Below are 56,720 nucleotides of genomic sequence, written 5' to 3' on the forward strand. Positions count from 1 at the left end.
TCGCCCTGCTCGGCGTCATCTGGTACGGGTACGGGAATCATGCGGAGCTCGTGCCCGTACTCTGCCTCGCCCCGGCGCCGATCATCATCGCGGCGATCATCCGGGCACAGATGACCGGCAGCTCCATCGCCGTCTTCGTCATCGTGATCATGGCCGGCCACCTGAGCATCGGTGGCCACGGCCCCTTCATGGCCGCCACGCCGCAACAGACGACGCTCGCCCTGCAGCTCTGGACCCTGACCGCGGCCCTGTCCGCACTGACACTCGGCGTGGTCGTCGAGCAGCGCTTCGCCAGCCGTCGCGCCCTCAGCCATGCCCATGGCGAGCTACGCGAGATGACCGGCCGGCTCATCGCCACCCAGGAACAGGAACGCGCGCGCCTCGCGCGCGACCTCCACGACGACATCAACCAGCGCCTGGCCGCGGCATCGATTGGCCTCAGCTCGCTCCGCCGACGTGTTGCACCGGCGATACAGGCCGAGGTTAACCACATCCAGCACCAGGTGATCGCCTTGTCCGAGGATGTACGCCAGCTCTCACACGAGCTTCACCCCAGCTGCCTGCACCATGCGGGCTTGCGCGATTCGCTCGAGGCGCTATGCCATACCTCGCGCCGCCCGCGGGCGCCACATGTGGTCTTCATCGCGGACCGTGCCATCGATGTGCTCTCGGCGGATATCGCGTTGTGTTTCTACCGGGTCACCCAGGAAGCATTGACGAACGCGTTGCGTCACGCCGATGCAAGCCAGGTCACCATCAAGGCATCCGTGACCAGCGGACTTGCTTCGCTGTGGATTTTCGACGACGGTAAAGGCATCGATCCCGAGGTCTTGCCATCGACGGGGCCGGGCATCGGCCTGATCAGCATGAACGAACGAGCGAAGTTGCTGGGGGGCAGCTTCGAGTTGCGTACTGCACCGGGGAAGGGAGTGGATCTATGTCTGCGCATTCCGTTGGAAACGAGTTGAGCTGCGAGGCGTTGCCACGCATCGTCTTTGCCGATGACCACCGCATGGTCGCCGAAGGGATCGAGCGCCTGCTCGACGACGACTTCGAGCTGGTCGCGCTGGCCCAGGATGGTCGCAGCCTGCTCGACGTCATCGAGCGCGAGACCCCGGACCTGATCCTCTCCGACATCAACATGCCCGGTGGCAATGGCCTCGAAGTGCTCAAGACCCTGCGTGCCCGCGGGGACAGCACGCCCTTCGTCTTCCTTACCATGCATGCCGAGCCCGCCCTGGCCGCCTCGGCCATGCGGTCGGGCGCCAACGGTTACGTCCTGAAGGTGTCCGCCGGCGACGAACTGCTCAGCGCCCTGCGCCAGGTGCTTGCCGGCGGCACGTATGTCACCCCTTCGCTAGGTGCGCGCTACCTGCGCGGTCGCATGGCCGATCTGCACGAACTCACGCCGAAACAGCGCGAAGTGCTGCGCCTGGTCGGCTCCGGCCTGCGCTCCAAACAGATCGCCGCGCAGCTGGGACTTTCGGTGCGCACGGTCGAAGCCCACAAGTACACCATCATGCAGATCCTGGACGTACACAGCACACTCGAGCTGGTGCGCCGATCGGAGGACCTCGGCCTGCTGTTCTGACCGGGGAAACACGGAAGTAGATATACGCAGCAGTAGTCGCGTGCCTTTACGCTGGTCCGCACCCGCTGCCAGGTGGAGAGTGACTCTCATGGACGAATTACGCTACACACGTTTCAGGGCCAGCGTTGTTCTCGCGGACGATCATCCGCAGACCGCACTGGAAATCGAGCGTCTTCTGCGCGAAGACTTCGAAGTGATCGGCGTGGTCGGCAACGGTGCCGCACTGGTCTCGCTGGTCGAGATTCTCCGGCCCGATGCTGTCGTGACCGACATCGCCATGCCGGGCATGGATGGGCTGGAGGCCGCGCGTCGCATCGCCATCAACCGACCCGGCCTGCCCGTGATTTTTGTCAGCTGCCACGACGATGCCGGTGTCGCGCGACGAGCGCTTTCTGTCGGCAGCGCGTTCGTGGTGAAGGCGTCGGCGGGCGAGGACCTGCTCGATGCCGTGCACGCGGCGCTGCGCGGCGATGCCTACGTCTCGTGCTCGGTCCGCGCCGGCTACCCCGACACTCCGTAGTTCTACTTGGGGCAAGACCGTAGTTCCTCGGTCGCAACGCACCCGTCGACGCGCGAGCATGGAAGCCGACATCCTTTTCCCGTTCGCCATGCCCGGCGGAACACGGAACATGGCCACCACCACCCCCGGTGGTCTGCCGTCGGAGTGGCGAACGGGTTCTCTATCGAGGCAACCTCCAGGGAGTGATCATGGCCCTCGCCGATCCTGCGCGCCAATTCGCCACCACGCCGGAGAGCGAGGGCATGGTCCGGCTGGAAGGCGGCCTGTTTCGCATGGGATCGGAACGGTTCTATCCCGAAGAACAACCCGTGCACCGCGTGCGCGTGGATCCCTTCCTGGTCGATCGCACCCCGGTGACGAACGCGCAGTTCGCTCGTTTCGTCGAGGCCACTGGTTACGTGACGTTCGCCGAGATCCCGCCTCGTGCCGAGGACTATCCCGGCGCCCTCGCCGACATGCTGTATCCGGGCTCGCTGGTCTTCGTCCAGCCGGCTGGCCCGGTTCCGATGCAGCTCGATCACTGGTGGCGGTTCGTGCTCGGCGCCGACTGGCGCCACCCGACCGGCCCCGACAGCGATCTCGACGGCCTGGACGGACACCCCGTCGTGCACGTCACCGCCAGCGATGCCGAGGCGTATGCGACCTGGGCAGGCAAGCGACTGCCGACCGAAGCCGAGTGGGAGTTTGCCGCACGCGGGGGCCTCGATCATGCGGAGTACGCCTGGGGCGACTTCCGCGAGCCCGCAGGCCACTTCATGGCCAACTACTGGCAAGGACGTTTTCCCTACGAGAACACCGCCGAGGACGGCTTCGAGCGGACCTCGCCGGTCGGCTCGTTTCCCGCGAACGGGTACGGCCTGGTCGACATGATCGGCAACACGTGGGAATGGACGACCGACTGGTACCGCGCAACCCACGCGGCCGAAGTACAGAAAGCCTGCTGCGTACCGGCCAACCCCCGCGGTGGAAGCCGGGAGCACAGTCACGATCCCCGCAGCGCGGGGCCGGCCATCCCGCGACGCGTGCTCAAGGGTGGTTCGCACCTGTGTGCGCTGAACTACTGCCAGCGCTATCGGCCGGCGGCGCGCTATCCCCATCCCATCGATACATCCACCAGCCACATCGGTTTTCGCTGTGTCGCCGATGTCGCCCCGGAGGCTTCAGCGTGAATGCTGCGCCCTTGCTCAGTCTTGCTCAGGTGTTCACCCTGCTCTTCGTCGTCATGGGGCCGCCGCTGAAGACACCGCTGGTCTACTACGCGCGCATGCAATCCTTCGATGCCGCGACGCGCCGGAGCCTGGCCTTCAAGACGGCCATCCTCGCCACGGCGGCGGCCCTGATCGGTGGCTTTCTCGGCCTTTCGCTGCAGCACAGCTGGCAGATATCCGTACCCGCGATGCTTCTCGCCGGCGGCCTGATCTTCCTTCTCGTCTCGCTACGCACCGTGCTGGAGCAATACACGCCCAGCGCCGTCCCGCATCCGGTCCCCGAGGGCACCTCACCGGCACGCCCGCCTGCGCCCAGTGCCTTCGAACTCGCCGTGCCGATGATCGTGACGCCGTATGGCCTTGCCGGCCTGATCATCCTGCTCGCTTCCAGCCACAGCACGGAACGCACGCTGGGCGTGGTCGGCATGCTGGTCCTGGTGATGATCCTGCACCTGCTGGCGATGCTGTTTTCCGGGCCGATCGTACGGAGCATCGGGCCGCTGCCCTTCAAGCTGTTCGGTACGGTGATCGGCTCGCTCACCGTGGGTCTGTCGGTGCAGATGATGATCCTCGGTTACCAGATGCTGGCGGCACCTTCGATCGTCAGTGGCCCGATATCGTCACCGTGATCTTGCGTTGGTGTGCTTCGTGGCGATGCTCATAGAGGAACACGCCCTGCCACGTACCCAGCAAGGGTCGGCCGCTGTGCACGGGGACCGACAGGGAGACCCCGGTAAGCACGGCACGCACGTGCGCCGGCATGTCGTCCGGGCCTTCGTCCTGATGGCGAAAGAGAGGATCGCCATCGGGCACCAGGCGCGCGAAGAACCGTTCGAGGTCGGCGACGACCGTCGGATCGGCATTTTCACCGATGAGCAGCGACGCGCTGGTGTGCTGGACGAACACGTGCGCGATGCCCGTCGTGACGCCACTGGCCGCCACCGCATCGGCGAGGCGATCGGTGATCTCGACAAGCGACCGCCCGCGCGTGTGCACGGTGAAAGTAGTCTGCGCGATGTGCTGTACGGGCTGGGCGCGGCTCATCGCGGACTCCGGATCAGGGATAAAGCAGGCGGCTCGTCCAGCTTGTACCGTGTTCGGCGTGCACGATACGTTCGTGCAGGCGGAACTCGGCGCCGTACCAGAACTCGACGCGATCCGGCTTGAGGATATAGCCACCCCAGTGCGGGGGACGCGGCACGTCACGACCCTCGAACTCCTTCTCGAAATGCGCCACGCGGTCTTCGAAGGTCTGCCTGTCCGGCAGTTCCTGGCTCTGTTTCGACGCCCATGCGCCGATCTGGCTACCGCGCTGGCGACGAACAAAATACGCGTCCGACTCGGCCGCGCTGGCCTTGCTCACACGCCCTTCGAAGCGCACCTGGATGCCGTCGCGGATCTGCTTCCAGTGGAAGCACACGGCGACCTGGTCGTGCGCGGCCATCTCGCCGGCTTTCGCGCTTTCGTAGTTGGTGAAGAAACCCAGGCCGTTTTCATCGATGTGCTTGAGCAGCACGATGCGTGAATGCACCCGGCCGTTGCCGTCCACGGTGGCGAGGTTCATGGCGGTCGGTTCGCGATCGCCACTGGCCTTCGCTTCGTCGAGCAGGCCGCGGAATGTGTCGAGGATCTCGGGAGTCAGCATGGGTAGGCTATGCTTGCCGGTATGGAATCAGACGATGCTATCACGCTCGCCGAGCAGGTCCTGGGGCGTTTCGCCGCGGCGATCGGGCATGCCTCGACACCGTTCATCCTGGGCGTTTCCGGCTTGCAGGGCAGCGGCAAGAGTACGCTGGCCGCGGCACTGATCGAGACCGCCAGGGAACGAGGCTGGTCCGCTGTCGCCCTGTCACTGGACGATGTGTACCTGACCCGCGCCGAGCGTGACACGCTGGCCCGCGACGTCCACCCGCTGCTGCGCACACGCGGCGTTCCCGGAACGCACGATTTGGCCTTGCTCGCTTCCACCCTGGACGCGCTCGACAAGGCGGCGCCTGAGCGGCCCGTGTCCATCCCACGCTTCGACAAGGGTCAGGACGACCGCTACCCAGCGGCGCTCTGGCCCGAAGTCCCGCAACCGCCGATGCTGGTGATCCTCGAAGGCTGGTGCCTGGGCCTCGAACCGCAGTCGGACGCTGACGTGATCGAGCCGATCAACGCGCTGGAGCGCGAGGACGATCCCGAAGGTGTCTGGCGCCAATGGGTCAATACGAAGCTGGCCGATTACCTTTCCGTCTGGCGCCGTCTCGATGCGCTCGCACTGCTCCAGGCACCCTCATGGGAGGTTGTCTCCCGCTGGCGAGACGAAGCCGAGTGGCCGCTTCGCGCCCGGGGCGAACCCCGCGCGATGGATGAAGATGAGATGGCGCGTTTTCTTCAGCATTACGAGCGCCTCAGCCGGCATGCGCTGGCGACCCTGGCGACGAAGGCCGACCTCGTCCTGACGCTCGACCCGAATCGAGACGTCGCGCCGTTGTAGGAGCCGATTCCTGTGGGAGCCGATTCCTGTGGGAGCCGATTCATCGGCGATGCTCTTCCTCCAGCGGAACCTGAGGCTAGCAACCCAGGAGGAGCGCTGCATAGCCCATGCGCGCATCGGGCCAGCGACACTGGAATCCCGTCGCGCGCAGGTGCGCATTCGACATGCGCTTGTTGCCGATACCTTGGGCTGGCGGACCGTCGGGCGGGGGCGTGGCACCGAGCAGTCCAGCAAGGTAATCGTAGAGTTCGTCGACGGGTAACGGCGTATCGTCGACGCCGACATAGAGCGACTCAAGCACATCCAGCGAAAGCAGGTGCGCGATCGCCGCGGCCGCATCGTCGACATGAATGCGATTGGCGAAAACGCGGCGGCCGCGCGGCACGGAGACCTTGCCCTCGCGCAGCCGGTCCAGCAGCTGCGTTCGGCCAGGCCCGTAAAGTCCCGCTAGACGCAGCGACATACCACCGATGTCACGCGACGCCAGCCACTGCTCCGCCTCGACCAGCATGCGCCCGTTGAATCCCGGCGGATCCGTCGGCGTCGTTTCGTCGACCCACTCGCCGGCATGCTCGCCATAGACGGCTGTCGAGGAAACGAACACCGTGCGACCCGGTGGCGCCGGAAGTGCCTCGATGAGATGACGCAGTCCGTCGACGAAAATGGCACGGTAGGCCGCTTCGTCACGAGCATCCGGCGTGGGCGCGAAAACCACCGCATCGACCTTCGGCAGGCCGCGCAAAGTGTCGGGACGGGTCAGGTCGCCGCGCAGCCAGCGTATCGCCGGGTCCGGCGCGACCTCACTGCGACGCAGGGCGAATACCTGTTTGCCCTGCGCTACGAGACGTCGGGCCGCACGGATGCCGACATCGCCGGCGCCGGCGATCAGCACGGTCTCGTTCTTCTGCGGATGGCTTATTGCTAGCATGGGTGCGATGAATCCTTCGCCCAACCTGTTCCTGGTCGGCCCCACGGGAGCCGGCAAGACCACAATCGGACAGCGCCTCGCGGCGCACTATGGCCTGCCGTTCGTCGACCTCGATGTGGAGATCGAGGCACGCTGCGGCATGACGATCGCCGCGATCTTCGAAAGCGAAGGCGAGGCGGGTTTCCGGGCGCGCGAAAGCGCGCACCTGGATGAGTTTAGTCTGCGCAAGGGCATCGTGCTCGCCACCGGGGCGGGCGCCGTCGTCGCGCCGGACAACCGCGAGATCCTCATGGGCCGTGGCACCGTCCTCATGCTCGGGGTCGACGTGGATGAACAGCTCGACCGGCTCCAGCACGACCGCGTGCGCCCGATGATCGCCGGCGACGACCGGCGGGGCCGGCTGGAGCACCTCGCCCACGACCGCAATCATCTTTACGAGGAAATCGCCGACCTTATTTTTCGTGGCCGACACGAAGCGGTCGACGATGCCGCACCCCGGGCGATTGCCCTCATCGACCGCCACTGGAAACGTCACTGATGGAAACCGTCCACGTCGCACTTGCCGGCCGCGATTACAGCGTCTGGATCGGCCCCGGCCTGATTGCCGACAGCGCGCGCTGGCGTGCAAGGATTCGCGGCAGGCACGCGCTGGTCGTCAGCAATACCACGGTCGCGCCGCTCTATCTTTCCGCCCTGGCGAAAGGGCTCGACGGCCTGACCTGGTCGTCCTATCTCATCGACGATGGCGAAACCCACAAGACCTTCGCCAACGTCGGGCGTGTCCTCGAAGCCCTCGGGGAACTCGGCGCCACGCGCGATGCCTGCGTGATCGCCCTCGGTGGCGGTGTGGTCGGCGACCTGGCCGGCTTCGCCGCCGCGTGCTGGATGCGTGGGATCGACTTCATCCAGGTGCCGACCACCCTGCTGGCGATGGTCGACTCGTCCGTCGGCGGCAAGACCGGCGTGAACCTGCCCGCCGGGAAGAATCTCGCCGGGGCCTTCCACCAGCCCCGCGCCGTCGTCGCGGATGTGGACGTCCTCGCCACCTTGCCCCAACGCGAATATCGCGCCGGCCTGGCGGAAATCGTCAAGGGCGCCGCCATTGGCGATCCCGCCTTCTTCGTCTGGCTGGAATCCCATGCCGACGACCTGGCGAAGCGGGATGCCGCCATCCTGATCGAGGCGATTGCACGTAAATGCCGCTACAAGGCAGGGGTGGTCGCGCGCGACGAAACCGAACAGGGCGAGCGCGCCTTGCTCAACCTCGGCCACACCTTCGGTCATGCGCTGGAGACGGCAGGCAACTATAGCGAGATCCTGCATGGCGAAGGTGTCGCCATCGGCATGGTCCTGGCGGCGCGCCTGTCGGAGAAGCTCGGCATGGCTGCCGCTGACGATACGCAACGCCTCACCCGGCTGCTCGAACGTCTCGGCCTGCCGACCACGCCCTCGCGCGAACATGCCGCCAGCCGCCTGCTCGACCTCATGCGCCTGGACAAGAAGAACACGGCGGGCACGCTGCGCCTGATCCTCTGGCGCGGTATCGGGCAGGCGGAAATCGTCTCCGGCGTTCGCGATGCGGACGTGCTGGCCGTGCTCGAATGACGCACACCGTGCGTACCCCGGGGCGACCACCTACAATGATCGGCCCTGCGCCAGCCCGGATCGTTTGATGCGGATCTACATGCAAACCATGCCCGAAGCGGTGACGGAAGCGCCCCGTTTCGTCCAAATCACGCTGGAGCAGGATCTCCTCGGTGGCTGGACCCTGTACCGCGAAAGCGGCGTGCAGGGCGGCAAGACAACGCTCAAGCGTGAGGTCTACCTCGAACGCGACGCCGCGCAGGCTGCTTTCGAGAAAGCGCGCGACGCGCAGATCAAAAAAGGATTCAAAGTGATGTTCAGCCAGGGTCAGGAGTCGGCGCATGGCCGCTGACGTCCTCCGCAACGACCGTTTTCTCCGCGCACTGCGCCGCGAGCCGACCGACACCACGCCGATCTGGGTGATGCGTCAGGCGGGCCGCTACCTGCCGGAATACCGCGCCACGCGCGGCCGTGCCGGCAGCTTCATGGGGCTGGCAACGACCCCCGAGTTCGCCTGTGAAGTGACCTTGCAGCCGCTGGCCCGGTTCGACCTGGACGCGGCCATCCTGTTTTCGGACATCCTGACGATTCCGGACGCGATGGGCCTCGGCCTGTCGTTCGCGCAGGGCGAAGGCCCGCGCTTCGAACGCCCGCTGCGCGATGCCGCGTCGATCGAAAAACTCGTCGTGCCCGACATGGATGGCGAACTGCGCTACGTAATGGACGCCGTCCGCCTGATCCGCAAGGAACTCGACGGCCGCGTCCCGCTGATCGGCTTCTCCGGCAGCCCGTGGACGCTGGCCTGCTACATGGTCGAAGGCGAAGGCTCGCGCGATTTCGCGCGGGTCAAGGCGCTGGCCTGGAACGAACCGACGCTCGCTCACCACCTGCTCGACACCGTGGCGCGTTCGGTCGCCGCCTACCTGATCGCCCAGGCACACGCTGGCGCGCAGGCGCTGATGATCTTCGACACATGGGGCGGCCTGCTCGGCCCGGCGCCCTTCAAGGCCTTCTCGCTGCGCTACATGGCGCAGGTGGTCGACGCGCTGAAGGCCGACCCGGTCAGCCGCGAGCTGCCGGTCATCCTTTTTTCCAAGGGCGCCAGCGGCCAGCTCGAAGCACTCGCGGACACCGGATGCACCGGCCTGGGCGTGGACTGGACCATCGACATCGGCGAAGCCCGCCGTCGCGTCGGCGACCGCGTGGCCCTGCAAGGCAACCTCGATCCCGCCGTGCTACGCGCCTCGCCCGAGATCGTGGCGCGCGAAGCCCGCGCGGTCCTGGACGCCTTCGGCAACCATCCGGGTCACGTGTTCAACCTCGGCCACGGCATCACCCCGGAGGTCGACCCGGACAACGTGAAGGTGCTGGTCGATACCGTGCACGAGCACGGTAGGGCCATCCGGGCGGGCTAAGGCCCGAACCCTTCCGGCACCGGGCCGCGCTGCCGCGCGGATCGCCGATAAATCGGCTCCTACCAAGCAGGGCATGCCTGCTCTGGTAGGAGCCGATTTATCGGCGAACCCAGCCCAAGGCAGATGCCCCACTAGAGCCAGACCCTTAGAACCGGTTCGGCCCCGCAATATGGCACTTCCCCACCTCAGCCCGAGCCGCTATGGCCTGGCCCTGGTCATTGGCCTGCATGCGCATCTCGTAAATCGTCTGCCAGTTGCGCGCGCAAAGGCTGCCCGACTTCGGGCCCATCTCGAAAGACTGCTTGGCCAGCTGCTCGGCCAGCGGGARGTTCTGCATGCGAACCGCCACTTCGGCGCGGTCCTGGATCAGCTCCGGCGCCTGCGGCGCCAGCTTCAGGGCCTGCACGAGCTTGGCGTCCGCCTCCGGATAGCGACCGGCCTGTTCATCCGCCTGGGCGGACTTTTCCAGACCCTGCACGCCGGGATCGCGCAACGGGGYGACTTCGATCGCCGATTTCTCGCGTTCACCCGCGGCGCGGATCTGGGCGACGATGTCATAGGCGGGCTTGCTGGGACGGGTAGCCTGCGGCGGGGCGGGCTGGCTGCACGCGGCGACGAGCGTGACGGCGGCAATGGCACAAAAGCGAAGGCGATGCATGGGTCAATCCGTAGGATTACTGGGAACGGGCGGCGCCGGCTGGGCGTCACCGCCGCCGAACATACCCTTGAATTGCTGCCAGAAACAGCCCTCCTCGGCATCAGGCACGTAACCGGACACGAAGGGGAACTGCCGAGCGCCCTGGCACGACGGGTCCGTACGCTTGCCGGTCTGCGGGTTCACCCAGGCCATTTCGAGGCCGTCGCCCGGCGCCGCGGACAGTGGTCGCGTGGGCAGCTTGCGGAACAGCTCCTGCCACACCCGCATGCTGCCGGTGGCGCCGTAGAGTCCGGTGGGCTTGTTGTCGTCGCGCCCCATCCAGACCACGGCGAGGTGTTCACCGGTGAACCCGGCGAACCAGCTATCACGCTGGCTGTCGCTGGTGCCCGTCTTGCCAGCGGCATGGAGCGAGCCCAGGGACGAATTACCGATGGCCGCCGCGGTGCCACTGTTGACCACCTGTTGCATGGCCCAGGTGGTCAGGCGCGTGGCGGTCTGGTACTCGCCCTCCCCGCCCTYCACCTCGTAGCGCTTGATCGCCTGGCCCTTGTTGTCCATCACGCCACTCACCGCGATCAGCGGCAGCGCATGGCCGTCGGCAGCGATGTACTCGTAAAGCTGGGCCACCTGGAACGGCGACAGGTCGATCGCACCGAGCAGGAGCGACGGGCTGGGATTGACGTCCTGCAGGCCGAAGGACTCGAGGAACGCCTTGATCCGCGGGACGCCGACCTGGATGCCCAGATGCACGGTGGCCAGGTTCCACGAATGCACCAGCGCGTCGAGCATCGGCACCTGGCCGTGGATCTCGCGGTCGTCGTTCTGCGGCGTCCACGGCTTGCCGTCGGGCTGGGTCATGTTGATCGGCGTGTCATCGACGATCGTGGCCAGCGACCACTTCGACGGCTGCGACCACGCGACCAGATACACCAACGGCTTGACCAGGGAACCGATCGACCGGCGGGCATCCAGCGCGCGGTTGAAGCCCTGGTCACCCGGGTCGCGCGAGCCGACCACGGCGAGCACGCTGCCGGTGGCGACATCGGTGACGACGGCGGCCGCCTGCGCAGCGGCGCCGCGCTTGCCCAGGGACTTGGCCGTGGTCAGGATGGCCTGCTCGGTGTAGAGCTGGGCGGCCGGATCGAGCGTGGTGAAGATGCTCAGGCTGCCATCACGCAGCGCGGCCTCGTCGAAGTCGGCGGTGATCTGCGAGCGAACCAGCTGCATGAAGGCGGGAAACCGGTTGTGCGGAAGCTGTGCGTTGTCCGCGATGCCGAGCGGCGTGGCTTGCGCGGCCTTCGTCTGCGCATCGTCGAGCAGACCGGTGTCGTGGAACTGCTGCAGTACGAGGTTACGCCGTGACAGGGCGCGGTCCGGGTAACGCCGCGGATCGTAGTAGCTCGGTCCCTTCACCAGCCCGACCAGCAGGGCGATTTCCTGCGGCTTCAGGTCTTCCAGGCGACGACCGAAGAAGAACTCGCCGCCGGCGGCAAAACCATGCACGGCCTGGCTGCCCTGCTGGCCGAGGAACACCTCGTTGACGTAAGCCTCGAGGATGCGGCCCTTCGAGTAATGCGCTTCCATCAACACCGACAGGATCGCCTCGTTCACCTTGCGCATCATGTTCTGGCTGCGGTCGAGGAACAGGTTACGCACCAGCTGCTGGGTGAGCGTCGAGCCGCCCTGCACGGCATGGCCGGCGCGGAGGTTCGCCAGCGAAGCGCGCGCAATTGCGGAGAAGTCGATGCCGATGTGATGATTGAAATCGCGATCCTCGACGGCCTGCAATCCCTGCACCAGCAGCGGCGGCACGTTTTCGAGGCGGACGATACGGCGCTCTTCCTGTTGCGCGCCGTAAAGCGTCGCGATGCGAGCGGGATCCAGGTGAATGGCCTTGATCGGCTTGTCGTTCGCGTCGTCGACGATCGAGCCGACCTGGCCGTTGCTCAGGCTGACACGAAGGCGATGCGGCAGCTCGCCGCCATCCGGGCCCGAATAGCCGCGCGACGCGATGAGGAAGCGCGAACCGTTCTTCGCATAGCTGCCCTGCACCTTGCCGCCGCCTTCGGTGGTGTAACCGGCGAAGGTGAGCTCAAGCTCCAGCGTGGCTGGCGTCATGGCCCGGCCCGGTTCAAGCGGGAGGGGGCGCGCGTAGACGCGCGTCGGCACCGCGAATACCAGATCGTTGAAGCGATCCTGCAGGCGAGCGTTGAGGATCAGCGTGTAGGGCAAGAGGAAGCCGAACACGAGGCCCATCACCAGCCAGAAGGGAATGCGCAGCCAGGGCCAACTGGCACGCAGGATGGAACCAAGACGATTCAGGAAAGCCAACGCGGGGAAGTCCTGCGGAGAGAGACGAAGTCGGATGATAGGGGCACTGCCCCGGCGCCCATCTGAACGAATGCTGGCAAAGCGGTGACCCGCGGCGTCAGGAGTTCGCCTGCCAGGTCTCGGGCCGCGGTGCAAAGGCACGGGGATGGATGTCCAGAACCGCTTCCAGGACGCGATTGTCGGCGATCAGGTCGCTATCGAGTCGATGGAGGGGGCCGCGAAGGGCTGGCGAAACGGCGGAAGCCACGTTCAGGATAAACCGGGGAATCGGCAACGGAAGGGTCACCGAGCCGGCGGAACGGCGCGTCCGGCGGAACATTTCGGCGGCGCTGAGGCGTTCGCCACCCCCGATCGAGAACGTCTGGTTGCGACCTGCCGGCCGTGTCAGGGCCGCGACGATGGCCGCGGCGATGTCGTCGGCGTGAACCGGCTGACGCTGCCCTCGGCCCGCCGGCAGCGGGAAGACGTGGCGGCGCCGGGCGTTCTGGACCACCGGCGTAAGGCTCTTGTCCAGGCCAGCCCCATAGACGAGTGTCGGCCGGAATAGGGTCCACGGCATGCCGCGCGACGCGCAGGTGGTGCTGAGCTCGGTCTCGGCGTCGCGCAGGATGCGTGACAGCTCACGCTCGGCGGGGTCCGTCGAGTCGCGCTTGGTTTCCGCGCTCATCGATGACGTCGCCACGATGTGAGGTGTGCCCGGCACGCGCGTGAGCGACAGCCATTGCGACAGCCCGTTCAGCGGGCCGAGGCAGACGATTGCCTTCAGCGGCGGCAGCGAGGGCATGCCACCCGGGAGCTGGCCGACGATCCAGTCGGGATGATTGTCGCGAGGCTGCCGGCTCAGGGCGAGCACGTCCTCGCCGGCGGCGGCCAGGCGAGGCAGGAGAAAATGACCGATCTGGCTGGTGGCGCCGATGACGAGGATCTGCATGCGTTCGCTCATCGTCCTGTCGCGATGCGCTCGTAGGCGCCCTGCAGGCGCGGATCGTCCGGCGTGTAATGGCGTGCCCGGTCCAGGGCCTGAAACGCCCCCTGACGATCGCCTTGCGAGGAGCGCTGCAAGGCACTGTCGATCCACGCGCTGCCCAGGCGGTGGCGCATCTCACCCTGCGACGCGTCGCCCGGTGCGAGGTCGGAAAGTGTGGCGTAAAGGTCCTCGGCGCGCTTGACGTTGCCATTGGCGACGGCCTGTTGCATCAGCTTTTCGACCTGACCGGGTAAGCCCTGCAAGCCGGCACGGGCGGCCGGGTCATTGCCATCGATCGCGAGCGCGTTGCGATACAAATCGTAGGCGCTGTCCCCGGGCGGGTCCATGATGTCACCGCGCGTCGCGGCGGCCTGGGCCCGACCGACCAGTGCGGTGACCTTGGCCTTCTGTTCCGGGCTGACGGCGAGCGATGCCTCCGCCGTGTCGCCGTCGCGTAGCGTCGCCACCGCATCGGACGATGTGCCGTGCCTGGCGCTCTTCGCGTCCCCACCACCGATACGCGCACGCGCGGCAGCAAGCTCGGCGGATTTCGGCGCCAGTTTCGCGGCCTGGTCGAGCAGGCGCGATGCCTGGGCGTCGTCTTCGCTGTCGAGTGCGGCGTTGGCCTGCACGATGAGCGCCTGGGCAACCTGTCCAAGGCCCGCCTTGGCGTCCGCGTTATCGGGGTCGGCGGCCAGCACGGCCCGGAAGCGGGCGAGCGCATTGTCGTCGCCGTCACCGGTGAACCGGCCGGCGCGCATGGCGTCGTTGCCCTGCTGAACGAGGGCAGTGACGGCCTGGTCGTCCTGCTTCCGGTTTTCCGCCAGCGAGGCGCGCAGCGACGGCAGGTCGCCGTAACCCGGCACGAGGATGGCGATGCGATCGACCAGGGCGTTTGCCTTGGCCCTGTCGTTGTCGGCAATGGCCTGGCGTGCCTGGGCGGCCAGCGCGTCGCCGACCTTGTCCAGGCCACGAGCGGCCACGGTGTTCGACTTGTCCGCATCGAGCACGCGACGATAAAGGGCACCGGCACCATCGTCGCCATCGAGCTTGCCGGCGACGAACGCCGCCTGCGCCTGGTCGATGAGGGACGCCGTATGCCCTTGCGGATTGCGTGCCTGCGAGAGGCGCGCGCTCAGTTGTTCGACATCGTTGCCGCCACCGAGCAACTCCCTGGCTACGCCGAGCGCGGCATCCGCCTCGTCGAGCCGGCCGGCGTTGAGCGCCTGGTCGGCGCGGGCGATCTCGGCCTGCCCGACGCGACGCAGACCATCGCGGGCCTGGTCGCTGTCCGGTTGCTGGTCGCGCGCTTTTTCGAACAGCTCACGGGCACTATCGCCCTGCGCGCCGTCGAGCTTGCCGGCGTCCAGCGCCTGCTTGGCCTGGGTGAGTACGTCATTGAGTTCGGTGCTGGGCACGAGGTTGCGCAGGCGGTCCTGTTGCAGCCACAGGCCGGTGACGGCGCCGATCAGAACCAGTACCAGCACGGGAATGAGCCAGCCCCGCTTGCGCGCACGGCGCGGAGGGGGCGTCGGCCCACCCGTCCGGCGACGCGGCTCGTCGACGACGAAGTGAGGCAACCCGTCGTCGACCGGCGGCACCGGCTTGTCCAGGTCGTCGAGCCGACCCAGGGTAGGTTCGGTTCGTCCGCGTGGTTCGTGGTCGTTCGAGTCTCGGCGTCCGCTCATCGGTCAGGCATCTTCCCTAGGAGCGCAGCAGCTTAACATCGGGGTGTGAACGGCCGTTCAAAGCTCGACGCGGATACGGCTGGCCGCGCGCTTGGCCTTGTCGAGGGCTTCCTCCACCGTCGCGCCTCGGGCCAGGGTCACGGCCATCCGGCGGCGACCCCGCACTTCCGGCTTTCCGAAGATGCGCAACATCGTGCCCGTCTCGGCCAGGGCCTCGGCGACGCCGTGATACATCGGCGCCGCGCCTTCGCCTTCGACAAGTACGGCACAGGAGGCCGCCGGCGCGAACGCGTGGATGTCGGGCACGGGCAGGCCAAGGATGGCCCGCGCGTGCAGGGCGAATTCGGAAAGGTCCTGCGAGATCAGGGTGACCAGACCGGTGTCGTGCGGGCGCGGACTGACTTCGGAGAAGATGACGTCGTCGCCACGCACGAAGAATTCGACGCCGAACACGCCCCAGCCTCCCAGGGCGGCCGTGATCGCGTCGGCCTGGCGCTCGGCGGAAGCGCGGGCTGCATCGCTCATCGGCTGCGGCTGCCACGATTCGCGATAGTCGCCTTCTTCCTGGCGATGACCGATGGGCGCGCAGAACGACACGCCATCGCGATGGCGTACGGTGAGCAGGGTGATCTCGTAGTCGAAATCGATAAAGCCTTCGACAATGACGCGACCGCGACCGGCGCGGCCGCCGGACTGCGCGTATTCCCACGCCGCGTCCGCCTCGCCCGGCTCGCGCACGACGCTCTGCCCCTTGCCCGACGAGCTCATCACCGGTTTGACGACGCACGGCGTACCGAGCTCGGCGATGGCGGCCAGAAACGCCTCGTGCGTGTCGCAGAACCGGTACGGCGAGGTCGGCAGGCCGAGGGCTTCCGCGGCGAGGCGGCGGATACCCTCGCGATCCATGGTCAGCCACGCGGCCCTGGCGGTGGGGATGACCTTGAGGCCTTCCTTCTCCATCTCGATGAGGGTCTGCGTGTGGATCGCTTCGATCTCCGGAACGACCAGGTGCGGCTGCTCTTCTTCAATCAGCTTGCGCAGGGCGGCGCCGTCGAGCATGTCGATCACGTGGCTGCGGTGGGCCACCTGCATGGCCGGCGCATTCGGGTAGCGATCCACCGCGATCACCTCGACGGCGAAGCGCTGCAGCTCGATGGCGACCTCTTTACCGAGCTCGCCGGACCCCAGCAGAAGCACCTTCAGAGCGTTAGGGGAATGCGGGGTGCCGAAGCTGGTCATGGGGCGGGTCCGGAGGGAATGCGAAGCCCCTATTCTACCGGGCCGGGACACGACCAATGGGGTACTTGACTCCAGCCACGAAAGTGCTGTTATGAGGCTGTCCCCAACAATCCGGAAGTACGCTCATGAGACGTCGTCTTGCCGCCGTCGCCGTACTGCTGTGTCTGACCGCCACCTCGGCCCTGGCGGATCAGCGCTGGATGACCGTTCTCCTCGACGGTCGCAAGGTGGGCAACCTGCAGATCGACCGCGACCAGGCGGGCGACAAGGTGACCACCACCCAGGTCCTCAACTTCCGCCTCACCCGTGTGCACACACCGATCCTGCTCCAGACCCGCATCCAGACCGTGGAGTCCGCGCTGGGTGCCCCGCTGGCTTTCTACGCCACGACCAACATGTCGTCGCAGCAGAACCTGGTGCAGGGCGAGGTCCGCGATGACGGGGCTTTCCAGGTGGCCAATACGGTGGGCGGCCAGTCGAAGGTCAACCTGCTGATCTGGCCTACCGGTGCGTCGCTGGCCGAAGGACAACGCCTGTCCATGGTCGCTCATGGGTTCCGCCAGGGCACGACGTACCAGATCCGCAACTTCGACGCCGTCAAGCAACAGGTCGCCACGGTCGATGTCCTCGTCATCGGTGATGAGGTAATCGAGATGCCCGATGGCAACCGCGAAACCCTGCATCATCTGCGCCAGTCGCTGGTAGGCTTCACGGGCGATCGCAGCGTCGATATCTGGGTCGACAACCAGGGTTACATCCGCCGCGGCATCTCGCCGATGCTCGGCTTTCGCCTGGAAATGGCGGCATGCAACGAGGCCTGCGCCAAGGCACCCGACCAGGACGTCGACCTGCTCCGTGCGGCCATGATCCAATCACCACGCCCGATGGTCATGGGGCTGCGTGCTGCGCCTGTGCGCTACACCATCACGGTGCGCGGCAACTTCCCGCAACCCTTCGTCGAAACCGATGAGCAACATGTCACCGCGATCGGCGATGGCGTCTACATGATCGACGTCGGCTTCGGCCACATGACGAGCGATGAGGCGGCACCCTCTCCCGAAGACATCGCATCCAATGCCTGGGTGCAATCGGATTCGCCGCAGATCCGTGCGTTCGCGAAACAGATCATCGGCGACGCCACCAGCGATCTCCAGCGCATGCGTCGACTTCGCTCCTACATCTCGGACTACATCTCGCGGAAAGGACTCGATGTCGGCTACGCATCGGCCCTGGAAACCATGGAAAGCCGGAACGGCGACTGCACCGAGCACGCCGTCCTGCTGACAGCCCTGGCGCGGGCGGTCGGTATCCCGGCGCGGGTGGTCACCGGCATCGTCTATGTCGAGCGCATGGGTGGCGCATCGCGCGTCTTCATTCCCCACGCCTGGACGCAGGCCTTCATCAACGGACGCTGGATCAGCTTCGACTCGGCGCAACGACGATTCGACTCGACCCACATCGCGCTCGGCGTCGGCAATGGTGACCCCTGGCGCTTCTTTGCCGCGATGAGCACGCTGGGTCACATCACCATCAATCGCGCGATCGCCGCGTCGAACCTGATGGACATGCCCATCCCGTCCGGGATGACCGCCAGCCCCGGAGGCAAAGGGTCCAACTGACCGCGCGGGAGCCGCTAATGACCGTGTGGGAGCCGCTTCAGCGGCGATGCGCCGGCTCCTCTGTGGGAGCCGATTCATCGGCGATCCTACAGAGCGGGCGCCGCCCGCAACGACAACCCCGCCGCGATCCACCCACCGATAAACGCCACCCCACCCACCGGCGTTACAAGCCCCACCAGCCGCGGCGCCCCCACGGCCAACGCATAGAGGCTGCCCGAAAACAGCACGATGCCCAGGGCGAACAGGACGATCGCCACCGACCGCGCCCGGCCGACGGGCAGTCCGATTACCGCAGCGAACAGGGCCAGTGCATGCCAGAAGTGGTATTCGACGCCTGTGTGCCAGATGCCCAGGCCGTGGTCGTCCACCACGCCACGCAGCGCGTGCGCACCAAACGCACCGAGCACGACCGCGGAGGCGCCGGCAATGCCGACGAGAAGGGCTTGGGCACCGCTGACATGTTGTCGCATCCGGATCGTTCCAGGTGAAAGAGGTGCCTGTCGGCCGGCACGGGTGGCGTATCCTTTGCGGGATATGTCGCGGAGTGTCGCATGAAGCCCTCGTTCTCCCGCCGGGTCCTGTGGGCCTTGCTGATCCTTAGCGCTCTCGTCGGCGTGAGCGCTTGCCAACGCCAGCCACAACCCGAGTGGCGGCTGACCGATGTGTCCGGCCACCTGCCCGACCTCGACTTCCGGCTGACCGACGACAACGGCAAGGCCGTGACCGGCGCCGACTTCAAGGGCAAGGTCACCCTCATGTACTTCGGCTACACGCATTGCCCGGATGTCTGCCCGCTGACACTGACTCAGTTGCATGTGGTCCTGGATCGTCTTGGCCCGCCGGCCGACAACGTCCGCATCCTGTTCGTCAGCGTCGATCCCAAGCGCGACACGCCGGAGATCATGCACGCCTACGTCAACGCCTTCGACAAKCGTGCCGTCGGCCTGGTCGGTTCGGACGCCGACGTCGAAGCGCTGGCCAAGCGCTACCGCTCCGCCTTCACCCGCGAACCGGATCGTGGCAATGGCGCCTACGACGTGAGCCACAGCTCGGCCATCTATTTCTTCGACGCCGAGGGCAAGGCCCGCCTGCTGGCCACGCCTTCCGCATCGCAGGACGACATGGTGCACGACCTGCACCTCCTCACTTCACTGGGAGCCCACCCGTGACTTTCCGATCACTCGCCATTGCCCTGTTGCTCGTTGCCGGCGCGGTACAAGCCGCGGACGCACCTTTGGTCAAGACCAGCGATGGCTGGCTACGTGTCCTGCCGGGAAGTTTGCCCGCGGGCGGCTACGTGAGCTTCGAGAACCTGTCCGATCGCGCCGTGTCGATCGTCGGTGCGTCGTCGCCGGACTATGCCGAGGCCATGATCCACCGCAGCAGCACCGACGGCGGCATGGGACGCATGGAAATGGTCGACAGCGTCGCGCTGCCGCCGAAGGGCAAGCTGGCCTTCTCGCCGGGCGGCTACCACGTGATGCTGATGGACGCGAAACATCCGGTGAAGCCGGGCGACAAGATCGTCGTGACGTTCAAGCTGTCCGACGGGCAGAATCTTCCCGTCACTTTGCTGGCCAGGCCAGCGAATGCGACCGGCGCGACCGACTGAGTCCACCCGGCCGTTTCTTGTAGGAGCCGATTCATCGGCGATGGGTGCTCGCGATAACCTGGCCCGCTGCCGCGGGATCGCCGATAAATCGGCTCCTACCTGCTAGCGGGCTGCAGCTACCTGGTAATGAATTCGCTCGGCGCGTCGTGCGCGCCGAGATCCTCGCGATACAGCTCGTTGACCTCGGCCGAGTCCGGGCCGTCGTGCAGCCACACGTCGAGCCGGTCGATTGCCGCTGCCTCGCCGTAGACGACCACCTCGACGCTGCCATCCGGCAGGTTACGGGCGTGGCCGGTGAGCTTGAGTGCCGTGGCCTGCTCTCGCGCCGAAGCACGAAAGAACACACCCTGCACCTTTCCCCTGACGACGAAACGAGCGGCTTTCATTTTATTTCCCCTTGCTGATGGCCTCACCGAGGCTCTGCTCGGTCACGGGGCCGACGAAGCGCTTGGCCACCGTGCCGTCCGGTGCGATCAGGTACGTCGTCGGCAGGCCCTTCGGCGCCTCGAACGCTTTCGGCGGGTCCATGACGTCGACCTGGGCAATCGGGTACGCGACGGGGTGCTTGGCAAGGAAGGCACGGATGTCTTTCGCATCGGTATCTTCGAAAGCGAGGCCGATCGCCGTGACGTTCTTGTGGTTCGTCACGAAGGCCGAGATGTCCGGCATTTCCTTGATGCAGGGCACGCACCAGGTGGCCCAGTAGTTGACCACCACCCACTTGCCATGCTGCGCGGCGAGGTCGAACGGCTTGCCGTCCAGCGTGGTGATTTTCAGATCGGGGGTGGCGGCCGTGGCAGCGATCGCCGGGCCCGTGAGTACGAGAGCGGTGAGGGCGACGGCGAGAAAGCGGCGAATCATGCGGGAGAGTCCTCGATGGAAACACTGACGACAGCGGGGGGAAAGAGCTGGTCGAGCCGCGCACCCAGCGTCGCGTCCAGCGCGGCGGCAAGGTGATCGAGCAGCACGAGCAGCTCGGTGGGGAGATAGATGCCGAGTCGCTCCACCTGCTCGCGCGGATGCAGGGGCAGGCGATACGACGTGCACCGGTACACGCGGAGCAGCTCCGTGCAGTCCAGGCTGCGGGTGAGCAACCAGCCGCCGGCCTCGCCGCGCTGGATCATGTCTGCGCGCTGGAGATCGTCGAAGTAACAGGTGATCGCGCTCGATGGCAGGTACGGGGCGCGCACGCGAACCGTGGCGGGATCCACACTGTCGCCGGCGCGCTGCGCCTCGACGAAGTGCTGCAGCACCACCAGCAGGCCGATGAATTCGGCCCCTTCGGGCAAGGCCTCTTGCGGCATGGTGTACTCGAACGCGGAGATCGAAGCGGCGATGGACGCACCGAGGATCACAATGATCCAGGAGAGGTAGATCCACAGCAGGAAGATGGGGATCGCCGCGAGCGCGCCATAGATTTCCTCGTAGGTCGGCGCATTACGGATGAACAGCGTGAAACCCCAGCGCGCGATCTCGAACAGGATCGCGCCCAGCAATGCACCGATGGCCGCGTGTCGCCAGTCGACCCGGCGATTGGGCACCATGGTGTACATCAGCACCAGGGTGACGAAGGTGATGACGAACGGCAGGAAATTGAGCAGACGGCTCTGCGTGGCGATCTGGTCCGCCGCCGCGTGCAGCATCGGGAACGCGGTGATGTACGAGGTGAGCACCAGGCTGCCGACGACGAGGATGGGTCCGAGCGTGAGTGCCGCCCAGTAGAGCAAAAGACGCGACGTCCATCCTCGGGGCTTGCGCACGCGCCAGATGCGGTTCATGCGGTCTTCGATGCTGATCATCATCGACACGGCGCTGAACAGCATGACCAGGATGGAGATACCGGTCAGCTGGCTGGCTTTGTCGGCAAAGGCCAGCATGTATTCCTGGATCTTGATGCCCGTGGCCGGCACGAAGTTCTGGAACGCATAGTTGGCCAGGCTGCCGCGCCACTCGGCGAACACCGGAAACGCCGAGAGAATGGCGAACACGGCAACGGTCAGCGGCACGAGCGAGACGAGCGTCGTGTACGACAGCGCACCGGCCGTCTCGAAGCATTTATCGTCGACGAAGCGCAGCCACGTGAAGCGGGTGAAGCTCAGGGCGCGGTCGCGGTCGAAGCGAAGCGGCGGCATGTCTGTCCTTAATCCTGTCCCGAAACATTGGGAACGTGTGGCTATTCTGCGAGACTAGCGCCTTCGCACAGGCGCCCATCCATGTCCCACGACGTCCTCGTACTCTACTACAGCCGTAGCGGCCACACGGCCCAGCTCGCACGCCTCATCGCCCGCGGGATCGAGGAAGTACCGGGCATGCGGGCACGCCTGCGCCAGGTGCCGCCGGTGGCGCCAGTGACCGAAATCGCCATGCCGCCGGAGCCGGACGAGGGTGCTCCCTACGTATCCCGCGCCGATCTGCTCGAGTGCGTGGGCGTGGCCATGGGCAGCCCCACGCGTTTCGGCAACATGGCCGCGCCGTTGAAGTACTTCCTCGACACCACGGGTGCCGAGTGGGCATCCGGCGCACTGGCAGGCAAGCCAGCCGCCCTGTTCACCTCGACCAGCACGATGCACGGTGGCCAGGAAGCCACCTTGCTGTCGATGGCCCTGCCCCTGCTCCACCACGGCATGCTGATCGTCGGCATTCCGTACACCGAGCCCGCGCTGACCAGCACGACCAGCGGCGGCACACCCTATGGCGCCAGCCACGTGGCCGGCGGTCGCGGGGACAACACCATCAGCGAGCACGAGCGGGAGCTTGCCCGTGCGCTGGGACGGCGACTGGCCGATGTGGCGCGGCGGCTGGCGACTGCCGCATGAGCGTGCCCCTCACTGGCACGCAAACGACCGGGCTGTGGGCATGGGGCGGCCTCCTCCTGCTCCAGGTGCTGTGGTACTCGCTGTATCCGCCGGTATCGATCCCGACCTGGGTTGCCTTCGTGATCACCGTGCCGCCACTGCTCCTGCCCCTGCTGTCGTTGCCGCGGGTGACGCGTGCGCTGCTATGGGTCGGCGTGCTGGCGCTGTTCTATTTCTGCCACGGCGTCACCGAAACGTGGAGCGGCGGACCCGACCGCTGGCTCGGGGTGATCGAGCTCGTCCTGACCCTGCTGCTCATTGGCACACTGGGCGTGGGTGTTCGCCGGCCGCGCTAGTCGATGGACTCGGCAAAGTCATCGGTGCACGCTAGGCCCGCTGACTGACGGAGAGGACGCCACGATGGCTTTTCTGCAGGACGCGCCGCAACTGGCGCATCCCTATCGCAACGACCGCGTACTGAACGCATGGCTCGGCCGTGTCCTGCCGGCCGACCGGCTCGAGGCGGTGCGTGCCGACCTCGAGGCCCTCGGCGATTACGCGGTCATGGCCTGGGATCGACGCGGCCGCACACCGCGCACCGAACCCGTCCTCACCTCGTGGGATGCGTGGGGCGCCCGCGTGGATCGCATCGCGCTCACGCCCGCCTGGGAAGAAGGTCCCGGCATCACCACCCGCCATGCCGTCCTCGCGTCCGGTCACGATGCCTCACCCTGGGCGCGCGTGGAAGAGTTCGCGCGTGTGTACCTGTATCACATCGCCAGCGAATTCTATTGCTGCCCCCTGGCCATGACCGACGGCGCCGCCACGGCGATACGCGCCTCGGGCAACCGCGCACTGATCGATCGCGCACTACCGCATTTTCTCAGCCGCGACGCGGCGACGTTCTGGCTTTCCGGACAGTGGATGACCGAAACGCCGGGTGGATCCGATGTCGGCCGCACGGAAACCGTTGCCCGCCAGGACGCCGACGGCCAATGGCGCCTGTACGGCCGCAAATGGTTCAGCTCCGCCGTGGTCGGCGAAGCCGCCCTGGCCTTGGCTCGCCCGGAAGGCGCGGGTCATGGCACCTCGGCCCTCGCCTTGTTCTATGTCGAAACCAAGGACGACCAGGGATCCTGGCGCGGCATCACGATCGATCGCCTGAAGAAGAAACTCGGCACCCGCGAACTGCCAACGGCAGAGATCCATCTCGACGGCCTGCCTGCGACGCCGGTAGGCGCGCTCGACCACGGTGTGCGCCAGATCGCGCCGATGCTCAACGTCACGCGAACCTGGAACGCTGTTTGCGCCGTCGCGAGCATGGCCCGTGCCATTTCCCTCGCGCGCGACTACGCGACACGGCGCAGCGCGTTCGCGGCACGACTGATCGACCATCCGCTGCACGCCCGCACGCTGGCCGACATGCAGGCCGAGTTCGAAGCCGCTTTCTCGCTCACGTTCTTCGTCGCCGAGTTGCTGGGTCGCACCGAGCGCGGCGAAGGCGCCGTGCACGAGGCCGCCCTGCTCCGCCTGCTCACACCACTGGCCAAGCTGTGGACGGCGAAAGTATCGATTCGTGTCGTTTCCGAAGCGCTCGAATGCTTCGGCGGCGCCGGTTACATCGAGGACACGGGCCTGCCTCAGCTGTTACGCGATGCCCAGGTCTACGCCATCTGGGAGGGCACGACCAATGTCCTCTCGCTCGACATGCTGCGCGCCATCGGCAGCACCGGCATCGCACCGTTGCGGATCGCCATCGATGCACTGGTGGATCGTGATGCCCCCGAGCGGACGCCGATCCACGCCGCCCTCGACGCCACCGAGGCCCTGCTCGGCGACGTCGTCGCGGACCGCGCCTCGCTCGAAGCCTCCGCGCGCGGCGTTGCCTACACGCTGGCGCGCACGATGGCGGCCGCCTTGCTGGTGCGCTCGGCGGGATGGGCGAGCGCCAGCGGCGACCCCCGGGCCCCGGCCGCTGCCCGGCGCTTCATCGCCCGTGGCCTCGACCGGCTCGCTCTGCCGGAGAACGACGAGGACATCCTGCTCGCGACCGACGCCCCGCCCATGACCGGCCCGGCCACGGGGTAGAATGGCTGCCCCGCGTTACCCGGCTTCCCAGGTCTGACATGCAGCAGCTCACCATCGTTACCACCGGCGGCACGATCGACAAGGTCTACTTCGACGACAAGTCGGACTACCAGATCGGTAGCCCRCAGATCGCCGACATCCTCCAGCAGCTCGGCGTCGCGTTCCGCTTCGACGTGATTCCGATCCTGCGCAAGGACAGCCTGCACGTGACGGACGAAGATCGCGTGCTGATGCGCAGCACGATCGAAGCCCAGCCGCACCGCCATGTGCTGGTAACGCACGGCACCGACACCATGGTCGAGACCGCGCGCGTGCTGGCGGGCATCCCCGGCAAGGTCATCGTCCTGACCGGAGCACTGAACCCCGCGCGCTTCCAGGGCTCCGATGCCGTGTTCAACATTGGCTGCGCCGTCGGCGCGGTGCAATCGCTGGCCGACGGTGTCTACATCGCCATGAACGGCCGCGTGTGGGATCCCGCCACCGTGCGCAAGAACCGCGACGCGAATCGTTTCGAAGCGATCTGACCCTTCAGTCGCCCGGACGGGAAAACACCCGATCCTCGACCACCGCGTCGACCGTCGCCCCCGCATCGATCAGCCCTGCTCCGCAACCTTTCGGGCAAGGACCCGGCAGCGGCCTGGCGTTGTCGACCAGCTGTGTCGTGATCTCGTCCACGCCGATGCGCGGGTCGGCCGCTCGCATGAGCGCGACCAGCCCCGCGACCTGCGGCGCCGCCATGGATGTGCCCGCGTAGTACTTGAAGACGGGGCGCTGGCGCGTGCGTGCGCCGGCGTCGACCGACGACAGGATATCGTCGGTGCCGAACTGCCTGAGCGAACCGCCCGGGGCCGCCACGGTGACGCCGTTGCCGAAGTTCGAGTACCACGCCATGCCTCCGTCGCGGTCGAGCGCGGCGACGGAAACGACACCGGGGCAGTTCGCCGGCGATACGGCGGAAGCGGATATCGAATCGTTGCCTGCGGCCGCCACCACAGCCGTGCCCCGGCCACGCGCCTGCGCGATCGCGCGTCCCATGGCCGTACCGCAGGCACCGGGCAGGCGCAGACTGAGATTGATGACATCGACGGGAGGCCTGCTGGGTATGCCGGCCACTTCGCCACCGGAGGCCCAGACGATGGCATCCGCCACGTCGGAAAGCCGGCCGCCACAGCGCCCCATGACACGCACCGGGACCAGCTTGGCCTCCGGTGCGACGCCGACGATGCCCGGCACGTTGCCTGCCCTCGCGACGACGATGCCGGCGACATGCGTCCCATGCCACGATGAGGGCTCGCTCCGCTGCGAACCGCAGTCGCCTGGCTCGGTCCAGTCACCCTCGTCGGTTGGGTCAGCATCGCGCGCATCGCCGTCACGTGCCGTGGAGGCATCGGTGATGAAGTCGTAGCCGGGAAGCAGCTGGCCGTCGAATTCCGGGTGCGCCGTGATGCCTGTATCCAGTACGGCGACGACCGCGCCGTCGCCGCGCGTATCGACCCATGCGACCGCTGCATCGATACCGACCTTCGGATCGTGCATGTACCACTGGCGCCGCCAAAGCGAGTCGACGATACCGCCGGCCGGCGTGACCATGCGGTCTTCCTCAATCGCGACGACGCCCTCCGCGGCGGCCAACGCCTCGGCCTCGGCGGCGGTGAGTTCCATCACTTCACCGCCTGTCGCCAGACGACCCCGATGCCACGAAGGCGAACGACGTCGCCTCGTGGCGGGTGCCGCCTCGCTCACCGCGGCCTTTGCGGTCATGGCATCGTCGAAATGAACGATGTAGCGCGTCGTCGCTTCGTTCGCGGCAACGACGGGCGTGCTTAACGCGAAACCGAGCACAACGGCCACACAAGGCAAACCGGGAGACTTCGACATGATGCGTTCCTTCGACAAGGCGCTCCTTGGCGCCGGTCGAAACAAGCTAGAAGACACGCACCCACACAAGCATCCACCTGGCATCCACGGCGAATGTCGGAATAGTTCGAGGCGTGCTCCACGTCCAGGCCTACGCCATGCCAGACGAACGAGGCCCGGCGTCACCGCCGGGCCTCGGATTACGCACGCTCGAGAGCGCTTACGGCGTCCAGGTAGCCTTCAACGACACACCCGAGAAAGCCGAGTAGCCGCGGACCTTGACGTAGTACGTGCCTGCCTGAGTCGTCGCGAAGGTGCACGACTCGGCATTGCCTGACTTGTACGGACGGCAGTTGTAGCTCGACGTGGTCGGCGCGGAACCGAACTTCACGTAGAGGTCCGCGTCACCCGTGCCGCCGCTCGTGGCGATGACGAGGTTCTTGGCACCAGCCGCGACCACCACCGTGTAGCTGAGCTCCTGGCCGGTGCTGCCGGCGAGGCCCGTCTTGGCGACGCCATTGGTCAGGGCACCGCCGCCACCGCCACCCGTCGAGCAGGTGACGCCGACGCCGGTGAATGCCGAGGCGACATCCGTGGCCGAGAAGCCCAGATCGGTCGCCGCGCTGGCGACGCCGCACGAGCCACTGTTGAACGTGGAGCTCGCCGTCCAGTACAAAGCGTTCGCGCGAGCGAATACTTTGAAGGCTTTCACCGTGTCCCAACCGGTCTTCTTCGCCAGCAGGCAGAAGGCCTTGTTGTAGACGCCGGACGAGTAATGCACGTCGAGGCCACTGGTGTAATCGGAAGCGTTGCCGATCGAACCGCCATCCTGGGGCGGATCGCACATGTAACGCAGTGCGGTGCCGATACCGGCACTGGCCTTGACGATGTCCGCACCGACGAGGAAGTCGTTGGTGCCGCGATCGTAGTACTCGGCCGCTTCGCCGGCGATGTCCGAATAGGCTTCGTTCATGCCGCCGGACTGGCCGCTGTAGGTCAGGTTCGAGTGCTGCTCGGTGTAGCCGTGGCTGATTTCGTGCGAGGTCACGTCCAGGGCCACCAGCGGATAGAACGTGCTGGCACCGTCGCCGAAGTTCATCGAGCTGCCGTCCCAGAACGCATTTTCGTAGCTTGAGCCGTAGTGCACCTTCATCACCAGCACCTGGTTCAGGGGTGCCGCGCCGGTGTAGGCGGTGTACATGTCGTGCACCACGCCGCCGAAGTGATGCGCGTCGTTGATCGGTCCGTAGGCGCCGTTGATCGCGTCACCGGCGGAGTTGAAGCAGGTAAAGCTCCACAACGTGCCGTTACCGGACGTGGCGTGGTTGAGGTTGTACGTCTTCACGTTCGTGTTCTGCGCCGTGCAGGTATTCCCCGACTGCGTGACGATCAGGGCAGGTTTACCGCCGGCACCCCAGGTGTATTGCCCGGTTTTCTGATTGCCGCCAGGACCGGTGGCATTCACTTCGGCGTAGGTCAGGCCATCCCACTGCTCGATGATCTCGCCCGTGTTGGCGTCGATCAATGCCGTGGGACGCGTCGGATGGTCGCCGCCAGAGAAGAACGAGGTGAGGTAAACCAGGCGTGCGGCGACACCGTCGCCGGGATAGACGTAGAGATCCGCCTTCGCGTTCTCGGGCTTGGCCACCGCACCGGCCAGTGCCGTCGCCTGCTTGCCAAGGAGCGCCACCGCACGAGCCGCGTCGATCTTCGGCGTAACGGATGCCAGGTCGACCTGAAGATCGGACGTGACCACGCCGTTGGCGACCAGCGAATTACCCTGGGCGTCCTGCTCCACGGCGATACTCCGACCGAAGACCGGCACGCCCTTGAAGGTCTGCTGCATGCGAACGGTCTGCGTACCCCTGACGGTCGGCAGCGCGTTCTTCGCCACGAAGGCGTTGTCGGCCGAGAGGCCGAGTTTTGCGGCCAGCTGGCTGGCGGGGATGGCTCCCAGACTCTGTGCGCGCAGGGCCTGCTCGGTAGCCGCCGAGGCGACGGAACAGGTAGCGACGGCCAGCGAAGCGACCAGGAGTTTCAAGCGAACATGACTTGCCATTACGTTCCTCCTCCAGGAACAGGCCACACGAACCCATTGCGGTCGTGTGGACCACATTCCGAACGATATGATTGACGCGCCGAAGCGCGATGCCCGTTGCAACTTTCGGCCCCCTGCCGAAAGTCCTTGTCAACCTAGCGCAAGTTCTGACGGTCGACTACCTAGGGATTTCCCTAGGAAACCGCCGGAACCGCGAAGCGACGCACGGATCCACGACACGAACTTGCGAAGATGAACGCCATGACGCAGCCCACCGATATCGACCTCGACCTCCGCCACATGACCCCTTCGGTGCGTGCCTCGTTCCGACTCACGTCGGAGCGGCACACCCTCGACCATCTGCTCGACGAACTGGGCGTGACCGGTGCCCGGTGCTGGCAGCGCGGGGAAACGGAGGGGGATACCTTGCAGCGTCGCAGCCACGGCTGGTGCGTGGAGTTACCGGAGCAGCGGACCTACTCGCTCGACGATGCCCTCAGCCAGTTGCTGGCCGTGCTGGCACCGCGCCGGGACGACATCGTCGCGACCATCCGCAGCCTGGAACTCGACGCGCATGTTGGCTTGCACGTGCAGGTCGCGGGCGACCGTGTGCCGGCCTGCTACTGGTCACCAGTTAACATCCGGACCGTGGCGCTCTACGGAGCCTCGCTGGAAGCCAATATCGCGGTATCCCCGGTCGCCTGATGCCTGCTCAGAGCATGCTGCTCAGAGCATGCCGGTTTCGAGCTTGGCCGCATCCGACATCATCGAATGGTTCCAGGGCGGATCGAAGACGAGGTCGACGTCCGCTTCGACGACCGTCGGGATGAGTTCGAGCTTGGTGCGGACATCGTCGACAAGGATGTCGCCCATGCCACACCCGGGCGCGGTCAGGGTCATCTTCACGTAGGCCTTGCGCACGCCTTCGTCGTTCGACTCCAGGCTGACGTCGTAGACCAGGCCGAGCTCGACCACGTTGATCGGGATTTCGGGATCGAAGCAGGTACGCAGCTGCTGCCAGACCAGCTTCTCGACTTCGTCGTCGGAGGCACCGTCTTCCAGTTCGATCGGACGAGGCGGTTCCTTGCCGAGCGCGTCGGCATCGCCGCCGGCGATGCGGAACAGGTTGCCTTCCACATACACGGTGAAGCTCCCACCCAGGGCCTGGGTGATGTAGCCGATCTGGCCGGCCGGAAGCGTCACCGTCTCGCCCTGGGGCACCATGACCGCCTGGCAGTCGCGCTCGAGGGTGAAAGGTTCGCTGCTGAGGCTGAAACCGCTCATTGCTGTCCTGTAAAGGCCGCACCGCGGCCGCAAAGTCGTCGATTATGCGCCCGCCGGGAGCCGACGGTAACCATCCTGCAGGCTAGATCGGGGCGACGGCCGACCGCCTCAAGAGCGCGCCGCCCGCTGGCCCGCTATCATTGCCCCCCTTTACCCGCCCCCGGATCCCATGCGCCATCGGAAGGAACACCATGCCGGCTGAGCGTTTCCGCCGCCTCCCCGGCCTTCTCTTCGGCGCCTTTTGCGCCGCCGCGTTCGGGTTCGCCGCCGGTGCCGTCTGGATGGTGCCGTCGATGATGTTCGGCCGCGCCCTGCCGGCGCTGGTGCTTCCGGTGGGCTGGGTGCTCGGTATCGTGGTCCGGCGCTGGCTGCGCATCGAGCGCGGACCGGGCTCGGCCCTGGCGGCCCTCGCCACCCTGCTTGCCTCGGCCTATACCGCCTGCCTGGTGGCGGCGGCGACCATCTCGGGGATGATGGGCATCGGCTTCGGCCAGGCCATCCATGACGCCGGGGCGGGCATGCTGCTCGAACTGGCCCGCCTAGCGCAGGGCCCCTGGGATCTTTTTCTCTACCTTGCCGGCGCTTTGCTCGCCGCCCTCGTCGCGTGGCCGGTCGGGCGTCGGACGGCGGGACGCTCCTGACTTCATAGGCCGTAAATACCCGGCCCATGAAGATGGCGGGTGCGGAACCAGTCAACCGGCGGTCGCCGACCGCGTTTACCGGAGAGATTCAGGCTGTATGGAGCATCAGGATGCCAAGACCGACGAAGCGAAGGGCGCCGTGAACGGCTCGCTCGCGCTCGACAGCGCATCCCTCGACGATGTCCGCGAGGTTCCTGCGAGCATGGACGCCTTCCTGGCGGCCATCGAGCGGCGCGCCTGGCGCATGGCCGAGATCCATCTGGGTAACCGGGAAGACGGCATGGATGCGGTGCAGGACGCGATGTTGCGCCTGGTCCGTCACTACGCCGACAAGCCACCGGGCGAGTGGACGCCGCTGTTCTGGGGCATCCTCCGCCGCCGTATCGTCGATCTCCAGCGCCGCCGCAAGGTGCGCTCGATCATCGTCGGCTGGATCGGCGGGGGCCGCGACGACGACGGCGACGAGCTTCCGGCCTGGGAGCCCGCCGACGACAGTCCGGACCCGTCCGCCCGGCTGCAGGACTCACAGGCGTATGGCGACATCGTCGTCGCGGTACGCAAGCTGCCCCAGCGGCAGCGCGAGGCTTTCACCTTGCGCATCATGGAAGGGCTGGATGTTGCCGAAACCGCAGCCGTCATGGGCTGCTCCGACGGTAGTGTGAAGACTCACCTTTCGCGCGCGATGCATGCGCTGCGCGATCAACTGGAGGCATGGCGATGAGCCAGCACGATCGAGACCTCGAACGTCGCGCCCGGGAACTCTACCTGCGCGCCAGCCGCGATGTGGATCCGGCCACGGCCGGCCGCCTGCGCGCGGCCCGGCGTACCGCGCTGGCCGCGCCGCATGAATCCGCGACACGTCGCCTGATGCTGCCCGCGGGCGCCTTTGCCGTCGTCGCGCTGGCGTCGCTGATGCTCTGGCAACCCGGTTCGGCACCCCCGTCGGCACCCCCGTCGGTCATGCAGTCGGCAGATACGGAGGCGACCGATCTCCCGCCGGATCCCGACAGCGCCGACCCCGCCCTGTACCAGAACCTGCAGTTCTACAGCTGGCTGGCCTACAACGACACGCAGCCGTCCGCTGCCCATAAGTGATCCCCATGCGCCGCGTCCCTTTCGTCATCGCCACCGCGCTCGCCCTGGCTGCGCCTCTCGCCGCCACGGCCCAGGACCGTCCGCCACCCGGGGGTGCCTGGCCCACCAGCGAGCAGCCGCAGGTGCCGCCGCGTCCGTGGAGCCAGCTGACGCCTGACGAAAAGGACATCCTGTCCCCGGTCGCGCACGACTGGGACAGCTTCCCGCCCCGGAAGCAGTCGCACATGCTCGAGATGGCGCAGCGCTGGAAAGGTCTGCCGCCGGAACGCCGTGCCGAAATCCGCGAGCGCATCGACCGCTGGCAGCACATGACGCCGGACGAGCGCGCGGAAGCACGCAAGAACCAACAGAAATTCCAGGACCTCAGCCCGGCGCAGCGCGCCAAGCTGCACGACGCCTTCGAGCGGTTCCGCACCCTGCCCCCGGCGCAAAAACAGGCGCTGATGGAGAAGTGGCGCAACCAGACGCCCGAGCAGCGCCGCCAGGCGATCGACAACATGGGTCCGAACGACGCCCTCCCGCCCCCGCCGCCCCATGGCGACAGGCCGGGCGAGCGTGGGCCACCGCCGGACGGTTCCGCTAAACTGGGCGGATGACGCAGACCACGCTGGACCTCCTCGACCGTCGCCGCTCCGTGCCCTCGCGCCAGCTCGGCGAACCGGCTCCCGACGCCGCCGCCCTCAAGCGCCTCCTCGAAGCCGCCATCCGGGTTCCGGATCACGGCAAGCTGGAGCCATTCCGGATCCGCGTACTGCGCGGCGAGGCCAAGCGGCAGTTTGGTGCCGAACTGGCCAGGCTCGCGATCGAGGCCAACCCCGACCTCTCCGACGCCAAGCGCGAGAAAGAACTGAAGCGCTATGAGCACGCACCGCTGGTGCTCGTCGTCTCGGCGAAGATCGACGACGAGAGCAAGGTGCCCGAGCTCGAACAGAACCTTACCGCCGGCTGCGTGGCGTACAACGTGCTGCTCGGCGCCCAGGCGCTCGGCTATGGCGCGCAGTGGCTCACGGGCTGGGCGGCCTACGATCGCAGCGTGGCCCGGCTGCTCGGCATGAAAAAGCACGAGCACGTGATCGGCTTCATCCACATCGGCACGCCCTCGATGGACGCGCCCGAGCGAGAGCGCCCGGCCTACGACGACATCGTGAGCGTGTGGTCGCCGTGAGCGGGGATTCCCTCGTCCACCTGGTCGACGGCAGCCTCTACGTCTTCCGCGCCTGGCACTCGATGCCGGACGAATTCCACGACCAGGATGGCGAGTCGGTCAATGCGGTGCACGGCTTCACGCGGTTCCTGTGCGAACTCCTGGAGCGCAGCCGGGCGGAGCATGTCGCCGTCGCGTTCGATGCCTCGCTCACCACGTCGTTCCGCAACGCGATCTACCCGGCCTACAAGGCCAATCGCGAGCTGCCGCCGCCGCAGCTCGTGCGCCAGTTCTCGCTCTGCCGCGAAATCTCCGCGGCACTGGGCCTGAGCGTGCTCAACGACCATCAGTACGAAGCCGACGACCTCATCGGCAGCGCGTTGTGGGGCCTGCGTTCGCATGGCTTCCGCGGCGTCATCGTCTCGGCCGACAAGGACTTCGGCCAGTTGCTGGGCGAGCACGACGAACAGTGGGATTTCGCCAAGAACGTCCGCTGGGGACCGAGCGGCGTGTTCGACAAGCTCGGCGTTCACCCACACCAGGTGGCCGACTACCTCGCCCTCTGCGGTGACGCCGTCGACAACATCCCGGGCGTTCCCGGCATCGGCGCAAAAACGGCGGCTGCCCTGCTCGCTCACTTCGGCAGCCTCGACGCGGTACTCGACCGGATCGACGAGGTCCCGTACCTGCGCATCCGTGGCGCGGCGGCCTGTGCGGTCCGCCTGCGCGAGCACGCGGAGCAGGCCTTGATGTGCCGCCGGCTGACCCGGATCGCCCTCGACATCGCCGTGGCCGAGACCGCCGATGCGCTACGCCGCCGCCAGGGCGAAGCGGCCACGCTCGACGAACTCTGTGAACGCCTGCGCTTCGGGCCGCTCACCCGCTCGCGGCTGCGCGCGCTGATCTGAGGGGATTCCACCCAACGTCACACGGCCGCGCTACCCTTGGCCGGATACTTCGTATCCACCCTCCAGGAGCCCGACCATGCAGACCAGCCCGTTGCCCCACGCCTCGCCGATCCCCGACGACGCCAGCGCACCGGAAGAGGTGCTGCACAAGGCCAAGTGGCTGACCCTGAAGCGTCGCGGTCGCTGGGAGTACGCCGAGCGGAACAACCCCGGTGGCGCGGTGATCATTCTCGCGGTGACGCCCGACGACAAAGTCGTCTTCGTCGAGCAGTACCGCGTGTCGATCCTGGCCAACACCATCGAGATGCCCGCCGGCCTGGTTGGCGATCTCGCGGACGCCGAAGACGAAGACGTGTTGATCGCGGCACGACGCGAGCTCGAGGAAGAAACCGGCTACGCCTGCGGCAGGATCGAGTTCATCCACGAGGGCCCGTCGTCGGCCGGCATGAGCACCGAGATGATCGCCTTCGCCCGCGCCTGGGACCTCGTCCGCGTCGGTCAGGGCGGCGGCGACGAAACCGAGAACATCATCGTGCACGAGGTACCGCGCTCCGAAGCCGGCAAGTGGCTGTTCGACCGGGCCGCCGAAGGCTTCTCGATCGACGCCAAGCTGTTCGCCGGGCTGTGGTTCATCGATCACCCTGAAGCGCACATGCGCTAATGGGCCTCGGTAGGAGCCGATTCATCGGCGAGCTCTTCCTTCGGTGGGAACCGAGGCCAGCAACCTCAGGGAGCGCTGCTACGCAGCGGGTTTATTCACCATTCGCCGATGAATCGGCTCCTACCCGGGCTTCGTTGGGGCAGGTGCGGTAATGTCAATTCTTGTCGCTGAGTCACTCCCCGGTTAGCCTTCCCTCTGCTTCACCCGGCGCCGCCCATGTCTGTTCGCTTTGCCCATCTTCACCTGCACAGCGAGTATTCGCTGGTCGATTCGACCATCCGCATCAAGCAGCTGGTCGCTGCCTGCGTGCGCACCGGCATGCCTGCCGTCGCACTGACCGATGAGAACAACCTCTTCGGCCTCGTCAAGTTCTACAAGCAGTGCACGGCGGCAGGTATCAAGCCCATCGCCGGCTGCGACGTCTGGGTATCCAGCCCGGACGATCCGCGCCCCTGGCGGCTGACCCTGATGTGCCAGGACCGCGACGGTTACCTCAACCTGTCGCGCCTGGTCTCACGCGCCTGGCGCGAAGGCCAGGGCACCGGTCGCGCGCTGGTCGACGCCACGTGGATGCACCCGGAGAGCGTGCGCGGCCTCATCGCCATCGCGGGCCGGGAAAGCGAACTGGCTCGCGTGGCGCTTGGCGCCGGGCTGCCCGCTGCCGGGGTGCGCCTGGATTCGCTCCGCCGCCTGTTCCCCGATCGCCTCTACCTCGAGCTGACCCGTACCGGTCGCCAGCACGAGGAAGACTGGGTGCGCGCGGCGATGGCGCTTGCCGGCGACTACGAACTGCCGGTGATCGCCAGCAACGACGTGCGCTTCCTCGAGCGCGAGGGTTTCGAGTCGCACGAGGCGCGCACCTGCATCAACCAGGGTCGCGTGCTCGCCGATCCAAAGCGCCCGCACGACTACAGCGAAGAGCAGTACTTCAAGAGTGCCGAGGAGATGGAAGCGCTCTTCGCCGACATTCCCGAAGCCCTCGAGAACACGGTCGAACTGGCCAAGCGCTGCAACCTGGAACTGACCTTCGGCGAGTACTTCCTGCCGAACTTCCCGGTGCCCGAAGGCCACACGCTCGACACCTTCATTCGCGCCCAGGCGCAGGCCGGCCTGGAAGAGCGCCTCGCCGTGCATCCGCTCGCCGCAGGCAAGACCCGCGAGGACTACCAGGCGCGCCTGGATCGCGAAGTCGATGTCATCATCGGCATGGGCTTTCCCGGCTACTTCCTGATCGTGGCCGACTTCATCGGCTGGGGTAAGGACAACGGCATTCCGGTCGGCCCGGGCCGTGGTTCCGGTGCCGGCTCGCTCGTCGCCTGGGTGCTCAAGATCACCGACCTGGATCCGCTCCAGTTCGAGTTGCTGTTTGAGCGCTTTCTCAATCCCGAACGCGTGTCGATGCCCGACTTCGACATCGACTTCTGCATGGATCGCCGCGATGAGGTGATCGACTATGTCGCGCGCAAATACGGCCGCGATCACGTCAGCCAGATCATCACCTACGGCTCAATGGCAGCGAAGGCCGTGCTTCGCGACTCTGGCCGTGTACTCGGCATGGGCTATGGCCAGGTGGATCGCCTCGCCAAGCTCATTCCGAACCGCCCACTCGACCTCACGCTGGGCGACGCGCTCGGCCGCACCGAGAAGTCGAAGAAAGAGCCGGACCGCATCGTCAAGGAATTCTGCGATGTCTACGAGCAGGAGGAAGAACCACGCCAGCTGATCGACCTCGCGCTCAGCCTCGAAGGCCTCACGCGTAACGCCGGCAAGCACGCAGGCGGCGTCGTCATCGCGCMCACGCCACTGACCGACTTCGCGCCGCTCTACTGCGAAGCGAGCGGCGAAGGCGTCGTCACGCAATACGACAAGGACGACGTCGAAGCGGTCGGCCTGGTGAAGTTCGACTTCCTCGGCCTGCGCACGCTGACGATCATCGACTGGGCCGTGAAGGCGATCAACAAGCGGCGCACGAAGGAAGGTACCGAAGCGCTGGTGATCGAAGCCTTGCCGCTGGACGATCCCAAGGTCTACGACCTGCTGAAGAAGGCGCAGACCGTCGCCGTCTTCCAGCTCGAGTCGCGCGGCATGCAGGGCATGCTCAAGGATGCCCAGGCCGACCGTTTCGAAGACATCATTGCGCTGGTGGCCCTGTACCGCCCTGGCCCGATGGACCTGATCCCCAGCTTCTGCGCGCGTAAGCACGGCCGCGAAGCGGTGGAGTATCCGGATCCGCGCGTCGAGCCCATCCTGAAAGAGACCTACGGCATCATGGTCTATCAGGAGCAGGTGATGCAGATGGCGCAGATCGTCGGCGGTTACACGCTCGGCGGCGCCGATCTGTTGCGCCGTGCGATGGGTAAGAAAAAAGCCGAGGAGATGGTCAAGCATCGCGCCACCTTCCGCGAAGGCGCGGCGAAGGACGGCATCGATTCGATCAAGGCCGATGCGATCTTCGATCTCATGGAGAAGTTCGCCGGCTACGGCTTCAACAAGTCGCATGCCGCGGCGTATGCGCTGGTGTCCTACCAGACCGCCTGGCTGAAGGCGCACTACCCTGCCGAGTTCATGGCCGCGACGATCTCGTCGGACATGGACAACACCGAGAAGGCGGTCACCTTCCTCGAAGAAACGCGCGCCATTGGCATCAAGGTGCTACCGCCGGACGTCAACGCCTCGGACTGGATGTTCGAAGCGGTGGAACCGAAGGTCGTGCGCTACGGCCTCGGCGCGATCAAGGGCGTGGGCCAGGGCATCTGCGAGGAGATCGTCGCCGAGCGCAAGGCGAAGGGCCCGTACCGGGGTCTCGTCGACTTCTGCCAGCGCGTCGGCTCGAACAAGCTCAACAAGCGCACGATGGAGGCGCTGGTACAGTCCGGTGCGCTCGACGGACTTGGCGAGAACCGCGCCACCCTGATCATGCACCTGCCCGAAGCCATGCGTGCCGCCGACCAGGAAGCGAAGAATCGCGCCTCCGGCCAGGTCGATATCTTCGGCAACGCCTTCGGCGCGGCGGAAACGCCGAGCATCATCGAACTCTCCGGCGCCGTGCCGGAATGGCCGCTCGAACAGCTGTTGCAGGGCGAGCACGACACGCTCGGCCATTACCTGTCCGGCCATCCGACCGACCCGTGGAAGGGCGAGCTCGCCCAATTGTCGAGCTGCCCGATCGGCGAGATCCCCCAGCGCTACCAGCCGCCCAAACCGCGTCGCAACGACGACGATGAGAACGCCAGCCGTTTCCGTCGTGGCCCGGAAACACCGTGGACGGTAGCGGGCATGGTGGTGGGCATGCGCAAGCGCGGTGAAAGCGACGCCTTCGTACAGATCGAAGACGCCACGGGCCTGCTGGAAACCAGCTTCTTCCGCGAGGTCTTCACCGAAGCGGCACCCCTGCTCACACGGGGCACCCTGATCGTGGTCGAGGGTGGCCTGCGCATCGACGACTTCGCCGGCGGGTATCAATTGCGTGCCCGCAAGGCGTATGCCTTGTCCGATGCCATGGAACACTTCGGCCGCCTCCTGACGCTGCGACTCAACGGCATCGGCCCGGATTTTCCGCAGCACCTGCGCCAGGCCCTCATGGGTTATCGCGGCGGCCGCACGCCGCTGATGCTCTCGGGCTACCGTAACGGCACCGGCCAGGCCAGCTTCGAACTGGGCGAGGCCTGGCGGGTGCGTGCCCTGCCCGACCTGATGCGCACACTGCGCGCCTTGCCGGGAGTCTTGGGCACCGAGTTGCGGCTGGTGCGGCCGGCCGACTAAGCCGTACCGTGCGCCCAGCGCAAGTTCAGGCAGTTGACCTACACGGATTTCGGAAATCCGCTCAATCACTTACGCCGATCCTCCGTCATCCGTACCCTCGCGCACACCGCGCTGGGCGCCACTAGGTATAATCAGCGGTCTTGCCCGGATGCACCCTATTTCATGAATCCCAACTTCCTCGATTTCGAACAACCCATTGCCGAGCTGGAAGCGAAGATCGAAGAGCTTCGCCACGCCAGCAGCGGGCAGGCATTCAATATCGACGAGGAAGTAGGTCGCCTGCGTGAAAAGCTGAAGATCAAGACCGCCGAGATCTTCCGCAACCTCACGCCCTGGCAGGTCAGCCAGGTGTCGCGTCATCCAGCGCGCCCGTACACCCTGGATTACATCCAGGCCATGTGCGAGGAATTCCACGAGCTCAAAGGCGACCGCATGTTCGCCGACGACCAGGCCATTGTCGGTGGCCTGGCGCGCATCAATGGCCGCTCGATCATGATCGTCGGTCACCAGAAGGGCCGCGACACCAAGGCGAAGGTCAAGCGCAACTTCGGCATGCCGCGCCCCGAGGGTTACCGCAAGGCGCTGCGCCTGTTCAAGATGGCCGAGCGCTTCAACATCCCGGTATTCACCTTTATCGATACGGCCGGTGCGTGGCCCGGCATCAACGCCGAAGAGCGCGGCCAGTCCGAAGCCATCGCGCGCAACCTGCTCGAGATGGCCGAACTGCGCGTGCCGATCATCTGCACCGTGACAGGAGAAGGCGGTTCCGGCGGCGCGCTCGCCATCGGCGTCGGTGATCGCACGCTGATGCTGCAGTACTCGACCTACTCCGTCATCACGCCGGAAGGCTGCGCTTCGATCCTGTGGAAGAGCGCCGACAAGGCCAAGGACGCCGCCGAGGTCATGGGTCTCACGGCCCCGCGCCTGCTTGAGAATGGCCTGATCGACAAGATCGTGCGCGAACCGCTGGGCGGGGCGCACCGCAATGCCCAGTCCATGGCGATTCGCCTCAAGGCCGTCCTGCTCAACGAGCTCGATGCACTCGAAACGCTGGGCGTCGATAAGCTGCTCGAGAAGCGTTACCAGCGGCTGCGCGGTTACGGCGCCTTCACCGAAGGCTGAGCTTCGTCACATCGCGGCGGGGTACCATCGGCCTTCCATGCCCCGCACGCGGATCGAACCATGGCCAACGACGTCACCGATAAGCTCGCCGTCCTCATCGATGCCGATAACGCGCGTCCCGCGATCGTCGACGGCCTGCTCGCCGAGGTCGCCAAGTACGGCACCGCCCATGTGAAACGGATCTACGGCGACTGGACCGGCCCCCATCTCAACGGCTGGAAGACCGCCCTGCTCGATCACTCGATCCAGCCCATCCAGCAGTTCGCCTACACGTCCGGGAAGAACGCCACGGACTCGGCGATGATCATCGATGCGATGGACCTGCTTTACTCCAATCGCTTCGACGGCTTCTGCATCGTCTCCAGCGACAGCGACTTCACGCGGCTGGCCTCGCGTATCCGCGAAGCCGGCCTCATGGTCTACGGTTTCGGCGAGCAGAAAACGCCCAAGCCATTCGTCTCCGCATGCGACAAGTTCGTCTACACGGAAGTGCTCGTCGGCACGGTGGAGAACGAAGCGTCCGAGCCGCCGGTACAGCGCACGGCCCATGAGCTGCGCGGCGACACCAAGCTGGTCAACCTGATCCGCAACGCCATCGACGCCGGCTCCGACGAGAACGGCTGGGCGAGCCTCGGCGCCATCGGCAGCATCATCAACAAGCGCTCGCCCGAGTTCGACTCGCGCAACTACGGCTACTCGAAGCTGAGCGGACTGATCCACGGCATCGGCCTGTTCGAGGTCGAGGAACGCCAGGCCGGCAATGCGAAGCATCTCTTCGTTCGTCTTCGCGCGAAGGGCAAATGAACGTGTCGCTGGTCGATCACCTCACTGCAGCGCTGGACGACGTACCGGGCGCCACGCTGGTCGTCGCCTTCAGTGGTGGACCGGATTCCACCGCGCTGCTGCACGCACTCGCCGCGCAGATGCCCAGGCCGGCACTGCGCGCCTTGCATGTCGACCACGGACTGCATGCCGATAGCGCCACCTGGGCCGTACACTGCCGCCGGATGTGCGATTCGCTTGGCGTCCCCATCGAGGTCGTGCGGGTCACCGTGGACCTTACGCGCGGCGAAGGCATCGAGGCGGCCGCGCGACGCGCACGCCACGAGGCCTTCGCCGCAGCGCTGAAGCCCGGCGAACACATCGTGCTTGCCCACCATCGCGACGACCAGATGGAAACGGTGCTGCTCAAGCTGATGCGTGGTGCGGGACCGGACGGGCTGGCGGGGATGCGGGCGATGCGCCCGCTCGCCGCCGGGATCCTGTGGCGGCCCCTGCTGGATCTCCCGCGCGCAGCCCTGCTCGACCATGTCGCCACGCATGGCCTGTCGACCCTGCACGACCCCTCCAACGACGACCCGCGCATCGCGCGGGGCTACCTCCGCGCCACCGTCATGCCCGCCTTGATGGCGCAATGGCCACAGGCCGCCGTCAGCGTCACGCACAGCGCGCGCCTGTGCCGCGAGGCGGCGGACGCACTGCGTGAGAGCTGGATCGATGCACTCGATCGCCTGCGCCGTGACGAGAACACCCTCGATGCCCGTGAATGGCTCGACCTGCGGCCGGCGTGGCGCGCCCCGCTGCTGGACCACTGGCTGCACGCCATCGGCCTGAGCGCACCGACGACCGCGCAGCGGGAGGCACTCGAGCGACAGATTCGCGAGGCCTCGGCGGAACGCCTGCCGCTCGTCGGCTGGCAGGACACCGAAGTTCGCGTCTGGAAGGGGCGGTTATGGGCCATGTCCCGATACCAGCCGTTTGACGAGGCATGGACAGGCCTGTGGCACGGCGAGCCGATGACCCTGCCCGGCGGTGGCGTGCTGACGCTGGGCGGCGCGCGCCTCGCTGAACCGCTCACGGTGCGCTACCGGCGCGGCGGCGACCGGATTCGCACCGCCGGCAACCACATCACCAAGGAACTGCGCGATCTTTTCCAGGAAGGCGCCGTGCCGCCCTGGCGGCGACCGCGCATGCCCCTGCTTTGCGAAAACGGCAGCCTGATCGCGGTAGGCGACCGCTGGATGAGCGATCGCGGCAAGGCCTTGTTCGACGGAATAGGGGCCCTGCCGGTGTGGCAGCGCGGCGTTTCCGATTGATCAAAAAGGCCATGTGAGCTAATTTTGCGGGCATGCCGAAGTCCCCCGCCCCTGTTGCACCCGCGTCATCCATTGCCGAATTCGAGCATTCGCTCGACGAGCTCGAGCAACTGGTCACACGCATGGAAGGCGGCGAGTTGAGCCTCGACGAATCGCTCAAATCGTTCGAGCGCGGCATCCGCCTCTACCGGCACTGCCAAACGGCACTCGAGCAGGCTGAACTGCGCGTGCGCCTGCTGCTCGATCCCGAAGCCCCCGAGACCGCCGAACCCTTTGATTCCCACATCGACTGACCTGCCGGCGCCGCTGAAGGCGCTGGTCGGCCGGGCTGACGACGCGCTCGCGCGCGCGCTGCCCGGCGGCGACCTCCCGCCCGTGGAACTGCATGGCGCCATGCGTTATGCCGTCCTCGGCGGCGGCAAACGCCTGCGCCCGCTCCTGGTCTATGCGGCCGGACACGCGCTCGGCCGCGACGACGGCGTCCTCGACGCACCCGCCTGCGCCGTGGAGATCATCCACGCGTATTCGCTGGTGCACGACGACCTGCCGGCCATGGACGACGACGCCCTGCGTCGCGGCCGGCCCACCTGCCACATCGTTTACGGCGAAGCCATGGCGATCCTCGCCGGTGATGCATTGCAAGCGCTGGCCTTCGAGATTCTCGCCACGCCCTACAGCGACCATGACGATCCACTGGCACGCATCGCCATGCTGCGCGCCCTGGGTGCCGCCTGCGGCGCCGAGGGCATGGCTGGCGGCCAGGCCTTCGATCTTTCCGCGGTGGGCCAGAAACTGTCACTGGTCGATCTCGAGCGGATGCACGCCTACAAGACCGGCGCCCTCATCCGCGCCTCGGTACGTCTGGGCGCCCTCGCGGCCGGCTGCACCGATCCCGACCTGCTCGGCCGCCTGGACCGTTACGGTCACGCCGTGGGCCTGGCTTTCCAGGTACGCGACGACATCCTTGACGTGGAAGGCGAGTCCGCCGTGATCGGCAAGACCGCCGGCAAGGACGCCGCCGCCGACAAACCCACCTTCCCGTCCATCATCGGCCTGCCCGCCTCACGCGAGCGCCTCGACACGCTGGTCCGCGATGCCCTCGACGCCATCGAGCCGCTCGGCGCACGCAGCGAATGGCTCGCCGACCTGGCGCGCTACTCCGCCCAGCGCGCGCACTAATGTAGGAACCGATTCATCGGCGATGAAGACATGTAGGAGCCGACTGCGTCGGGGAACCCTCGACCCTACTATCGCGAATGAGGCCGTGCATCGCATCGCGCAGGCGGTTCAACCGCTCGCCATATCATCGCAATGCCTTCTTCGCACAACCGACAGCCTGAGGGTTCGCCGATGAATCGGCTCCTACACAGAGCGCGTCGGTCGTTTATCGAATGATGAGCAGCGACGCTTACGAGCGTTGCGCTCGACCACACGCAACCTCAGCGTCTGGTGTCGCGGTCGGGTTGGCCCTTGGGGCCGCATGAGCTGAGGGCCGCTCAGTTATCGGCCGGAGCGAGCGAGGCGGCGAACGCCGCTAATACACGCGCCGCGAAGCGGCGGTCCTTTCAAAAAAAGAGCCCGCTTGCGCGGGCTCTCTTCACACCTGTTTGCGACAACTCAGCTAACCAACCGCAACGCGAACGGATAGCGGTAGCTGCCCGTCTGACTCACGCGCACGGCGGCGAGGATGCAGAAGACGATGTTGAGGATCCACAGCACGACGTGCAGGAAAGCGCCGATCAGGATGACCGTGAGGATCCAGCAGATCACGTAACCCAACAGGACGGTGAGCTGGAAGTTCAGGGCTTCCTTGGACTCGGTGACGAGATAGGACTTGTCGGAACGGTCCTTGTTGATCAGCCATACGATCAACGGAACGATGATGCTGAAAAGAAACCCGGAGAGATGCGTCAGCATCGCGAGGTTCTTGTCATCGTTTCCATGGGAAACCGGCGGAACCGGCTCATACGGCGGCGGGCTCGGCGGGGGCGACGGTGGAATCTGGTCGGACGGCGTACTCATGGTGCGACTCCGGTGGCGATGTCGGCCCCACTGTCGGAGAGCGCCGGGAGCGTGTCAAGCCGTCCTTACGGCACATGCCGCCCCGCGAGGGGCGGCATGCCTCGATCACTCGCCGGCGATCGTCATGTTTTCGATCAGCCAGGAGCCGGTGAGGATGTGCGAGCGACGGTCCACGTCGTTACCCACGGCGACCAGGTTGGCGTACATGTCGCGCAGGTTGGCGGCGATGGTGATCTCTTCGACCGGATAGGCGATCTCGCCGTTTTCCACCCAGAAGCCCGACGCACCGCGCGAGTAATCGCCGGTAATGATGGACACGCCCTGCCCCATCACCTCGGTGACGAGAAGGCCGGTACCGAGCTTCCGCAGCATGCCGGCGAAGTCGTCATCGCCCGTCTTCACCAGCAGGTTGTGCACGCCGCCTGCGTTACCGGTGGAGGTCAGGCCGAGCTTGCGTGCCGAATAACTGCCGAGGATGTAGCGCGAGAGCACGCCATCGACGATCAGGGGGGCATCGATCGTGGCGACGCCTTCGGCATCGAAGACCGACGAGCCCATGGCGCGCGGAATGAGAGGTTTCTCATCGATACGGAACCACGACGGCAGGATCTGCTTGCCGACATGGTCTAGCAGGAAGCTGGAACGGCGATACAGCGATCCGCCGCTCACCGCCCCGAGCAGGTGGCCGATGAGCCCGCGGGAAATCTCAGGGGCGAACAGCACCGGCGCCTGGCGGGTACCGAGACGCCGTGCGTTGAGACGCGACAACGTGCGCTCGGCGGCCTTGCGCCCAATGGCCGCGGGATCCATGAAATCCGCGGCACGGCGCTGGCTGTCGTACCAATAGTCGCGCTGCATGCCGTCATCGTCGTCACCCGCGATCAGGGCAACCGACAGCGAGTGCCGCGTGCCGCGTTCACGACCGAGGAAGCCGTGGGAGTTGGCGTAAACGGAGAGGCTCTGCCCCGCGTTCACGCTGGCGCCGTCGGAATTGGTGATGCCGGCGATGGCCCGTCCGCCGTCCTCGATCTCCTGACCCAGGGCAATGGCGCGATCGACATCCAGGTCCCAGGGATGCCAGAGGTCGAGGTCCGGGAAGCTCGTGGCCATGCGGTCGGCCTCAGCCAGGCCGGAGGCCGGATCGTCCTCGGTGAACCGGGCGATGGCGCAGGCCTGGTCGATCGTGGCCTGGATCGAGTCCGGATTGAGGTCCGCCGTGCTCGCCGAGCCCTTGCGCTGACCGAAGTACACGGTGAGCGCGAAGCCGCGGTCGCGCGTGTGTTCGACGGTTTCGACCTCGCCCAGGCGGACATTCACGTTCAGGCCGACATCGACACTGGCGGAAACTTCGGCCTGGGTCGCCCCGGCGGCGCGGGCCCTGCGGATGGTGTCCTCGGCCAGGGTGGCGAGGCGATCGAGGTCCTGCTGACTGCTGTCGACGGTGGAAACGAGGCTCACGTGGGCTTCCCGGGGGGCTGGCGGTTAGAATGGCAGGCCGCACGCGGCCAATCCCATCCAGATGGGGTCGCGTCACCCGTTTAAAAAGCAACGCACCGCGCATGGTGCCATGGAACCCATATGAGCATCCGTGTCGGCCTCTACCGCCACTTCAAGGGCATGCCCTACCGCGTGCTGGGCACCGCCCGGCACAGCGAAACCATGGAAGAACTCGTGGTTTACCAGGCCCTCTACGGTGAGCACGGCTTGTGGGTCCGCCCCGCCGCCATGTTCGCCGAGACCGTCGAGCACGACGGCCGCACGCAGCCCCGCTTCGCCTTCGAAGGTGAAGCCACCGACCTATTCGCCACGCCGGAGACCCAGCCATGAAGCCCTACGACGATCGCCCGAAGAAGGACGACGAAGAAGAAGACTTCGGCCCGAGCCGCAGCGAACTGCGCCGCAATGCGCTGGACATGCTCAAGCTGGCCAAGCAGCTGGTCGAGCTACCGCCCAGCCGCATCCCGAAGCTGAAGCTGCCGGAAGATATCGTCGACGAGATCGGCCGGACCCGTAAGGTCACCGCCCACATCGCCCACAAGCGCCAGCTGGCCTTCCTCGCCAAACAGATGCGTCGCCACGGCGATGAGGCCTTTACCGATGCACGCGCCGCCCTGGGCGAAGACCGCGACCGCCAGCGCCAGGAAGCCGCGCACATGCATCGCCTGGAAGCGCGTCGCGAAAAGCTGATGGAAGGCGGCGACGTCGCTCTCGGTGAACTGTTCGACGAATACCCGCAACTCGATCGCCAGCACCTGCGCTCCCTCGTCCGCCAGGCCAAGGCCGAACGCGAAGCGAGCAAGCCGCTGCATGCGTTCCGCGAGCTCTACCGGATCATCAAGGAACTCGAAGCCGGCACGGGCGACGACGAAGCCTGAGCGTCACGCTCCCTGTAGGAGCCGATTCATCGGCGATGCTCTTCAAAAAAAAAGTCGGCGCTTCACAGCGTCGGCTTTTTTTTAGTTAGCCGCCAGCAACAACGAACGCAGCAGCCGATGCCACATGCGTGGCAGGCGAAGCGACGAAGGCACCCAGCATCAGCAGGCAGGTCAGGACGCTGGCGGCGAAGAAGGTGTGCAGCATGGCGGTTTCGAATTTCATGGTCGTTGTCCTTTAGACGATGTTTGAGGTGGGGTCGTAGATACCTCTGCATCGGGCGTGCCAACGGAAGAAATCGGCTGCAGGGCGCATTCCTGTGCGGTTCTCGTGGGACGGCAAAGCGCGGTGTCCGTGTCCGCGGACGGTGTGCGGAATGTCCGGACGAGTGTCCGGGGTTGCGGCGTTCGGTGCTGTGAGCTGTCTGCTTGAGATCGGGAGATTCCGGCAACCTGGTTATCGCCGATGAATCGGCTCCTACAAAAAGAAAAAGCCCGGCGTTAGCCGGGCTCTTCTTTTCGCACTTCGTTTTCTTACCAGCCGATCCCGAGTTCGAGATGTTCCGGCTGCGTCTCGATCAAGGTCGAGCTCTGGTCGGACACATCGTCGTACGCGAAGCCGTAGGCCTTGCCGTTCACGCCGTGCAGGTGCCAGAAGCGCGAATAGTAGTTCGCCGGCGACTGCAGGTAGAACGAGGAGGCATCCTTCCACTGCGTGGTGTCTTCCATCACGTGGCGGTTGAACGCGGCACAGATCTGCGCCTCCAGTTGGCCTTCCACACCCCAGGGGTCGTTCGACCGGGCCAGGGCGCCCTTGCCTTCCAGCACATCCTGCGTGGTCGGCTTCTGCACGTTGAAGAGCATGCCTTGCGGCTCGTCCGCTTCGTGGGTATCGGCCCAGTTCGTGTGGCGGAAGGTCAGCACACCGTTGACCACCGACCCTTCGAACTGTTTGTTACCGATCGTCATCTCCAGCAGATGGCTCTGGTAGTACGTCCACGAGTCGTCGATGTAGCCGTCGAAGTAATGCTCCTGCGGCTTGCCCACGTCGAACTGATCCTTGCCCGGGGCGAGGATCCGGATCGGATCGGCCTCGGTCAGGGCGAACTCCGCCGGCACTTCCTGGTTGTACTGCGCGAAGATCTGCGCGCGGGTCTGCGTGATGCCGGACGCCACGTGACGGGTCTTGTTGCCGCCAAACACATCGAGCGCGAGCGGGATGGAGAACTGATCCACCTGCGTCGTGTTGATGAAGATGGCGTTGTCGTTCCAGGTGAACTCGTACCAGTCGTAATACACGCCAATGTTCGGATCGGTACCGTTGAGTGGGTTGGGACCCGCGAAACCGATCGAATCGTCGGCCGCCTTGAGCACCTTGATGTACATCGGTTCACCGACCGAGACGAAGATCCGCCCGGAATCCAGCTTCGGCAGCAGGAGCAGCTTGGACTGCGCCAGCGTGAAGAAGTAGTTCGGGTAGTTCTGGCCGTTCTTGGTCAGGTGGCCTGCGCCATCGTTGTCCTCGACCTTCAGCGGTGCGACGGTGCCATCCGGCTTGACCCACGAGAACACGTTGGTCTTCGGGTCGCGACCGATCACGGCGACGTACACCTTGTCGTCGGTCCACTTGCCGTTGGTCGTGTTGCGCAGCTGGGTGCCGATGAAGCCCGGATACACCGAGTAATCGAAGCCCTGCGACGGATCGCCCGAACCAGGCTGGGTCGGCTGGGTCGGCGTCGTACCGTCACCGTCCGTACCGTACACCTCGAGTTCCCACAGCGAGTAACCGTACTGCGTGCTGCGCTTGATGCCGTGCATGCGGACGTACTGCGCCGAAACCGGCGTGAACGTACGCGTCTCCACGCCACCGGTGCTCGCCGGATTCGCATCCGCCGTCTGCCAGGTGGTGTGGTCGGTGGACACTTCGATCACGTACGACGTGGCGTGCGCGTTCTCCCAGTTGAGCACCACCTTGTTCACCAGCTTGACCGAACCGAGGTTCACTTCGATCCACTGGTCGTCGGTGAAACCGGAGGACCAACGCGTACCGGCATCGCCGTCATTGACGTTGGCCGGCTTGAACGCCGTCGGATTCTCCGAATCCGATGCGACCACCGGACGGTTCAGCGCGAGATTGCTGGACCCGGAGACCGGCTGCTGCGGAGCGGCCGGCTGCTGCACGACAAGGGTCGCCGGCTGGCTGGTCGCGGTGCGACCGGCCGTGTCGGTGACGACCACGTCGTAGTTGCCCGCATCGGCCATCGTGGCGTTGAAGCCGAGGCTGGCCTGGGTGGCACCGGCGATCGACGCACTGTTGCGGCGCCACTGGTAACCCACCGTGCCATTGGCCTTGACGCCGACAGTGAAGTTGGCCGCCTGGCCTGCCGTCACCGTCTGCGACTGCGGCTGGCCGACAATCGTCGGTGCCGTCGCGGCATAGACCTCGAACTCGAACATCGACACGCCGTAGTCCGTGTTGCGGTGCAGGCTGTTCATGCGAACGTACTGCGCGGTCTGCACCGGGAAGGTCTGCGTATCTACGCCGCCCTTGCCGACGACCGGACCGACCACGGTTTTCCACGTCGTGCCGTCCGACGACACATCGATCGTGTACTGGGCGGACGACGCGTTCTCCCAGCGCATGATCACGTGGTCGAAGCTCTTCGGCGAACCGAAGTTCACGATCAGGTCGACCGGGTCCTGCTTCTGGATGGAACCCCAACGGGAGTTGAAGTCGCCGTCGATGGCCGCGCCGGGATTGAGGTCCGGGCGCTCGGTGTCGTACGAGGACGACGCCGTGGCACCGATGGCGATGTTCACGCCACCCTTGCCGTCACCCGGTGTACCCGGGCTGGGCGGATTGCCGCCACCGTTGTCGTTGCCGCCGCCATTGTTCGGCTGCGTGACCGGGCCGGCCCACGTCGGCGGATCGATACCGGCCGTGGAGTTGTCGACCGTCAGCAGCACATTGTTGCTGGCGGTGGTGAGGCCCTGTGCACTGACGACATTGACACGGTAAACGGTGCCGTTCTGCGCAGCCGTGAGGGCACGCGTCGCGTAGTTGCCATCGGCCGTGCTCGACACGAACGTGAGCACGTCCTGGTCGTTGGCGTCCTTGGTGACCGTGTACCAGTCGTAGCTGAGCGGACCGACGCCCGTCGCCTTCACCGAGAAGGGCGCGGAACGACCGACACCGGCGGTCTGGTTGGAGGGCTGGGYGGTGATCGTCGGCGCGACCACCTTCGTGCCCTTCACGCAGAGCACGTGACCCGGATTGTTCTCCGCCACTTCGCGACGGATATCACCCAGCGAGCTCACCTGGAAGGCGAAGGTCGAATCGTTCGGATCCTGCCCGGCCGTCCACGTGTTCCATGCACCCGGGAACGCTTCGCTCGAGTAGCTCTGACCACTGATGGCCAGCGCTTCATCGACCGTCGGAAGGCGCATGCCGTCCTTCGCGCATTCCTGGATGGCGACCGACTGGGTGAACTGCGCGCCCTGGTCCGTGAAACCGCGCTGCACGCGATCCCACTGCAGGCCACTCAGGTTGTCCGTTACCAGGTTCGAACCCGTCGCGGACGTGTAGCGGTCCGTGGCGGCACAGCAACCGGGCGAGTTGTACACCTCGAACTCATACAGCGAGTAGCCGTAGTCCGTGGCGCGCTTGATGCCCTGCATGCGGACGTAACGACCCTTGACCGGGTGATCGAAGGTGAAATCCTCCGTGCCGCCGGTGCTGGTGTCGGTGTGGTACGCATCCTGGAAGCCACTATCCGGGCTGTCCGAGTACTGGATCTTGTACTCGCTGGCGTGGGCGTTTTCCCACTTCAGCACGACACGATTGAACGTACGCGACGAGCCGAGGTCGACCGTCATGAACGCTGCATCGTCGCCGATCTTCGAGCCCCAGCGCGTTGTCTCGTCGCCGTCCACGGCCTGCCAGGCAGCGGTGCCCTGGGTGTTCTCGACGAGCGAGGAGGCCGTCACTTTTTCACGCGCCAGGTTCGCACCCGGCGGAGCCAGCGTGAGCTTGGCGGTCGTCGTTGCCACCGTGCCGGTGATGTTGCTCACCGTGACGGTATACGTACCGATATCGCTCTGCTGCACGGCGGGAATCGTCAGCGTCGGCAAGTCGTCGCCCACCGCCACGCCACCGACCGACCACTTGTAGTGGAACGGCGAGGTACCGGCGACCAGGCTGGTCACGTCGAACGTGGCCGGCTGGCCGGGGTTCGCGCGGACGTCGGCCAGCGTGCCCGTAAACACCGGCGGACGCGCGGCGTTCACCGTGAGTGCCGCCGCCTGCGACGGCACGTTGCTGCCGAAGTTGCTGATGACGACGGAGTAGTTGACGTTGCTGTCCGCGATGCTCAGCGTCGGCGTGTCATAGCTCGGGCCATTCGCGCCCGGAATCGCCGACGCGCCCTTCATCCACTGGTAGGTGAGCGTCGGAGAGCCCGCTGCAACCACCTGGAAGTGAGCTTGCTGGCCCTCGTCGACGTTCTGCGCCTTGGGTTGGGTGGAGATGACCACCGGACTGAAGGCAAACACCTTGAGTGCGGCGCTGCTGGACTCCTGGTCCGGACCCTGGCCGTGCACGACCACGCTATAGGCCGAACCGTCGTCGGCACGCGTCGAGGCCGGCGTGACGTAGCTCGCGCTGGTCGCACCGGGAATCTCGACGCCATTCTTCTTCCAGGTGAAGCTCAACGGCGGCGTGCCGGAAGCGGTCACCGAGAAGTGGCCGACATCGCCTTCGGTGATGTCCTGCTCGATCGGCTGCGCAATGATCGACGGCGGACCCGATGCAGTCGGCGGCGCCGGCACGTTGACGATGGCGAACGTCGCGCTACCGGCCGTGAGGCCTGTCGCGGACGCGGTCACCGTCACCTGGCCCGGGGTGAACTTCGAGCGCAGTGCGATCTTCTGCAGGCCACCTTCGAACTGCAGTTCCGACGAACCCGGCGAGTGGTAGTTGTGGATCGGCTCCGGGATGCCGCCGTTGTTGTCCGGCACTTCACCGGCGCTGTAATCGACGTACTGCTGCGTGCCGCCCTGGTACGTCACGATCGACGCACCGCTGGTGACTTCGAAGGTCACCTTCTGCGCGGCATCCGGCACGACGATGCCATTGGCATCGACCACCTTCGCAACGATGAAAGCCGCGTCCGAACCGTTGGCCGTAACCTGGAAACGCGTGCCATCCGGCTTGACCACGTTCGGGACGACATCGAGCTCGATATGATCGGCCTTGCCTGCGGTCGTCAGCGTATCCGACACGGGCTGGCCGTCGGCGCCGTTACGCACGCTACCCAGTGCATCGATGCACTGCGCCGTCGCGGTACCTGCCTGCCACGTGACGTTCCAGTGGACCTGGCCCGGCAGCTTCGTGGTGGCCTGCGCCTTGCTGGAGCCGACGATCTTGCCGGTGTCTTCGTCCGTAGGACCATTTTCGGCGGCGTACGACACGTCGTCGATCGTATCCCAAGGGTTCGGCACCTGGTCGCTACCCTGCGGGATACCATTGATGAGCAGGCGAACCTTGGGACAGTTACTGAAGGCATTGACCTGGATGTCGCCGGTGCGATTCCAGGTGTTCGCCAGCTTCACCACGGGACGCAGGTCATACGGCACCCAGACCGACTCGTAGATGTAGTACAGCATGCGCGGGAAACGGTTCGCATCGGTCATCGATGCGTTGTTGCCACGCACGTTGTGACGGAAGCCCTTGATCGGCTTGCCATCAGGATGCGTCGCGATGCTGCCGTCCGGGTTCTTCTGGTACGTCCAGTGCGTGGCGTCCTCGAGACCTTCGACCATCTCGATGACTTCGCCCGGCGTATCGGACATGTACCACTGCGCCATGCCGAAGGTGCCGACCTTGCGGGCCTGCGAGTACGGCACGAGGTAGTTCAGCGCGAACGCCAGCTCGTAGTCGTACGAATGGCGAAGCGTGCCCGGACCCCAGTACTCCGCACCCCAGGCGGGCTTGTTCGGAAACTCGTTCGAGTGCAGGTAGGTTTCGCAACCGGCCTTCGAGCAGCTGAGGATATCGCCGTTGGCGGCGTCCGGCGTGCGGTCGGCCGCGGCGCGGGGATTGATGCTGTCCCACGTGCGGGCAAGCGCGCGGAGCTCGACGGCGAACGGCGTCGACATCACGCCATTGTCGTGCTCCCAGGCCAGGATCGACGGGTGGCTGCGATCGCGGATCACGATGTCGCGATGGACCTCGCGCTTGATCGTCCACATGTCGTTGCACTGCTGGTCGCCTGCCTTGCAGGGCGTGGCGAAGCCGTTCTCGCCGTCGCCGCTGGGCTGGACGATGAACACGCCCAGCGCATCCGCGGCCTCGACGAACTCGGGGCTCGACGGGGAGTGGCCAGGACGCCAGAGGTTGCCACCGCCGGCAGCGAGCTGCTGGAGGTCACGCCATTGCTGCTCCTCGGGCACGGACGAACCGAGCGCGGGATAGTCGTAGCGACCCGAGCCGCCCCACATGTACTGCTTCGCGCCGTTGACGTACGGGAAGTCCTTGTCCCAGGTGATGACACGGATGCCGAGCGTGCTCTGCTTCGCATCCACCACCACGCCGTCGATGCTGACGGTATGCAGCACCTTGTACAGGTACGGCTTGCCGTTGACGCTGTTGTTCGGGTACCACAGGTGCGGATTACTCACCTGGAGGCTTTCATCGAACACCGGCGTTTCGTTGCCCGGCACGAAGTTCGCCGGCAGCGTCTTCTGCTGCTGGTCGGACTTCACGACGTTGCCATCGGCATCGACGATCTGCGTGGTCAGCGTCACCGTCTTGGCGGCGTTGGTTTCGTTGGCGATGTTGGTCTGAACCCTGACCGTCGCCGTGCTGTGGTCCGCACTGAGGCTCTGGGTGCCCACGTACGTGCCCCAGGTGTTCTGGCCCGCGTAGACGTTCTCCGGGATGTGCACGAAGTTGGTCACGTGCAGCTTTACCGGGCGGAACAGACCCGCTTCGGCCTGGCCGAAACGGAACGAACCGGAAAAGCCCGGATCCTCGAAGAAGCCACCGCCGCCGCGACTGACCTTGACGGCCAGGACGTCGGTGCCGTCGAACTTGAGGAAGGGCGTCAGGTCCACGATGTGCGGCAGGAAGCCGATAACGTGGGTGGCGTTCGCGTCCGGCTGACCGGCCTGGTTGAGCACGCCGGTACCGGGCACGAAGTGGCCGTTGATGTAGACGCGGTCGCCAGTGTGGGCGCCTTCGAACTCGACCATGACTTTCTTGCCGGCGAACTTCGCCGAGTCATCGAGCTTGACGCGATACCAGCTGGTCTCGCCGTCCAGGCTGCCCTGGCCGCCGCCGGACTCCTGGTTGATGAAGGTGGTGAAATCGTTGGCGGCATGCGGGATACCGACGGTCAGCCATGCGCTGTCGTTATAGGTCGGGATCGCGCCGTCGTCACCGTTGGGTAGTGGTGCGTACACCACCGGGTCATTCGGGTTCTGCACGGCCTGCTTGGTGTATTTCCAGGGCCGTGCGCCGAGGTTGATGTCCTGGCGATCCGATGGCGCGACGGTGACCGCTTGCGCGGTCATCGTCGCGCCAAGGAGCACGGTCGCGAGCAGGCTTGCCAGCCGCCCTCGTCCGTTCGCCCTGCGTTGCAAGATCGGGTGTGTCTGCATTGGGTGTGGGTCCCCTGTGAGAGCCGCTGTGGGACAGCGCGTTCGCAACAGGCACGACGGCACGAGCCGGCGAGTCGAGCTGCCGGCTTACTGCGATCGATACGAGGTGAGTGGGAGGCTATTTAGCCGTCCATACGCTGTCTGCCGGCGGAYCATCCGCCTGCCTGATGACACTCACAATACCTTGCGATCACCCAATCGCAGGTTTCTCCACCATACGCTCGCGTTCCGTGACGTGCGTCATATTTATTCGGGACGGGATAGAATTCGGCAAGACGCTTTTGCAGCATCGTGCGGTGATATCGCGGCATCCCTCTTTCGAGGGTATGCCGCCGGGATCACTTCTTGGATAGCGCGTCGAATTGTTGCTGGAGGTAGCTGCTGGTGCTGCCGAGTTTCGTCATCATCGTGTCGAGCGCGGTGTACTGCTTGGTGATGCGATCGGAGAAGGTCTTCATCGAGACTTCGAAGTCCGCCGATTTTTTGGCGATGTCTTTGGTCCGCGCATTTAAGTTGGCGGTGCGCTGACTGAGGATGCCGCTGGACGATGTCCAGCCGGTGATCAGCTTGTCCAGCTTCCCGGCGACGCTTTGCGAACCACTGAGCAGTTCCTGCGTCTCCGCGGGCGATGTCGCGAGTGCCTTGGTCAGTTTGGTGTTGTCGAACTTCAGCGTTCCGCCCAACTGGAACGCGATGCCAAGGTCGCTCAACGAGCGCGGCCCCTTGCCGGAACCCGTCGACTGCGAACCTAGCAAGGCCGTCATCTGACTCTTGATCGAGGTCACGGTAGCGTCGCCGATCAGCGCGCCCACCTGCTTGTTATTAGGGTCGTATTTGGTCAGCGTCTGGTATTGCGAGACAAACTGGTTGTAAGCGGTGACCAGGGAGGTCAGCGCCGCGGCAACCGCACTCGTATCGTTCTGGATGACGACCGTACTGGTACCCGCCTTGGTCAGCGTGAGCGTGACGCCATCGATGGCCGAGGCCACGGTATTGGACGGACTGCTCGCCTTCGTATTGTCGATGGTGAACTCGGCATCCTGCGCGACGACGGTCGCGCTGTCCGTCGCCGGATCGAAGGCGAGTTGAGTCAGTGCGGGATCGCCGCTGGCGGCGACAGTGAAGGCATTCTGCTTGCCGGTCGAGGTCGATGTCAGCGTCAGGTGCGCGCCATCCGTACCCGTCACGATGCTGGCCGTGACACCGGGATTACCGGGCGCCTTGTTGATCAGGTCGCGGATGTTCTCCAGCGTGTTCGCCGGCGGCTTGATGTCGAGGATCATCGACTTGTCACCAATGGCGATCGTCAGCGCGCCCGTGCCGACCGGCTCCTTGCTGCCCGGAAAGGCCGCGGAGGTGGTCTTCTGGGCGGCGGCGAGCTTGTCGACGACGATGGTGTACGTGTTGGAGCGGGCGTCCGGCTCGGCGACGGCCGAGAGAACGGTGGTCTCGCTCACTGTCGTTTTATGCGCCTTGAACACGGAGCCATCGGCGAGCGACTTGATCGCCGTCTGGAGGTTGGTCAGGGACGCGGTGAAATTGCCGACAGCGGAGATCTGCGTCTTGTTCGTCGTCGTCAGGGCGGCCAGGGCTTTGTCCGTGGCCGCCCGCTTGTTGTTCGACAAATTCGTGACGATGCTCGAGACATCGATCGAACTCGACCCGAGATTGATGGTGTTGGTTGCCACGAGGTTCTCTCCTTGAGAACGCCTGTTCAAGGCGTCGGGATCTTGACGGCCATGACGCCGTCAAGCCGCTTTCCCTACTCGCAAGCAATTACGATGCCATCGCAAAATCATGGAACCGGCGATTTATCGGCGTCGAGAACAGGTAGGAGCCGATTCATCGGCGATCCCGCGGCAGCGGGCCGGGTTGAGACGAGCACCCGTTCGCCGATGAATCGGCTCCTACCAGAACATGGGCCTCAGGCTGCCGTGCCGCCTACCGTCATGGCGTCGACCCGTAATGTCGGCTGGCCGACGCCGACCGGGACGCTCTGCCCGTCCTTGCCGCAAACGCCAACGCCTTCGTCCAGCTTGAGGTCGTTGCCGATCATCGAGACACGGGTCAGGACTTCCGGACCGGAGCCAACCAGGGTTGCGCCCTTCACCGGCCGCGTCACTTTGCCGTCCTCGATGAGGTAGGCCTCGCTCGCCGAGAAAACGAACTTGCCGTTGGTGATGTCGACCTGGCCGCCGCCGAAGTTCACGGCGTAGAGGCCGCGTTTCACCGAACGGATGATCTCTTCCGGCTCACGGTTGCCGGCGAGCATGTAGGTATTGGTCATGCGCGGCATCGGCAGCTGCGCGAACGACTCGCGGCGGCCGTTGCCGGTGGACTTCACGCCCATGAGCCGTGCGTTGAGCTTGTCCTGCATGTAGCCCTTGAGGATGCCGTTCTCGATCAACGTGGTGCACTCGGTCGGCGTGCCTTCGTCGTCGATGCTGAGGGAGCCACGGCGGCCCGGCAACGTGCCGTCGTCGACCACGGTAACGCCTTCGGCGGCGACACGCTGGCCGATCCGCCCGGCGAACGCCGAACTGCCCTTGCGGTTGAAGTCACCTTCCAGACCGTGGCCGATCGCCTCGTGCAGGAGCACGCCAGGCCAGCCGGGGCCGAGGACAACGGTCATCGTGCCCGCAGGAGCGTCCACCGCCTCGAGGTTGACCAGCGCCTGGCGCACCGCTTCATCGGCGAAACCGTATGCGCGGCCATTGGCGATCAACTCGCGATAACCGTAACGACCACCGCCACCGGAGTGCCCCTGCTCGCGGCGACCGTTCTGTTCGACGATCACCTGGATGTTGAGGCGCACTAGCGGACGCACGTCGGCAGCCAGTGTGCCGTCCGACGCGGCGACGAGGATCGTGTCCAGCGTAGCCGCCAGGCTGACCACGACCTGCTTGACGCGCGGGTCGCGCGAGCGCGCATAGGCGTCGACCTCACGCAGCAGCGCGATCTTGTCTTCGTTGGGCAGGCTCTCCACCGGATCGATGGCCGGATAGAGGCCGCGCCCGGTGGCGATGGCCAACGGCTTGCCCTGACCGGCACCACCCTGCGCGATCGCCCGCGCCGCACGCGACGCCTCGAGTAGCTGAGGAAGGACGATTTCATCGGAGTAGGAGAAACCGGTCTTCTCGCCGGAGATCGCCCGGACGCCGACACCCTGTTCGATGGAATGGCTGCCGTCCTTCACGATGCCCTCCTCCAGCACCCAGGACTCGCTGCGCGAATGCTGGAAGTAGAGGTCGGCCGCATCGATCGACGGCCCCATGAGCTGGGAGAAGACGCGATCCAGGTCAGTGGACGCGAGGCCGCCCGGGGTGAGCAGGCGACG

54 protein-coding genes (2 of these 54 cut by a window edge) are annotated in these 56,720 nt (G+C 65.9%); 33 read left to right on the forward strand and 21 right to left on the reverse strand.

Translation table 11 applies throughout. The annotated features are described in order from the left end of the window. From AC1DYM_RS05380 to AC1DYM_RS05400, 5 genes are all read left to right on the forward strand, one after another. Positions 1–968 carry the 3' portion of a sensor histidine kinase gene (locus AC1DYM_RS05380; protein ID WP_477336689.1) on the forward strand. It extends 604 nt beyond the left edge of the window, so the window shows 968 of its 1,572 coding nt (coding positions 605–1,572); its start codon lies beyond the left edge, outside the window; the stop codon is at positions 966–968. Beyond that, the gene (locus AC1DYM_RS05385) at positions 938–1,591 is read left to right on the forward strand and encodes a response regulator (RefSeq protein ID WP_477336691.1); all 654 of its coding nucleotides are present in this window, start codon (positions 938–940) and stop codon (positions 1,589–1,591) included. The genes AC1DYM_RS05380 and AC1DYM_RS05385 overlap by 31 nt, the downstream gene beginning before the upstream one ends. Before the next feature lie 88 nt (positions 1,592–1,679). Further along, on the forward strand, positions 1,680–2,111 hold the full coding sequence (locus tag AC1DYM_RS05390) for a response regulator (RefSeq protein WP_477336693.1): 432 nt from the start codon (positions 1,680–1,682) through the stop codon (positions 2,109–2,111). 188 nt (positions 2,112–2,299) lie between these two features. After that, the gene (locus tag AC1DYM_RS05395) at positions 2,300–3,280 is read left to right on the forward strand and encodes a formylglycine-generating enzyme family protein (RefSeq protein ID WP_477336695.1); all 981 of its coding nucleotides are present in this window, start codon (positions 2,300–2,302) and stop codon (positions 3,278–3,280) included. After that, positions 3,277–3,948, forward strand: a complete 672-nt coding sequence (locus AC1DYM_RS05400; RefSeq protein WP_477336697.1) for a MarC family protein — start codon at positions 3,277–3,279, stop codon at positions 3,946–3,948. The genes AC1DYM_RS05395 and AC1DYM_RS05400 overlap by 4 nt, the downstream gene beginning before the upstream one ends. On the opposite strand, the gene AC1DYM_RS05405 is transcribed toward AC1DYM_RS05400, so the two are convergent. Both AC1DYM_RS05405 and pdxH read right to left on the reverse strand, forming a co-directional pair. Next, positions 3,923–4,363: a secondary thiamine-phosphate synthase enzyme YjbQ gene (locus tag AC1DYM_RS05405; RefSeq protein WP_477336699.1), complete on the reverse strand. Its 441-nt coding sequence runs from the start codon at positions 4,361–4,363 to the stop codon at positions 3,923–3,925. The two genes, AC1DYM_RS05400 and AC1DYM_RS05405, sit on opposite strands and share 26 nt — an antisense overlap. A gap of 13 nt (positions 4,364–4,376) precedes the next feature. Next, complete coding sequence (gene pdxH, locus AC1DYM_RS05410; protein ID WP_477336701.1) at positions 4,377–4,964, reverse strand: pyridoxamine 5'-phosphate oxidase; 588 nt, start codon at positions 4,962–4,964, stop codon at positions 4,377–4,379. A 21-nt stretch (positions 4,965–4,985) separates the two neighbouring features. Between pdxH and AC1DYM_RS05415 the strand changes: the two genes are divergently transcribed. Next, positions 4,986–5,798, forward strand: coding sequence for a kinase (locus tag AC1DYM_RS05415; RefSeq protein ID WP_477336705.1), 813 nt, complete (start codon positions 4,986–4,988; stop codon positions 5,796–5,798). Positions 5,799–5,874: 76 nt separating this feature from the next. Here AC1DYM_RS05415 and AC1DYM_RS05420 read toward each other — a convergent pair whose 3' ends face one another. Continuing rightward, positions 5,875–6,726, reverse strand: coding sequence for an SDR family oxidoreductase (locus AC1DYM_RS05420; protein ID WP_477336707.1), 852 nt, complete (start codon positions 6,724–6,726; stop codon positions 5,875–5,877). A gap of 7 nt (positions 6,727–6,733) precedes the next feature. On the opposite strand from AC1DYM_RS05420, the gene AC1DYM_RS05425 reads away from it, so the two are divergent. The 4 genes from AC1DYM_RS05425 (at position 6,734) to hemE (ending at position 9,725) form a co-directional block, all read left to right on the forward strand. After that, positions 6,734–7,264, forward strand: coding sequence for a shikimate kinase (locus tag AC1DYM_RS05425; RefSeq protein WP_477336709.1), 531 nt, complete (start codon positions 6,734–6,736; stop codon positions 7,262–7,264). Further along, the gene (gene aroB / locus AC1DYM_RS05430; protein ID WP_477336711.1) at positions 7,264–8,331 is read left to right on the forward strand and encodes a 3-dehydroquinate synthase; all 1,068 of its coding nucleotides are present in this window, start codon (positions 7,264–7,266) and stop codon (positions 8,329–8,331) included. The genes AC1DYM_RS05425 and aroB overlap by 1 nt, the downstream gene beginning before the upstream one ends. 67 nt (positions 8,332–8,398) lie before the next feature. Beyond that, complete coding sequence (locus AC1DYM_RS05435) at positions 8,399–8,662, forward strand: WGR domain-containing protein (protein WP_046966364.1); 264 nt, start codon at positions 8,399–8,401, stop codon at positions 8,660–8,662. Continuing rightward, positions 8,652–9,725, forward strand: a complete 1,074-nt coding sequence (gene hemE, locus AC1DYM_RS05440; RefSeq protein WP_477336713.1) for a uroporphyrinogen decarboxylase — start codon at positions 8,652–8,654, stop codon at positions 9,723–9,725. The genes AC1DYM_RS05435 and hemE overlap by 11 nt, the downstream gene beginning before the upstream one ends. Positions 9,726–9,870: 145 nt before the next feature. On the opposite strand, the gene AC1DYM_RS05445 is transcribed toward hemE, so the two are convergent. The 5 genes from AC1DYM_RS05445 to purT all read right to left on the reverse strand — a co-directional run bounded on the left by AC1DYM_RS05445 (position 9,871) and on the right by purT (position 16,608). Further along, on the reverse strand, positions 9,871–10,383 hold the full coding sequence (locus AC1DYM_RS05445; protein WP_477336715.1) for a tetratricopeptide repeat protein: 513 nt from the start codon (positions 10,381–10,383) through the stop codon (positions 9,871–9,873). Positions 10,384–10,386: 3 nt separating this feature from the next. Continuing rightward, a complete protein-coding gene (gene mrcB / locus AC1DYM_RS05450) occupies positions 10,387–12,714 on the reverse strand; it encodes a penicillin-binding protein 1B (protein WP_477336717.1) in 2,328 nt (775 codons plus the stop codon). A 97-nt stretch (positions 12,715–12,811) separates the two neighbouring features. Next, the gene (locus AC1DYM_RS05455) at positions 12,812–13,657 is read right to left on the reverse strand and encodes an SDR family oxidoreductase (RefSeq protein WP_477336719.1); all 846 of its coding nucleotides are present in this window, start codon (positions 13,655–13,657) and stop codon (positions 12,812–12,814) included. Continuing rightward, the gene (locus AC1DYM_RS05460; protein ID WP_477336721.1) at positions 13,654–15,369 is read right to left on the reverse strand and encodes a hypothetical protein; all 1,716 of its coding nucleotides are present in this window, start codon (positions 15,367–15,369) and stop codon (positions 13,654–13,656) included. Before AC1DYM_RS05460 ends, AC1DYM_RS05455 begins: the two co-directional genes overlap by 4 nt. Before the next feature lie 57 nt (positions 15,370–15,426). Next, positions 15,427–16,608, reverse strand: a complete 1,182-nt coding sequence (purT, locus tag AC1DYM_RS05465; protein WP_477336723.1) for a formate-dependent phosphoribosylglycinamide formyltransferase — start codon at positions 16,606–16,608, stop codon at positions 15,427–15,429. 125 nt (positions 16,609–16,733) lie between these two features. Here purT and AC1DYM_RS05470 point away from each other — a divergent pair, with 125 nt between their 5' ends. After that, positions 16,734–18,227, forward strand: coding sequence for a transglutaminase-like domain-containing protein (locus tag AC1DYM_RS05470; protein ID WP_477336725.1), 1,494 nt, complete (start codon positions 16,734–16,736; stop codon positions 18,225–18,227). Between the two features lie 86 nt (positions 18,228–18,313). Here the strand turns inward: AC1DYM_RS05470 and AC1DYM_RS05475 are convergent, their stop codons facing one another. After that, positions 18,314–18,697, reverse strand: coding sequence for a DUF423 domain-containing protein (locus tag AC1DYM_RS05475; protein ID WP_477336727.1), 384 nt, complete (start codon positions 18,695–18,697; stop codon positions 18,314–18,316). 81 nt (positions 18,698–18,778) lie between these two features. Between AC1DYM_RS05475 and AC1DYM_RS05480 the strand changes: the two genes are divergently transcribed. Together AC1DYM_RS05480 and AC1DYM_RS05485 are read left to right on the forward strand one after the other, a co-directional pair. After that, entirely contained in the window at positions 18,779–19,396 is a 618-nt protein-coding gene (locus AC1DYM_RS05480; RefSeq protein WP_477336729.1) for an SCO family protein, read from the forward strand. Then, a complete protein-coding gene (locus AC1DYM_RS05485) occupies positions 19,393–19,839 on the forward strand; it encodes a copper chaperone PCu(A)C (RefSeq protein WP_477336731.1) in 447 nt (148 codons plus the stop codon). Before AC1DYM_RS05480 ends, AC1DYM_RS05485 begins: the two co-directional genes overlap by 4 nt. 116 nt (positions 19,840–19,955) lie before the next feature. On the opposite strand, the gene AC1DYM_RS05490 is transcribed toward AC1DYM_RS05485, so the two are convergent. Genes AC1DYM_RS05490 through AC1DYM_RS05500 form a run of 3 tightly spaced genes read right to left on the reverse strand, consistent with a single transcriptional unit; the run spans position 19,956 to position 21,971 of the window. After that, positions 19,956–20,225: an acylphosphatase gene (locus AC1DYM_RS05490; RefSeq protein ID WP_477336733.1), complete on the reverse strand. Its 270-nt coding sequence runs from the start codon at positions 20,223–20,225 to the stop codon at positions 19,956–19,958. A 1-nt stretch (position 20,226) separates the two neighbouring features. After that, positions 20,227–20,700: a TlpA family protein disulfide reductase gene (locus AC1DYM_RS05495; protein WP_477336735.1), complete on the reverse strand. Its 474-nt coding sequence runs from the start codon at positions 20,698–20,700 to the stop codon at positions 20,227–20,229. Then, positions 20,697–21,971, reverse strand: coding sequence for a YihY family inner membrane protein (locus tag AC1DYM_RS05500; RefSeq protein WP_477336737.1), 1,275 nt, complete (start codon positions 21,969–21,971; stop codon positions 20,697–20,699). Before AC1DYM_RS05500 ends, AC1DYM_RS05495 begins: the two co-directional genes overlap by 4 nt. Before the next feature lie 81 nt (positions 21,972–22,052). Between AC1DYM_RS05500 and wrbA the strand changes: the two genes are divergently transcribed. The 4 genes from wrbA (at position 22,053) to AC1DYM_RS05520 (ending at position 25,246) form a co-directional block, all read left to right on the forward strand. Next, positions 22,053–22,655 (forward strand): NAD(P)H:quinone oxidoreductase, encoded by a 603-nt coding sequence (gene wrbA, locus AC1DYM_RS05505; protein ID WP_477336739.1) that lies wholly within the window; start codon positions 22,053–22,055, stop codon positions 22,653–22,655. Further along, positions 22,652–22,990, forward strand: a complete 339-nt coding sequence (locus tag AC1DYM_RS05510) for a DUF2069 domain-containing protein (protein ID WP_477336741.1) — start codon at positions 22,652–22,654, stop codon at positions 22,988–22,990. Before wrbA ends, AC1DYM_RS05510 begins: the two co-directional genes overlap by 4 nt. Before the next feature lie 64 nt (positions 22,991–23,054). Continuing rightward, entirely contained in the window at positions 23,055–24,722 is a 1,668-nt protein-coding gene (locus AC1DYM_RS05515; RefSeq protein WP_477336743.1) for an acyl-CoA dehydrogenase family protein, read from the forward strand. Positions 24,723–24,760: 38 nt separating this feature from the next. After that, positions 24,761–25,246: an asparaginase domain-containing protein gene (locus AC1DYM_RS05520; protein ID WP_477336745.1), complete on the forward strand. Its 486-nt coding sequence runs from the start codon at positions 24,761–24,763 to the stop codon at positions 25,244–25,246. A gap of 4 nt (positions 25,247–25,250) precedes the next feature. Here the strand turns inward: AC1DYM_RS05520 and AC1DYM_RS05525 are convergent, their stop codons facing one another. Together AC1DYM_RS05525 and AC1DYM_RS05530 are read right to left on the reverse strand one after the other, a co-directional pair. Further along, positions 25,251–26,600 carry a S8 family peptidase gene (locus AC1DYM_RS05525; protein ID WP_477336747.1) on the reverse strand — a complete coding sequence of 450 codons (1,350 nt, stop codon included), beginning with the start codon at positions 26,598–26,600 and terminating at the stop codon, positions 25,251–25,253. 199 nt (positions 26,601–26,799) lie between these two features. Then, positions 26,800–28,638 (reverse strand): M4 family metallopeptidase, encoded by a 1,839-nt coding sequence (locus AC1DYM_RS05530; RefSeq protein ID WP_477336749.1) that lies wholly within the window; start codon positions 28,636–28,638, stop codon positions 26,800–26,802. Positions 28,639–28,869: 231 nt separating this feature from the next. Here AC1DYM_RS05530 and AC1DYM_RS05535 point away from each other — a divergent pair, with 231 nt between their 5' ends. Beyond that, entirely contained in the window at positions 28,870–29,322 is a 453-nt protein-coding gene (locus tag AC1DYM_RS05535; protein WP_477336751.1) for a DUF4279 domain-containing protein, read from the forward strand. 21 nt (positions 29,323–29,343) lie between these two features. Here the strand turns inward: AC1DYM_RS05535 and sufT are convergent, their stop codons facing one another. Beyond that, positions 29,344–29,901 carry a putative Fe-S cluster assembly protein SufT gene (sufT, locus tag AC1DYM_RS05540; protein ID WP_477336753.1) on the reverse strand — a complete coding sequence of 186 codons (558 nt, stop codon included), beginning with the start codon at positions 29,899–29,901 and terminating at the stop codon, positions 29,344–29,346. Between the two features lie 191 nt (positions 29,902–30,092). Between sufT and AC1DYM_RS05545 the strand changes: the two genes are divergently transcribed. The 13 genes from AC1DYM_RS05545 (at position 30,093) to AC1DYM_RS05605 (ending at position 42,509) form a co-directional block, all read left to right on the forward strand. Then, a complete protein-coding gene (locus AC1DYM_RS05545; RefSeq protein WP_477336755.1) occupies positions 30,093–30,542 on the forward strand; it encodes a hypothetical protein in 450 nt (149 codons plus the stop codon). A gap of 97 nt (positions 30,543–30,639) precedes the next feature. Next, positions 30,640–31,263, forward strand: a complete 624-nt coding sequence (locus AC1DYM_RS05550; RefSeq protein ID WP_181016715.1) for an RNA polymerase sigma factor — start codon at positions 30,640–30,642, stop codon at positions 31,261–31,263. Next, on the forward strand, positions 31,260–31,637 hold the full coding sequence (locus tag AC1DYM_RS05555; protein ID WP_477336757.1) for a hypothetical protein: 378 nt from the start codon (positions 31,260–31,262) through the stop codon (positions 31,635–31,637). The genes AC1DYM_RS05550 and AC1DYM_RS05555 overlap by 4 nt, the downstream gene beginning before the upstream one ends. Before the next feature lie 5 nt (positions 31,638–31,642). Beyond that, on the forward strand, positions 31,643–32,233 hold the full coding sequence (locus AC1DYM_RS05560) for a DUF3106 domain-containing protein (protein WP_477336759.1): 591 nt from the start codon (positions 31,643–31,645) through the stop codon (positions 32,231–32,233). Continuing rightward, a complete protein-coding gene (locus AC1DYM_RS05565; protein WP_477336761.1) occupies positions 32,230–32,802 on the forward strand; it encodes a nitroreductase family protein in 573 nt (190 codons plus the stop codon). The genes AC1DYM_RS05560 and AC1DYM_RS05565 overlap by 4 nt, the downstream gene beginning before the upstream one ends. Next, on the forward strand, positions 32,799–33,689 hold the full coding sequence (locus AC1DYM_RS05570) for a 5'-3' exonuclease (protein WP_477336763.1): 891 nt from the start codon (positions 32,799–32,801) through the stop codon (positions 33,687–33,689). The genes AC1DYM_RS05565 and AC1DYM_RS05570 overlap by 4 nt, the downstream gene beginning before the upstream one ends. Positions 33,690–33,765: 76 nt before the next feature. Further along, a complete protein-coding gene (locus AC1DYM_RS05575) occupies positions 33,766–34,350 on the forward strand; it encodes an NUDIX hydrolase (protein WP_477336765.1) in 585 nt (194 codons plus the stop codon). A 216-nt stretch (positions 34,351–34,566) separates the two neighbouring features. Further along, on the forward strand, positions 34,567–38,112 hold the full coding sequence (gene dnaE / locus AC1DYM_RS05580; RefSeq protein WP_477336767.1) for a DNA polymerase III subunit alpha: 3,546 nt from the start codon (positions 34,567–34,569) through the stop codon (positions 38,110–38,112). 162 nt (positions 38,113–38,274) lie between these two features. Continuing rightward, positions 38,275–39,234, forward strand: coding sequence for an acetyl-CoA carboxylase carboxyltransferase subunit alpha (locus AC1DYM_RS05585; protein WP_477336769.1), 960 nt, complete (start codon positions 38,275–38,277; stop codon positions 39,232–39,234). Positions 39,235–39,294: 60 nt separating this feature from the next. Beyond that, positions 39,295–40,038 carry an NYN domain-containing protein gene (locus tag AC1DYM_RS05590; RefSeq protein ID WP_477336771.1) on the forward strand — a complete coding sequence of 248 codons (744 nt, stop codon included), beginning with the start codon at positions 39,295–39,297 and terminating at the stop codon, positions 40,036–40,038. After that, positions 40,035–41,330, forward strand: coding sequence for a tRNA lysidine(34) synthetase TilS (gene tilS, locus AC1DYM_RS05595; protein WP_477336773.1), 1,296 nt, complete (start codon positions 40,035–40,037; stop codon positions 41,328–41,330). Before AC1DYM_RS05590 ends, tilS begins: the two co-directional genes overlap by 4 nt. A gap of 32 nt (positions 41,331–41,362) precedes the next feature. Further along, a complete protein-coding gene (locus tag AC1DYM_RS05600) occupies positions 41,363–41,623 on the forward strand; it encodes an exodeoxyribonuclease VII small subunit (RefSeq protein WP_477336775.1) in 261 nt (86 codons plus the stop codon). Beyond that, positions 41,607–42,509, forward strand: coding sequence for a polyprenyl synthetase family protein (locus tag AC1DYM_RS05605; protein WP_477336870.1), 903 nt, complete (start codon positions 41,607–41,609; stop codon positions 42,507–42,509). Before AC1DYM_RS05600 ends, AC1DYM_RS05605 begins: the two co-directional genes overlap by 17 nt. 438 nt (positions 42,510–42,947) lie before the next feature. Here AC1DYM_RS05605 and AC1DYM_RS05610 read toward each other — a convergent pair whose 3' ends face one another. After that, on the reverse strand, positions 42,948–43,352 hold the full coding sequence (locus AC1DYM_RS05610) for a DUF4870 domain-containing protein (RefSeq protein WP_477336777.1): 405 nt from the start codon (positions 43,350–43,352) through the stop codon (positions 42,948–42,950). Positions 43,353–43,457: 105 nt separating this feature from the next. Further along, a complete protein-coding gene (gene pmbA, locus AC1DYM_RS05615) occupies positions 43,458–44,810 on the reverse strand; it encodes a metalloprotease PmbA (RefSeq protein WP_477336779.1) in 1,353 nt (450 codons plus the stop codon). 120 nt (positions 44,811–44,930) lie between these two features. Between pmbA and AC1DYM_RS05620 the strand changes: the two genes are divergently transcribed. Then, positions 44,931–45,179: a DUF1653 domain-containing protein gene (locus AC1DYM_RS05620; protein ID WP_477336781.1), complete on the forward strand. Its 249-nt coding sequence runs from the start codon at positions 44,931–44,933 to the stop codon at positions 45,177–45,179. Continuing rightward, on the forward strand, positions 45,176–45,727 hold the full coding sequence (yjgA, locus tag AC1DYM_RS05625; protein ID WP_477336783.1) for a ribosome biogenesis factor YjgA: 552 nt from the start codon (positions 45,176–45,178) through the stop codon (positions 45,725–45,727). Before AC1DYM_RS05620 ends, yjgA begins: the two co-directional genes overlap by 4 nt. A gap of 85 nt (positions 45,728–45,812) precedes the next feature. Here yjgA and AC1DYM_RS05630 read toward each other — a convergent pair whose 3' ends face one another. The 4 genes from AC1DYM_RS05630 to tldD all read right to left on the reverse strand — a co-directional run. Then, positions 45,813–45,950, reverse strand: coding sequence for a hypothetical protein (locus tag AC1DYM_RS05630; RefSeq protein ID WP_477336785.1), 138 nt, complete (start codon positions 45,948–45,950; stop codon positions 45,813–45,815). Between the two features lie 308 nt (positions 45,951–46,258). Beyond that, a complete protein-coding gene (locus tag AC1DYM_RS05635) occupies positions 46,259–53,383 on the reverse strand; it encodes a beta-1,3-glucanase family protein (protein ID WP_477336787.1) in 7,125 nt (2,374 codons plus the stop codon). Between the two features lie 338 nt (positions 53,384–53,721). After that, complete coding sequence (fliD, locus tag AC1DYM_RS05640) at positions 53,722–55,071, reverse strand: flagellar filament capping protein FliD (protein WP_477336789.1); 1,350 nt, start codon at positions 55,069–55,071, stop codon at positions 53,722–53,724. Positions 55,072–55,307: 236 nt separating this feature from the next. Beyond that, a protein-coding gene (tldD, locus tag AC1DYM_RS05645) for a metalloprotease TldD (protein ID WP_477336791.1) crosses the window boundary here: on the reverse strand, positions 55,308–56,720 show its 3' portion. It continues 27 nt past the right edge of the window; the window shows 1,413 of its 1,440 coding nt (coding positions 28–1,440); the start codon falls outside the window, past its right edge; the stop codon is at positions 55,308–55,310.

Source organism: Luteibacter sp. P1_D3 (genome assembly GCF_056406135.1).

What these genes read in the sequence shown, in the direction of transcription:
- AC1DYM_RS05515 (WP_477336743.1), top strand. Translation starts at nt 23,055, where the DNA reads ATGGCTTTTCTGCAGGACGCGCCGCAACTGGCGCATCCCTATCGCAAC.
- tilS (WP_477336773.1), top strand. Translation starts at nt 40,035, where the DNA reads ATGAACGTGTCGCTGGTCGATCACCTCACTGCAGCGCTGGACGACGTA.
- AC1DYM_RS05475 (WP_477336727.1), bottom strand. Translation starts at nt 18,697, where the DNA reads ATGCGACAACATGTCAGCGGTGCCCAAGCCCTTCTCGTCGGCATTGCC.
- sufT (WP_477336753.1), bottom strand. Translation starts at nt 29,901, where the DNA reads ATGAGCGGTTTCAGCCTCAGCAGCGAACCTTTCACCCTCGAGCGCGAC.
- wrbA (WP_477336739.1), top strand. Translation starts at nt 22,053, where the DNA reads ATGTCCCACGACGTCCTCGTACTCTACTACAGCCGTAGCGGCCACACG.
- AC1DYM_RS05415 (WP_477336705.1), top strand. Translation starts at nt 4,986, where the DNA reads ATGGAATCAGACGATGCTATCACGCTCGCCGAGCAGGTCCTGGGGCGT.
- AC1DYM_RS05560 (WP_477336759.1), top strand. Translation starts at nt 31,643, where the DNA reads ATGCGCCGCGTCCCTTTCGTCATCGCCACCGCGCTCGCCCTGGCTGCG.
- AC1DYM_RS05565 (WP_477336761.1), top strand. Translation starts at nt 32,230, where the DNA reads ATGACGCAGACCACGCTGGACCTCCTCGACCGTCGCCGCTCCGTGCCC.
- purT (WP_477336723.1), bottom strand. Translation starts at nt 16,608, where the DNA reads ATGACCAGCTTCGGCACCCCGCATTCCCCTAACGCTCTGAAGGTGCTT.
- AC1DYM_RS05510 (WP_477336741.1), top strand. Translation starts at nt 22,652, where the DNA reads ATGAGCGTGCCCCTCACTGGCACGCAAACGACCGGGCTGTGGGCATGG.
- AC1DYM_RS05500 (WP_477336737.1), bottom strand. Translation starts at nt 21,971, where the DNA reads ATGCCGCCGCTTCGCTTCGACCGCGACCGCGCCCTGAGCTTCACCCGC.
- aroB (WP_477336711.1), top strand. Translation starts at nt 7,264, where the DNA reads ATGGAAACCGTCCACGTCGCACTTGCCGGCCGCGATTACAGCGTCTGG.
- AC1DYM_RS05575 (WP_477336765.1), top strand. Translation starts at nt 33,766, where the DNA reads ATGCAGACCAGCCCGTTGCCCCACGCCTCGCCGATCCCCGACGACGCC.
- AC1DYM_RS05525 (WP_477336747.1), bottom strand. Translation starts at nt 26,600, where the DNA reads ATGTCGAAGTCTCCCGGTTTGCCTTGTGTGGCCGTTGTGCTCGGTTTC.
- AC1DYM_RS05545 (WP_477336755.1), top strand. Translation starts at nt 30,093, where the DNA reads ATGCCGGCTGAGCGTTTCCGCCGCCTCCCCGGCCTTCTCTTCGGCGCC.
- pdxH (WP_477336701.1), bottom strand. Translation starts at nt 4,964, where the DNA reads ATGCTGACTCCCGAGATCCTCGACACATTCCGCGGCCTGCTCGACGAA.
- AC1DYM_RS05455 (WP_477336719.1), bottom strand. Translation starts at nt 13,657, where the DNA reads ATGAGCGAACGCATGCAGATCCTCGTCATCGGCGCCACCAGCCAGATC.
- AC1DYM_RS05555 (WP_477336757.1), top strand. Translation starts at nt 31,260, where the DNA reads ATGAGCCAGCACGATCGAGACCTCGAACGTCGCGCCCGGGAACTCTAC.
- AC1DYM_RS05495 (WP_477336735.1), bottom strand. Translation starts at nt 20,700, where the DNA reads ATGATTCGCCGCTTTCTCGCCGTCGCCCTCACCGCTCTCGTACTCACG.
- AC1DYM_RS05470 (WP_477336725.1), top strand. Translation starts at nt 16,734, where the DNA reads ATGAGACGTCGTCTTGCCGCCGTCGCCGTACTGCTGTGTCTGACCGCC.
- AC1DYM_RS05550 (WP_181016715.1), top strand. Translation starts at nt 30,640, where the DNA reads ATGGAGCATCAGGATGCCAAGACCGACGAAGCGAAGGGCGCCGTGAAC.
- yjgA (WP_477336783.1), top strand. Translation starts at nt 45,176, where the DNA reads ATGAAGCCCTACGACGATCGCCCGAAGAAGGACGACGAAGAAGAAGAC.
- AC1DYM_RS05385 (WP_477336691.1), top strand. Translation starts at nt 938, where the DNA reads ATGTCTGCGCATTCCGTTGGAAACGAGTTGAGCTGCGAGGCGTTGCCA.
- AC1DYM_RS05600 (WP_477336775.1), top strand. Translation starts at nt 41,363, where the DNA reads ATGCCGAAGTCCCCCGCCCCTGTTGCACCCGCGTCATCCATTGCCGAA.
- AC1DYM_RS05460 (WP_477336721.1), bottom strand. Translation starts at nt 15,369, where the DNA reads ATGAGCGGACGCCGAGACTCGAACGACCACGAACCACGCGGACGAACC.
- AC1DYM_RS05390 (WP_477336693.1), top strand. Translation starts at nt 1,680, where the DNA reads ATGGACGAATTACGCTACACACGTTTCAGGGCCAGCGTTGTTCTCGCG.
- AC1DYM_RS05585 (WP_477336769.1), top strand. Translation starts at nt 38,275, where the DNA reads ATGAATCCCAACTTCCTCGATTTCGAACAACCCATTGCCGAGCTGGAA.
- AC1DYM_RS05535 (WP_477336751.1), top strand. Translation starts at nt 28,870, where the DNA reads ATGAACGCCATGACGCAGCCCACCGATATCGACCTCGACCTCCGCCAC.
- AC1DYM_RS05425 (WP_477336709.1), top strand. Translation starts at nt 6,734, where the DNA reads ATGAATCCTTCGCCCAACCTGTTCCTGGTCGGCCCCACGGGAGCCGGC.
- AC1DYM_RS05420 (WP_477336707.1), bottom strand. Translation starts at nt 6,726, where the DNA reads ATGCTAGCAATAAGCCATCCGCAGAAGAACGAGACCGTGCTGATCGCC.
- AC1DYM_RS05530 (WP_477336749.1), bottom strand. Translation starts at nt 28,638, where the DNA reads ATGGCAAGTCATGTTCGCTTGAAACTCCTGGTCGCTTCGCTGGCCGTC.
- AC1DYM_RS05610 (WP_477336777.1), bottom strand. Translation starts at nt 43,352, where the DNA reads ATGAGTACGCCGTCCGACCAGATTCCACCGTCGCCCCCGCCGAGCCCG.
- AC1DYM_RS05590 (WP_477336771.1), top strand. Translation starts at nt 39,295, where the DNA reads ATGGCCAACGACGTCACCGATAAGCTCGCCGTCCTCATCGATGCCGAT.
- AC1DYM_RS05395 (WP_477336695.1), top strand. Translation starts at nt 2,300, where the DNA reads ATGGCCCTCGCCGATCCTGCGCGCCAATTCGCCACCACGCCGGAGAGC.
- AC1DYM_RS05620 (WP_477336781.1), top strand. Translation starts at nt 44,931, where the DNA reads ATGAGCATCCGTGTCGGCCTCTACCGCCACTTCAAGGGCATGCCCTAC.
- AC1DYM_RS05405 (WP_477336699.1), bottom strand. Translation starts at nt 4,363, where the DNA reads ATGAGCCGCGCCCAGCCCGTACAGCACATCGCGCAGACTACTTTCACC.
- AC1DYM_RS05490 (WP_477336733.1), bottom strand. Translation starts at nt 20,225, where the DNA reads ATGAAAGCCGCTCGTTTCGTCGTCAGGGGAAAGGTGCAGGGTGTGTTC.
- AC1DYM_RS05435 (WP_046966364.1), top strand. Translation starts at nt 8,399, where the DNA reads ATGCGGATCTACATGCAAACCATGCCCGAAGCGGTGACGGAAGCGCCC.
- hemE (WP_477336713.1), top strand. Translation starts at nt 8,652, where the DNA reads ATGGCCGCTGACGTCCTCCGCAACGACCGTTTTCTCCGCGCACTGCGC.
- AC1DYM_RS05630 (WP_477336785.1), bottom strand. Translation starts at nt 45,950, where the DNA reads ATGAAATTCGAAACCGCCATGCTGCACACCTTCTTCGCCGCCAGCGTC.